Source organism: Variovorax sp. Root318D1 (genome assembly GCF_001424835.1).
GTDB lineage: Bacteria > Pseudomonadota > Gammaproteobacteria > Burkholderiales > Burkholderiaceae_C > Variovorax.
In genome coordinates, this window is the sequence record NZ_LMCQ01000019.1 from 224,863 (window position 1) to 280,385 (window position 55,523).

At 65.2% G+C, this 55,523-nt stretch carries 55 protein-coding genes and 1 tRNA gene (2 of these 56 only partly in view); 31 read left to right on the plus strand and 25 right to left on the minus strand.

Features of this window, described 5'->3' with window-relative positions; genetic code table 11:
- From secA to ASC78_RS15410, 5 genes are all read left to right on the plus strand, one after another.
- Positions 1-983 carry the 3' portion of a preprotein translocase subunit SecA gene (secA, locus tag ASC78_RS15390; protein ID WP_055802798.1) on the plus strand. 1,810 nt of this gene lie to the left of the window's left edge, so 983 of the gene's 2,793 nt are visible here — the last part of the coding sequence; its start codon lies off the left edge, out of view; the stop codon is at positions 981-983.
- A 30-nt stretch (positions 984-1,013) separates the two neighbouring features.
- Positions 1,014-2,243 (plus strand): bifunctional glutamate N-acetyltransferase/amino-acid acetyltransferase ArgJ, encoded by a 1,230-nt coding sequence (argJ, locus tag ASC78_RS15395; RefSeq protein ID WP_055802800.1) that lies wholly within the window; start codon positions 1,014-1,016, stop codon positions 2,241-2,243.
- A gap of 84 nt (positions 2,244-2,327) precedes the next feature.
- Positions 2,328-3,203 (plus strand): ATP-binding protein, encoded by an 876-nt coding sequence (locus ASC78_RS15400; RefSeq protein ID WP_055802802.1) that lies wholly within the window; start codon positions 2,328-2,330, stop codon positions 3,201-3,203.
- Positions 3,200-3,661, plus strand: coding sequence for a (deoxy)nucleoside triphosphate pyrophosphohydrolase (locus tag ASC78_RS15405; RefSeq protein ID WP_055802804.1), 462 nt, complete (start codon positions 3,200-3,202; stop codon positions 3,659-3,661). The genes ASC78_RS15400 and ASC78_RS15405 overlap by 4 nt, the downstream gene beginning before the upstream one ends.
- A gap of 61 nt (positions 3,662-3,722) precedes the next feature.
- Positions 3,723-5,669 (plus strand): acyltransferase family protein, encoded by a 1,947-nt coding sequence (locus tag ASC78_RS15410; RefSeq protein ID WP_055802806.1) that lies wholly within the window; start codon positions 3,723-3,725, stop codon positions 5,667-5,669.
- Positions 5,670-5,681: 12 nt separating this feature from the next.
- Here ASC78_RS15410 and ASC78_RS15415 read toward each other — a convergent pair whose 3' ends face one another.
- The 10 genes from ASC78_RS15415 to ASC78_RS15460 form a co-directional block, all read right to left on the minus strand.
- Positions 5,682-5,894: a DNA gyrase inhibitor YacG gene (locus tag ASC78_RS15415; RefSeq protein WP_055802807.1), complete on the minus strand. Its 213-nt coding sequence runs from the start codon at positions 5,892-5,894 to the stop codon at positions 5,682-5,684.
- A gap of 61 nt (positions 5,895-5,955) precedes the next feature.
- On the minus strand, positions 5,956-6,711 hold the full coding sequence (zapD, locus tag ASC78_RS15420; protein ID WP_055802809.1) for a cell division protein ZapD: 756 nt from the start codon (positions 6,709-6,711) through the stop codon (positions 5,956-5,958).
- Positions 6,712-6,747: 36 nt separating this feature from the next.
- Positions 6,748-7,764 (minus strand): hypothetical protein, encoded by a 1,017-nt coding sequence (locus ASC78_RS15425; RefSeq protein ID WP_055802811.1) that lies wholly within the window; start codon positions 7,762-7,764, stop codon positions 6,748-6,750.
- A gap of 6 nt (positions 7,765-7,770) precedes the next feature.
- Positions 7,771-9,264 (minus strand): MBOAT family O-acyltransferase, encoded by a 1,494-nt coding sequence (locus tag ASC78_RS15430; protein WP_055802812.1) that lies wholly within the window; start codon positions 9,262-9,264, stop codon positions 7,771-7,773.
- Between the two features lie 77 nt (positions 9,265-9,341).
- Complete coding sequence (gene coaE, locus ASC78_RS15435) at positions 9,342-9,947, minus strand: dephospho-CoA kinase (RefSeq protein ID WP_055802814.1); 606 nt, start codon at positions 9,945-9,947, stop codon at positions 9,342-9,344.
- 10 nt (positions 9,948-9,957) lie between these two features.
- The gene (locus tag ASC78_RS15440; protein ID WP_055802817.1) at positions 9,958-10,923 is read right to left on the minus strand and encodes a prepilin peptidase; all 966 of its coding nucleotides are present in this window, start codon (positions 10,921-10,923) and stop codon (positions 9,958-9,960) included.
- Positions 10,923-12,152, minus strand: a complete 1,230-nt coding sequence (locus tag ASC78_RS15445; protein ID WP_055802818.1) for a type II secretion system F family protein — start codon at positions 12,150-12,152, stop codon at positions 10,923-10,925. Before ASC78_RS15445 ends, ASC78_RS15440 begins: the two co-directional genes overlap by 1 nt.
- A gap of 29 nt (positions 12,153-12,181) precedes the next feature.
- Positions 12,182-13,921 (minus strand): type IV-A pilus assembly ATPase PilB, encoded by a 1,740-nt coding sequence (gene pilB / locus ASC78_RS15450; protein WP_055802820.1) that lies wholly within the window; start codon positions 13,919-13,921, stop codon positions 12,182-12,184.
- Between the two features lie 116 nt (positions 13,922-14,037).
- A tRNA-Pro gene (locus tag ASC78_RS15455) sits at positions 14,038-14,114 on the minus strand.
- Positions 14,115-14,164: 50 nt separating this feature from the next.
- On the minus strand, positions 14,165-15,157 hold the full coding sequence (locus ASC78_RS15460) for a polyprenyl synthetase family protein (RefSeq protein ID WP_055802822.1): 993 nt from the start codon (positions 15,155-15,157) through the stop codon (positions 14,165-14,167).
- Between the two features lie 189 nt (positions 15,158-15,346).
- Here ASC78_RS15460 and rplU point away from each other — a divergent pair, with 189 nt between their 5' ends.
- The 4 genes from rplU (at position 15,347) to proB (ending at position 18,302) form a co-directional block, all read left to right on the plus strand.
- Positions 15,347-15,658, plus strand: coding sequence for a 50S ribosomal protein L21 (gene rplU / locus ASC78_RS15465; RefSeq protein ID WP_028259151.1), 312 nt, complete (start codon positions 15,347-15,349; stop codon positions 15,656-15,658).
- Between the two features lie 12 nt (positions 15,659-15,670).
- Positions 15,671-15,931: a 50S ribosomal protein L27 gene (gene rpmA, locus ASC78_RS15470; RefSeq protein WP_028259150.1), complete on the plus strand. Its 261-nt coding sequence runs from the start codon at positions 15,671-15,673 to the stop codon at positions 15,929-15,931.
- 70 nt (positions 15,932-16,001) lie between these two features.
- A complete protein-coding gene (gene cgtA / locus ASC78_RS15475) occupies positions 16,002-17,078 on the plus strand; it encodes an Obg family GTPase CgtA (RefSeq protein ID WP_055802823.1) in 1,077 nt (358 codons plus the stop codon).
- A gap of 84 nt (positions 17,079-17,162) precedes the next feature.
- Positions 17,163-18,302: a glutamate 5-kinase gene (proB, locus tag ASC78_RS15480; RefSeq protein ID WP_055802825.1), complete on the plus strand. Its 1,140-nt coding sequence runs from the start codon at positions 17,163-17,165 to the stop codon at positions 18,300-18,302.
- A gap of 37 nt (positions 18,303-18,339) precedes the next feature.
- Here proB and ASC78_RS15485 read toward each other — a convergent pair whose 3' ends face one another.
- Together ASC78_RS15485 and ASC78_RS15490 are read right to left on the minus strand one after the other, a co-directional pair.
- Positions 18,340-18,789, minus strand: a complete 450-nt coding sequence (locus ASC78_RS15485) for a CNP1-like family protein (protein ID WP_235505106.1) — start codon at positions 18,787-18,789, stop codon at positions 18,340-18,342.
- A gap of 91 nt (positions 18,790-18,880) precedes the next feature.
- Positions 18,881-19,549 (minus strand): RNA pyrophosphohydrolase, encoded by a 669-nt coding sequence (locus ASC78_RS15490; protein ID WP_055802827.1) that lies wholly within the window; start codon positions 19,547-19,549, stop codon positions 18,881-18,883.
- Positions 19,550-19,686: 137 nt separating this feature from the next.
- On the opposite strand from ASC78_RS15490, the gene ASC78_RS15495 reads away from it, so the two are divergent.
- Positions 19,687-21,432 (plus strand): proline--tRNA ligase, encoded by a 1,746-nt coding sequence (locus ASC78_RS15495; RefSeq protein ID WP_055802830.1) that lies wholly within the window; start codon positions 19,687-19,689, stop codon positions 21,430-21,432.
- Entirely contained in the window at positions 21,429-22,085 is a 657-nt protein-coding gene (locus ASC78_RS15500) for a lytic transglycosylase domain-containing protein (RefSeq protein ID WP_055802832.1), read from the plus strand. The genes ASC78_RS15495 and ASC78_RS15500 overlap by 4 nt, the downstream gene beginning before the upstream one ends.
- Before the next feature lie 7 nt (positions 22,086-22,092).
- On the opposite strand, the gene ASC78_RS15505 is transcribed toward ASC78_RS15500, so the two are convergent.
- The 6 genes from ASC78_RS15505 to hemA form a co-directional block, all read right to left on the minus strand.
- Positions 22,093-23,376 carry a hemolysin family protein gene (locus tag ASC78_RS15505; RefSeq protein ID WP_055802834.1) on the minus strand — a complete coding sequence of 428 codons (1,284 nt, stop codon included), beginning with the start codon at positions 23,374-23,376 and terminating at the stop codon, positions 22,093-22,095.
- A gap of 42 nt (positions 23,377-23,418) precedes the next feature.
- Complete coding sequence (locus tag ASC78_RS15510; RefSeq protein ID WP_055802836.1) at positions 23,419-23,925, minus strand: cupin domain-containing protein; 507 nt, start codon at positions 23,923-23,925, stop codon at positions 23,419-23,421.
- A gap of 16 nt (positions 23,926-23,941) precedes the next feature.
- Complete coding sequence (grxD, locus tag ASC78_RS15515) at positions 23,942-24,271, minus strand: Grx4 family monothiol glutaredoxin (RefSeq protein ID WP_055802837.1); 330 nt, start codon at positions 24,269-24,271, stop codon at positions 23,942-23,944.
- A 29-nt stretch (positions 24,272-24,300) separates the two neighbouring features.
- Positions 24,301-25,155 (minus strand): peptide chain release factor N(5)-glutamine methyltransferase, encoded by an 855-nt coding sequence (gene prmC, locus ASC78_RS15520; protein ID WP_055802839.1) that lies wholly within the window; start codon positions 25,153-25,155, stop codon positions 24,301-24,303.
- The gene (prfA, locus tag ASC78_RS15525) at positions 25,152-26,240 is read right to left on the minus strand and encodes a peptide chain release factor 1 (protein ID WP_055802841.1); all 1,089 of its coding nucleotides are present in this window, start codon (positions 26,238-26,240) and stop codon (positions 25,152-25,154) included. Before prfA ends, prmC begins: the two co-directional genes overlap by 4 nt.
- A 96-nt stretch (positions 26,241-26,336) precedes the next feature.
- Positions 26,337-27,608 carry a glutamyl-tRNA reductase gene (gene hemA / locus ASC78_RS15530; RefSeq protein WP_055802843.1) on the minus strand — a complete coding sequence of 424 codons (1,272 nt, stop codon included), beginning with the start codon at positions 27,606-27,608 and terminating at the stop codon, positions 26,337-26,339.
- A gap of 75 nt (positions 27,609-27,683) precedes the next feature.
- On the opposite strand from hemA, the gene ASC78_RS15535 reads away from it, so the two are divergent.
- Positions 27,684-27,959 (plus strand): hypothetical protein, encoded by a 276-nt coding sequence (locus ASC78_RS15535; protein WP_055802845.1) that lies wholly within the window; start codon positions 27,684-27,686, stop codon positions 27,957-27,959.
- Between the two features lie 81 nt (positions 27,960-28,040).
- Here ASC78_RS15535 and ASC78_RS15540 read toward each other — a convergent pair whose 3' ends face one another.
- From ASC78_RS15540 to ugpB, 6 genes are all read right to left on the minus strand, one after another.
- The gene (locus ASC78_RS15540) at positions 28,041-30,434 is read right to left on the minus strand and encodes a DUF3772 domain-containing protein (protein WP_235505107.1); all 2,394 of its coding nucleotides are present in this window, start codon (positions 30,432-30,434) and stop codon (positions 28,041-28,043) included.
- 85 nt (positions 30,435-30,519) lie between these two features.
- The gene (ugpQ, locus tag ASC78_RS15545) at positions 30,520-31,266 is read right to left on the minus strand and encodes a glycerophosphodiester phosphodiesterase (protein WP_055802848.1); all 747 of its coding nucleotides are present in this window, start codon (positions 31,264-31,266) and stop codon (positions 30,520-30,522) included.
- 3 nt (positions 31,267-31,269) lie between these two features.
- Positions 31,270-32,277: a sn-glycerol-3-phosphate ABC transporter ATP-binding protein UgpC gene (gene ugpC, locus ASC78_RS15550; RefSeq protein WP_055802849.1), complete on the minus strand. Its 1,008-nt coding sequence runs from the start codon at positions 32,275-32,277 to the stop codon at positions 31,270-31,272.
- 136 nt (positions 32,278-32,413) lie between these two features.
- Entirely contained in the window at positions 32,414-33,262 is an 849-nt protein-coding gene (gene ugpE / locus ASC78_RS15555) for a sn-glycerol-3-phosphate ABC transporter permease UgpE (RefSeq protein WP_055802851.1), read from the minus strand.
- Positions 33,263-33,307: 45 nt separating this feature from the next.
- Complete coding sequence (gene ugpA, locus ASC78_RS15560) at positions 33,308-34,189, minus strand: sn-glycerol-3-phosphate ABC transporter permease UgpA (RefSeq protein WP_055802854.1); 882 nt, start codon at positions 34,187-34,189, stop codon at positions 33,308-33,310.
- Positions 34,190-34,284: 95 nt separating this feature from the next.
- Positions 34,285-35,598: a sn-glycerol-3-phosphate ABC transporter substrate-binding protein UgpB gene (ugpB, locus tag ASC78_RS15565; RefSeq protein ID WP_055802855.1), complete on the minus strand. Its 1,314-nt coding sequence runs from the start codon at positions 35,596-35,598 to the stop codon at positions 34,285-34,287.
- Positions 35,599-35,824: 226 nt separating this feature from the next.
- Here ugpB and serA point away from each other — a divergent pair, with 226 nt between their 5' ends.
- The 19 genes from serA to ASC78_RS15660 all read left to right on the plus strand — a co-directional run bounded on the left by serA (position 35,825) and on the right by ASC78_RS15660 (position 55,332).
- Positions 35,825-37,057: a phosphoglycerate dehydrogenase gene (gene serA / locus ASC78_RS15570; RefSeq protein ID WP_055802857.1), complete on the plus strand. Its 1,233-nt coding sequence runs from the start codon at positions 35,825-35,827 to the stop codon at positions 37,055-37,057.
- A gap of 120 nt (positions 37,058-37,177) precedes the next feature.
- A complete protein-coding gene (locus ASC78_RS15575; protein WP_055802859.1) occupies positions 37,178-41,056 on the plus strand; it encodes a DUF3683 domain-containing protein in 3,879 nt (1,292 codons plus the stop codon).
- 2 nt (positions 41,057-41,058) lie between these two features.
- Complete coding sequence (locus ASC78_RS15580; RefSeq protein WP_157634462.1) at positions 41,059-41,508, plus strand: HIT family protein; 450 nt, start codon at positions 41,059-41,061, stop codon at positions 41,506-41,508.
- The gene (locus ASC78_RS15585; RefSeq protein WP_055802865.1) at positions 41,508-41,924 is read left to right on the plus strand and encodes a gamma-butyrobetaine hydroxylase-like domain-containing protein; all 417 of its coding nucleotides are present in this window, start codon (positions 41,508-41,510) and stop codon (positions 41,922-41,924) included. Before ASC78_RS15580 ends, ASC78_RS15585 begins: the two co-directional genes overlap by 1 nt.
- 126 nt (positions 41,925-42,050) lie before the next feature.
- A complete protein-coding gene (ubiE, locus tag ASC78_RS15590; protein WP_055802866.1) occupies positions 42,051-42,782 on the plus strand; it encodes a bifunctional demethylmenaquinone methyltransferase/2-methoxy-6-polyprenyl-1,4-benzoquinol methylase UbiE in 732 nt (243 codons plus the stop codon).
- 34 nt (positions 42,783-42,816) lie between these two features.
- Entirely contained in the window at positions 42,817-43,842 is a 1,026-nt protein-coding gene (locus ASC78_RS15595) for a Tim44 domain-containing protein (protein ID WP_055802869.1), read from the plus strand.
- Between the two features lie 48 nt (positions 43,843-43,890).
- Positions 43,891-44,451, plus strand: a complete 561-nt coding sequence (locus ASC78_RS15600; RefSeq protein ID WP_055802870.1) for a ubiquinone biosynthesis accessory factor UbiJ — start codon at positions 43,891-43,893, stop codon at positions 44,449-44,451.
- Positions 44,448-46,013, plus strand: coding sequence for a ubiquinone biosynthesis regulatory protein kinase UbiB (gene ubiB, locus ASC78_RS15605; protein WP_055802872.1), 1,566 nt, complete (start codon positions 44,448-44,450; stop codon positions 46,011-46,013). Before ASC78_RS15600 ends, ubiB begins: the two co-directional genes overlap by 4 nt.
- Positions 46,014-46,025: 12 nt before the next feature.
- Positions 46,026-47,474 carry a sodium:solute symporter family protein gene (locus ASC78_RS15610; RefSeq protein WP_055802874.1) on the plus strand — a complete coding sequence of 483 codons (1,449 nt, stop codon included), beginning with the start codon at positions 46,026-46,028 and terminating at the stop codon, positions 47,472-47,474.
- A 113-nt stretch (positions 47,475-47,587) separates the two neighbouring features.
- Positions 47,588-47,941 carry an FmdB family zinc ribbon protein gene (locus ASC78_RS15615; RefSeq protein WP_055802876.1) on the plus strand — a complete coding sequence of 118 codons (354 nt, stop codon included), beginning with the start codon at positions 47,588-47,590 and terminating at the stop codon, positions 47,939-47,941.
- An 11-nt stretch (positions 47,942-47,952) separates the two neighbouring features.
- Positions 47,953-48,573, plus strand: a complete 621-nt coding sequence (locus ASC78_RS15620) for a DUF502 domain-containing protein (protein ID WP_055802878.1) — start codon at positions 47,953-47,955, stop codon at positions 48,571-48,573.
- A gap of 33 nt (positions 48,574-48,606) precedes the next feature.
- Positions 48,607-50,412 carry an aspartate--tRNA ligase gene (gene aspS, locus ASC78_RS15625; RefSeq protein WP_055802880.1) on the plus strand — a complete coding sequence of 602 codons (1,806 nt, stop codon included), beginning with the start codon at positions 48,607-48,609 and terminating at the stop codon, positions 50,410-50,412.
- A gap of 7 nt (positions 50,413-50,419) precedes the next feature.
- On the plus strand, positions 50,420-50,893 hold the full coding sequence (gene nudB / locus ASC78_RS15630; RefSeq protein WP_055803421.1) for a dihydroneopterin triphosphate diphosphatase: 474 nt from the start codon (positions 50,420-50,422) through the stop codon (positions 50,891-50,893).
- Positions 50,890-51,642 (plus strand): endonuclease/exonuclease/phosphatase family protein, encoded by a 753-nt coding sequence (locus ASC78_RS15635; RefSeq protein ID WP_055802882.1) that lies wholly within the window; start codon positions 50,890-50,892, stop codon positions 51,640-51,642. Before nudB ends, ASC78_RS15635 begins: the two co-directional genes overlap by 4 nt.
- Positions 51,643-51,723: 81 nt before the next feature.
- Complete coding sequence (gene folE, locus ASC78_RS15640) at positions 51,724-52,455, plus strand: GTP cyclohydrolase I (RefSeq protein WP_055802883.1); 732 nt, start codon at positions 51,724-51,726, stop codon at positions 52,453-52,455.
- Between the two features lie 2 nt (positions 52,456-52,457).
- Complete coding sequence (locus tag ASC78_RS15645) at positions 52,458-52,880, plus strand: BLUF domain-containing protein (protein ID WP_055802885.1); 423 nt, start codon at positions 52,458-52,460, stop codon at positions 52,878-52,880.
- Between the two features lie 77 nt (positions 52,881-52,957).
- Positions 52,958-53,839: a DMT family transporter gene (locus tag ASC78_RS15650; protein WP_055802887.1), complete on the plus strand. Its 882-nt coding sequence runs from the start codon at positions 52,958-52,960 to the stop codon at positions 53,837-53,839.
- A 12-nt stretch (positions 53,840-53,851) separates the two neighbouring features.
- Positions 53,852-54,685, plus strand: a complete 834-nt coding sequence (locus tag ASC78_RS15655; protein ID WP_055802889.1) for a DUF429 domain-containing protein — start codon at positions 53,852-53,854, stop codon at positions 54,683-54,685.
- 131 nt (positions 54,686-54,816) lie between these two features.
- Positions 54,817-55,332, plus strand: coding sequence for a BON domain-containing protein (locus tag ASC78_RS15660; protein ID WP_055802891.1), 516 nt, complete (start codon positions 54,817-54,819; stop codon positions 55,330-55,332).
- 80 nt (positions 55,333-55,412) lie between these two features.
- Here the strand turns inward: ASC78_RS15660 and ASC78_RS15665 are convergent, their stop codons facing one another.
- Positions 55,413-55,523: the final stretch of a ferritin-like domain-containing protein gene (locus ASC78_RS15665; protein WP_055802893.1), read on the minus strand. The gene runs 450 nt beyond the window's last position; the window shows 111 of its 561 coding nt (coding positions 451-561); its start codon lies beyond the right edge, outside the window — the gene reads right to left on this strand; it ends in the stop codon at positions 55,413-55,415.

Below are 55,523 nucleotides of genomic sequence, written 5' to 3' on the forward strand. Positions count from 1 at the left end.
CGCTGATGCGCATCTTCGCGGGCGACCGCGTGAAGGCGATCATGGACCGCCTCAAGATGCCCGACGGCGAAGCCATCGAAGCAGGCATCGTCACGCGCAGCATCGAGAGCGCGCAGCGCAAGGTCGAGGCACGCAACTTCGACATCCGCAAGCAGCTGCTCGAATACGACGACGTGTCGAATGACCAGCGCAAGGTGATCTACCAGCAGCGCAACGACATCCTCGACGCGGCCGACCTCACGGCGCAGATCGCGGCGCTGCGCGAAGGCTGCTTCACAGACCTCGTGCGGCAATACGTGCCGGCCGAATCGGTCGAGGAACAGTGGGACCTCGACGCCCTCGAGAAGACGCTCTTCAACGAATGGGGCATCGACATGCCCCTCAAGAAGGAAATCGAGGCGGCCGAGGCCGTGGCCGACGAGGACATCGTCGAGAAGGTGGTCAATGCCGCCAACGACAGCTTCGGCGCCAAGGTGGCGCTGATCGGCCAGGAAAACTTCACCCAGTTCGAACGTATGGTGCTGCTGCAGGGCATCGACACGCATTGGCGCGAGCACCTGGCCTCGCTCGACTACCTGCGTCAGGGCATTCACTTGCGCGGCTATGCGCAGAAGCAGCCCAAGCAAGAGTACAAGCGCGAAGCCTTCGAGCTCTTCGGCCAGCTGCTCGACTCGGTCAAGAACGAAGTCACGCGCCAGCTCATGACCGTGCGCGTGCAGTCGGGCGAGCAGCTCGAAGAAGCGGCTGAAGCGATGGAGAGCCGCGGCGAGAACGTCTCGAACATCACCTACAGCGCGCCGACCGAAACCGGCGAGGTCGAGGTGCGCCTGGACGAGGAAAACCAGCGCCGCATCGCGGCCGCAGGCTTGGGGCTCGGCACGCTCAGCGCCGAAGCCGCGGCGTTCGCGCGCGTCGGCCGCAACGACCCGTGCCCGTGCGGCAGCGGCAAGAAATACAAGCACTGCCACGGCAAGCTCAGCTGACCCAGAAACTTCCGAAGAGAAATAACCGCCATGCCCGTGAACCTGTCCGCCCCTGATCCCGCCGCCTTGTTCGCGGTGCCCGGCGTCCGCATCGGCGTGGCCGAAGCGGGCGTGCGCAAGGCCAACCGCAAGGACCTGACCGTCGTGCTGATCGATGAAGGCTCGGCGGTCGGCGGCGTGTTCACCCAAAACCGTTTCTGCGCTGCGCCGGTGCAGGTGTGCCGCGACCACCTGGCCGCCAACTACGGCGTTCGCGCGATGGTGATCAACACCGGCAATGCCAACGCAGGCACGGGCGAAGACGGCCTGATGCGCACGCGTTCCACCTGCATCGCGCTGGCCCGTCATCTGGAAATTGCGCCGGAGCAGATCCTCCCATTCTCGACCGGCGTGATCATGGAGCCGCTGCCGGTGGACCGTATCGAGGCCGGCCTGCCTGCTGCACTGGCCGATGCTTCGGAGAATCACTGGGCACGTGCCGCCGAAGGCATCATGACCACCGACACGATCCCGAAGGCTTTCAGCCAGCAGGTCCAGGTCGGCGGCGCCACCGTCACCATCACCGGCATCAGCAAGGGCGCCGGCATGATCCGTCCGAACATGGCGACGATGCTGGGCTTCATGGCCACCGACGCGAAGATCGATCCGTCGCTGATCCAGCCGCTCGCCAAGTTGTTGGCTGATGCCTCGTTCAACCGCGTGACGATCGACGGCGACACCTCGACGAACGACTCGTTCGTGGTCATCGCCACGCAAAAGGCTGCGCACGCCACCATCACCTCGCTGGAGTCGGCCGAAGGCCAGGCGCTGGTTGCCGCCATGCAGAACGTGGCCCGCCAGCTGGCGCAAGCGATCGTGCGCGACGGCGAAGGCGCGACCAAGTTCATCACCATCCAGGTCGAAGGCGGGCGCAATGCGGACGAGTGCAAGCAGGTGGCCTACGCCGTCGCGCACTCGCCGCTGGTCAAGACCGCGTTCTTCGCCAGCGACCCGAACCTGGGCCGCATCCTGGCGGCTGTGGGCTATGCGGGCATTGCCGATCTCGACCAGACCGGCATCGACCTGTTCCTCGACGACGTGCACGTGGCGGTCAAGGGCGGGCGCAACCCGTCGTACCGCGAGGAAGACGGCCAGCGCGTCATGAAGCAGAGCGAGATCACGGTGCGCATCGGCCTGGGCCGCGGGAACGCGAGCGAGACCGTGTGGACCTGCGACCTGAGCCACGAGTACGTCACGATCAACGCCGACTACAGGTCATGATGATGCCCCCACGCTCCGCACTTCGTGTCGTCGCTGCCCCCCGAGGGGGCGCTCAACGCCCTTCGGGCGGCCGGGCGGGCGTCGATGAATGAAAAGTTCGAAAAGCTGATCGAACGTGCCGAACAGCTGATCGGCCGCATCGAGTCGATCCTGCCGCAGCCGCTGGCGGCACCTGCTGACTGGAACGCGTCGATCGCTTGGCGTTACCGCCGCCGCAGTTCGGGCCACGGCGTGCTCGAGCCGGTGAAGCACGTGGCAGCCATGGCGCTCGATTCGCTCAAGGAAATCGACGTCCAGAAAGAAAAGATCGAGCGCAACACGCGCCAGTTCGTCGAGGGCAAGCCGGCCAACAACGTGCTGCTGACGGGGGCGCGCGGCACGGGCAAGTCGTCGCTTATCCGCGCCTGCCTGCAGGCCTATGCGCCGCAGGGGCTGCGCCTGATCGAAGTCGACAAGGCTGAGCTGACAGACCTGCCTGACATCGTCGAAGTGGTGTCGCAGCGGCCCGAAAAATTCATCGTGTTCAGCGACGATCTGAGCTTCGACGAAGGCGAGCCCGGCTACAAGGCGCTGAAGTCGATCCTGGACGGCTCGATTGCGGCGGCCACGCCCAACGTGCTGATCTACGCGACCAGCAACCGGCGCCACCTGCTGCCGGAATACATGAAGGACAACCTCAGCTACACCCACACCGAGGACGGCGAAGTGCATCCCGGCGAAGTGATCGAGGAGAAGATCTCGCTGTCCGAGCGCTTTGGCCTGTGGGTGAGCTTCTATCCCTTCAGCCAGAACGAATACCTGGCGATCGTTGCGCAGTGGCTGTCGTCGTTCGGCGTCGACAAGGCTGCCATCGAGGCAGCGCGTCCCGACGCGCTGGTGTGGGCGCTGGAGCGCGGTTCGCGCAGCGGCCGCGTGGCCTACCAGTTTGCACGCGACTACGCCGGGCGGGCCTCCGCATGAGCGCACAGCCGCAAGCCCAAGGCCGCAAGCACACCGAGGTGGCTGTCGGCGTGCTGATCCGGCCGGCCGACGATGCGCTGCTGCTGTCGACCCGGCCCGAGGGCAAGGCCTACGCCGGCTACTGGGAATTTCCGGGCGGCAAGATCGAGGCCGGCGAAACAGTGGAGCAGGCGCTGCGCCGCGAACTGCACGAAGAACTGGGCATCACCATCGCGGGCGCCGAGGTCTGGAAGGTCACTGAGCACGACTATCCGCATGCGCTGGTGCGGCTGCACTGGTGCAAGGTCACGGCGTGGAGCGGCGAATTCGAAATGCGCGAAGGGCAGGCCATGCGCTGGCAGCAACTGCCGCTCGACGTGGCTCCGGTGCTGCCGGGCGCGCTGCCGGTGCTCGAGTGGCTGACCCAGGAGCGCGGGCTGCCCGCGTCGGCGGCGCAGGCCGTTTCGACCCTGGCCTGATGGGCCCGGTCGCGAGGGCGGGCGCGCACGTTCTGCGAGCACCGCGGGCCTGAGGCACGACATGCTGCATCCCAAGTACCGCGCCGACATCGACGGACTGCGTGCCGTGGCGGTGGCGTCGGTGCTGGCCTTCCATGCCTTTCCCGACGCGCTGCCGGGAGGCTTCATCGGGGTCGACATCTTCTTCGTGATCTCGGGTTTCCTGATCACGACGATCATCATGCAGAGCCATGCGGCCAGCGACTTCAGCTACCGCGATTTCTATGCGCGGCGCATCCGGCGGATCTTTCCGGCGCTGGTGCTGGTGTTGCTGGCCACGCTCGCCTTCGGCTGGTATGCGCTGCTGCCCAGGGAGTTCGCCGAACTCGGCAAGCAGGCGGCCGGGGGTGCCGCCTTCATTGCCAATTTCATTTTCTGGGGCGAGGCCGGCTATTTCGATACGGCTGCGGAGACCAAGCCGCTACTGCACCTGTGGTCACTGGGCATCGAGGAGCAGTTCTACATTTTCTGGCCCATGCTGCTGGCGCTGGCCTGGCGCCGGCGCTGGCCGATTCTTCGGTTGCTCTGGGTGCTGGCGGTGGCTTCGTTTCTCGTCAACGTGCTGACGATCCATCCCTTTCGCACGGCGGCCTTCTACTCGCCCGCTTCGCGCTTCTGGGAACTGATGGTGGGCGGCATCCTGGCCTGCATGCGCCTGCGGCCTGCCCCCCAGCCGGCTCCGGCTTGGCGTAGCCACCTGCAGTCGTGCGTGGGAGTGGGATTGATCGTGCTGGGTCTTGTACTGACTCGCAGCGACAAGGCGTTTCCCGGGTGGTGGGCGCTGCTGCCCACGCTGGGCGCGGCGAGCTGTATTGCGGCCGGCCCCTCGGGCGTGCTGAACAGGCATGTGCTCGCCAGCCGTCCGATGGTGTGGATCGGTCTCATCAGCTATCCGCTTTATCTCTGGCATTGGCCCTTGCTGGTCTACGCACGCATCGTGAATGAAGGCGAGCCATCGCCTTGGGTGCGCGGGGCCATGGTGTTGGCGAGCGTGGCACTGGCCTGGCTCACCTATCGCTTCGTCGAGCGCTTCACCCGGGCGCGAGCGCACGTCGGCATGCTGCGTATGCTCGCGGGCGGCAGCATGGCGATTGCGGTCGCCGGGCTGCTGGCGCTGGGCGGCATGGCGCCGCGCAACGGCAGCGACCTGTTGCGCAAGGTGACCGATGCCACCGTAGACGACAACTACTACGCCGGCTTCGAGCAGCAGAAGATCGGTGCCTATCCGGTCAAGCGCGTGGGTAGCGGCGATCGCAAGGTCTTGCTGATCGGCGACAGCCACATCCAGCAGTACGCGCCGCGTGCGATGGAGCTTGCACGCAGCTCGCCCCAGCGCATGGCCACGACCTACTTTTCGACGTATGGCGCCTGTCCACCGGTGCCCGGCATGGTCGCCGAGGGCAACCCCGGCTGCGAGCAGGCGCGCCGCGAAATGCTCGCGCTGGCCGTCGATCCGCGGATCGACACGGTGGTGGTCGGGGCCTGCTGGAACTGCTACTTCACGGGCAACTTTCCGCTGCCGTTCTACTTTCAGGATGGCGCCTCGGGCTACCTCGTGAACAATGGCGGCGCAGGCCTCGGGCCGTCGCTCGCGTCTCTGGAAAAGCTGCTGGTGCAACTGGTGCAGCACAAGAAGAAGGTCTATCTGCTGCTGGACAACGCCAGCGGCCCCGAGTTCGAGCCGCGGCGCCTCATCGAAGGCAGCCGCATGGGCAAGATGGTGGCGCTGACCAGCACACACCTGGCGCCCCTGCCGCCTGAACAGGCGCGGCTCAACGACCAGCTGCGGGCGCTCGCGCTTTCCACCGGCGCGGAACCCATCGACGTGATGGCGAGGCTGTGTGCGGACGGGCAGTGCCTCCGGGCGACACCCGACGATGCGCCGGCCTACAAGGACCGGGAGCACCTGCGTCCAGCGTACGTCCGCCAGCACGCGGACTACCTGGACCGCGTTTTTCTGGCGCGGTAGTGCAGCGCGCGCTTACTGGACCTTCTTCGGGTCGCCGAAAGGCTCGTCGTCGGCCGGCGTTTCGGCTGGCATGCGGAATTCCTCGCTGGCCCAGGCGCCGAAATCGATGCCCTTGCATCGGGCGCTGCAAAACGGGCGATAGGGGTTGCGTTCGGCGTAGATGCTGTCGCCGCCACAAGCAGGGCAGCGGACGATCCGCTCGCCGATCTTGTTCACTTCGCTCATTGGATAGCCTTCATGCCTTGCACTGCGGTGCGAGCTTGCCCGGGACAGCCCGGCACGTTGCTCATGCGCAAAGGGTGAGTTCGAATGCCGCGTCTTCCGTGCTCGGGTGCAACCTGTCGTCAGCCTCGTGCCGCATCAGCCGCACCGAAACCATGAGCCGGTTGCCGCTGATCTCGGGAATGAGCCCCAGCGTGGGATCGATGCGCAACCGCAGCAACTGGAAGCTGCGGCCTTGCGGCAGGTTTTGTTGGAATTGTCCGCCCGTGGCAATGACCTTGTACGGTACGTCAGCATCGCGCAGCAGCTTGAGCAGCAGGTAGATGGATTCGGCCAGCGGAGACAGCGTGGCGGACCACCGTTCGAGGTCGGCGCGGCGGCTAGCCGCGCTGCGATGCTGCCAGGCGTAATAGGCAGGCAGGTCGAATTCGCAGGTGCCGGCCGGAATGCCCGCACGGCTGCGAATGCTCATGAGCCACTCGTTTTCGGTCAGGGCCTGGCCGGCCTTGCCAGCAACCCCATTGAGGGTTGCGAAGTTGCGCTCGAGCTGGCCCACCACTTGGTCGAGCACTGCCTCGGCAATGGCCGGATTGCCGCGGTAGCTGTTGAAGACGTTCTTGTGCTTGTCGAGATCGCGCATCACGTCGGCCTTCAGGTCGGCGCGCGCGGCCACGTCCATGATCTCGAAGATCGTGACCAGCGCGTAGTGATGCGAGAGCGCGGACTCGGAGGGCACCAGTTCCCCGAGACGGCGGAAGAGGTGCTCCAGCCGCAGGTAGGTGCGGATGCGCTCGTTGAAAGGGTACTCGTAGAGGATCACGCGTTTGTGTCGGTTTCCTGTCGCGCAATCATAGCTTCAGGGTGATTTCGATGGGGGCGTGGGCAGCACTTCGCGCACTGCGCTGAGCATGCGTTCTCCCAGTGCGAGCTGGCCGTGCATGGACATGTGGGTGTCGTTCGAAAAGTAGAAGTCGCGAATCTGCGTGTGCCTCTCGCGCGTGAACGCGTACAGATCGGGGCCCAGTCCGGAGGCGCGGAACCCGGCCTCGAAATCCTTGGAGTAATCGGGCTTCAGATACACGGTGGTCTTGTTGGGAATCACCATCCACATGATAGGAAGCTTGCTGTGCGCCTTTGTGAAATTCTTCATCCACTCCAGGTGCGCGGGAGTCAGCGGGCCATTGTCGTCATCTTCGGCGAAAAAGGGCATCTTGTCGCACGAGCGATGGGAAAAGAGCTTGCAACCATCGGGCACCGGCCGAACCCACGTGTTCCAGTCGAAGTGAACGTCTGTTGCAGAATTTTTCGCTTTCCAGGTGTTGTAGTAGGTCGTGATCCCGGTCATGAACTGCACGTTCCAATTGGGTGCGGGGCTGGGCACCGTCTCATCGGGCGTGATCAGGGGGTGGGCCATGGCGTCGAAAGGCCGGACCATCTTCTGGCACTTCATGCTGTCCTTGGTGCGGTCGCCCAGCAGGCGCTCCACGCTCTCGATGATGATCAGCTTGCCCTTGAATCCGGTGCGCGCGATCCACTGGTCGAAGTCGCCGCAGAGCGCGTTCTCGTACTGGCCCCAATAGGTGGTCGAGACGCGGTATCCCGCCTTGACAAGCACGGACTGCCAGCGGAAGGTCATCGAGAAGCTGTCGCCGATGACCAGGACGTCGGCTTGGTCGACGGGCGTGCCTTTCAGCACGGCAGGGTCGACCTTGGGCGGCGGGGCGGTCCAGCCGAATTCGCGTTCGGACAGGCGGCCGATACGCGTGAGGTCGCCGTAAGGCACGGGGCTGGTGAGCGAAACGACCCACAGCACCATCAGGGCGATGTAGCCGATGAGGAAGAATCGCAGCCAGACTTTGGCGGGCGTCGTCATGTCGAATCAGAATTGGAAATAGAGGAACGGGCTGTAGTTGCCCAGCTTCGAAACGCACCAGGCAAAGAGCGCGAAAGTGCCGATTGCAAGCACGGCCGAGGAGAACCACGCCATGACGGGCTGGCCCGCAACCGCCTTCGGGTGGGGAATCCAGCGCTCCAGCGAGATCGTCGGAGGCAATGCAAGGCAGATGATGATGCCGACCAGCATGGTCTGGAAGAACTCGGGCTTGCGGAACGGCACTGGCCCCAGTTCGCTGAAGGCCGAGACAGGGGCGCCGTGCAGGCCGAGCATGCCCTTGTAGATGGCCATGGCCGTGTGGACCCCGTCGGCGCGGAAGACGACCCATGCCAGCACTACGCAGAGAAACGTTAGCAGCCAACCCAGCACGTGGCCCACGCGCCCAGGCGTTTCGCTGCGCCGCACCTTGGCGTTCCAGAGGTGGTTGATCATCAGGAACACGCCGTGCAGCGCGCCCCAGATCACGAAAGTCCATGCAGCGCCGTGCCACAGTCCGCCGAGCAGCATCGTGAGGAACAAGTTCAGATAGCGCCGCGCCGGGCCCTTGCGGTTGCCGCCCAGCGGCACGTAGAGATAGTCGCGCAGGAAGTTCGACAGCGAGATGTGCCAGCGCCGCCAGAATTCGATGATGTTGGTCGACTTGTAGGGCGAGCGGAAATTGAGCGGCAGCTGCACGCCGAGGCACAGCGAGAGGCCCACGGCCATGTCCGAATAGCCCGAGAAGTCGAAATAGATCTGCAGCGTATAGGCCAGTGCGCCGAACCACGAGGTGTAGAGCGTGGGCTCGATGCCCTTGTGCACGCCGTTGAACATCATGTCGGCGTACTGGCCCATCGGGTCGGCAATCAGCAGCTTCTTTGCGAGCCCGAAGGTGAAGATCGCCACGCCGAGCGCCACCTTGTTGGGGTCGAGGCGGTAGGTGGCCGGGTTCGCGAACTGCGGCATCATTTGCGCGTGATGCAGCACCGGACCTGCGATCAGGTGCGGAAAGTAGGTCACGAACAGCACATAGTGGATGAAGCTGCGCTCATGCACCTTGCCCTGCCAGCAGTCGACCAGGAACGCGATCTGCGTGAAGGTATAGAACGAGATGCCGATCGGCAGCACGATGTGCAGCATCGGAATTTGCGACAGGCCCGCCGAGGCCAGTCCTTCGTTCACGTTGGACACGAAGAAGTTGGCGTACTTGAAGACCGCGAGCACACCCAGGTTGACGACCAGCGCCAGCACCAGCAGTGACTTGCGCTTGCGGTCGTCCCGGCCGGGCGCGGGCGAAAGGTGCAGCCCGAACCAGTAGTTGACGCAGATGGACGCAACCAGGAGCGGAAGCGCCTTGATGCTCCACCAGCCGTAGAAGAACAGCGAGGCCAGCGCAAGAAAGCCAGCTGCGGACCGGGCGTTGCGCTTGCCGATCAGGAAGAAACCGATCAGTACCAGCGGAAAAAAGACAAAAATGAAGGGATACGAATTGAAAAGCATCGCGGGAGGGAGGGCACTCCGGCGAGCGCCTTTTTTGTCTTGGTCGTTATGCGGCCGCTGCGGCGGCAAGTCTCGGATTATCGCGTGCCGGGCGGAGCCCACCGCTTCCAGAGACTCCGCACCTGGCCGCCGAGTTCCTCCAGCGAGAGCGTCTCGTTGAAAATGACCGCATCCGCGGCGGCTCGACGCGACTTGCGCGCAGCCTGCTGGGCGATCACCGCGCGTACGGCTTCGTCGGTCCAACCAGAGCGCGCCATGACGCGCCGCAACTGGGTTTCCTCGCTGGCGTCGACCACGAGCACTCTGTCCACCATGGCTCGCCAGCGGCCGGATTCGACCAGCAGCGGGACATCGAAGACCACCACGGCGTTCGGTCCCGCAGCCGACGCCATGCGCTCTGTCTCGGCACCGATCAGCGGATGCAGGATCGATTCGAGGCGTTTCCTCGCGCTGTTGTCGGCGAACACGAGTTGCCGCATGCCTGCGCGATCAAGCCCGCCATCGGGCGCGATCACCGACTGGCCGAAAGCGGCCTCGATGGCAGGCATTGCAAGGCCACCGGGCTGTGCAATGCGGCGCGCGATGGCGTCGGTGTCGACCAGCACCGCACCTTCTGCAACCAGCAGCGCGGCAACGGTGCTCTTGCCGCTGCCGATGCCTCCCGTCAAACCGATGCGCCGCATCACGGGCTCTTCAGCGGGCGAATGCGCCGAGCGGGAAGGCGAAAGGGATCCATTGCCGCACGAGTTCGGGACCGGCCACGAGGCAGACCAGGCCTGCACCTGCGAGGAAGGGACCGAAGGCCATGGGAATGTCCTTGTGCGCCAGCTTGCCGACGAAACGCAGCGAGAGGCCGATCACGGCGCCCACCAGCGACGAGACGAGGATGATGGCGATGAGGTAATCGGCCCCCAGCCATGCGCCCAGTGCCGCAAGCAGTTTGAAGTCGCCATGCCCCATGCCTTCCTTGCCCGTGACCAGGCGATAGCCATGGTACACAAGCCAGAGGCTCAGGTAGCCGAACACGGCGCCCCAGACGGCCGCACTCAGCGCAATGCCGGTCCAGCCCATGGCCGCGCCGATGAGGCCCAGCCATAGCAGCGGATAGTTCAGCGCATCGGGCAGGAACTGGGTGTCGAAATCGATCAGGAACTGGCAGACCAGCAGCGCCGCGAAGGCGGCCCAGAGCGCGCCCGGGGGCGTGAGGCCAAAGCGGTATGCGCAAAGGGCGAACAGCGCCCCGGTGATCAGTTCGACCAGCGGATAGCGCGGGCTGATCGGCGTCTTGCAGGCGGCGCAGCGACCCCGCAATACCAGGTAGCTCAGCACGGGAATATTCTCGTACCAGCGGATCTTGTGCCCGCACGATCCACAGCGCGAAGCCGGCCGGGACAGGTCGAAGGGAGGCAGGCCCTCGATCGCCAGTGCTGCCTTGTCGGCCGCAGCCTCGAGGCCGGCCGGTGGCGCCGCTTTGGGCCCGAACACCAGCGACCAGAGCGATGGAACGTCCTTGGACGACATCAGGTTGGCCACCGCGTCGGCGAGCCACTCCCGGTACATCATCGCCGGCGTGCGGTAGATCACCACGTTGAGAAAACTACCGACCAGCAACCCGAGGACGCCGGCAAACGCGGCGTCGATCTCCTGCGAAACCAGCATCAAACGACTTGGCCCAGCTTGAAGATGGGCAGGTACATCGACACCACGATGCCGCCGATGATCGTGCCGAGGAACACGATGATGATGGGTTCCATCAGGCTCGAGAGGCCCGCGACCATGTCGTCGACTTCGGACTCATAGAAGTCTGCGGCCTTCCCGAGCATGTGGTCGATGGAGCCGGATTCCTCACCGATGGCAGTCATCTGGATCACCATCGACGGGAACAGGTTCACGTTGGTCATGGCCGAGGTGAGGCTGGTGCCGGTCGAAACTTCCTGCTGGATCTTGGCCGTGGCATCGCTGTACACCGTGTTGCCCGATGCACCGCCCACCGAGTCGAGCGCTTCGACCAGCGGAACGCCGGCGGCGAACATGGTGGCGAGCGTGCGGGTCCAGCGGGCCACACACGATTTTTCGATCAGGGTGCCGAAGATCGGCACACGCAGCAGTGCACGGTCCATCACCCGCTGCACGCGTTCGTTGCGCTTCCAGGCCTGCAGGAAAAAGTAAGTGCCGCCGCCGATGACTCCGAAGATCAGCCACCAATAGGAGACGAAGAATTCGCTAATCGCCATCACGAACAGCGTCGGCGCAGGCAGGTCGGCGCCGAAAGACGTGAACACCTCCTTGAACGCCGGAATCACGAAGATCATGATGATCGCGACCACCACGAACGCCACCACCACCACGGAAGTCGGATACATCAGCGCCGACTTGATCTTGGACTTGATCGCCTCGGTCTTTTCCATGTAAGTCGCCAGGCGGTCCAGCAAGTCTTCCAGGATACCGGCGGCCTCGCCAGCCTCTACCAGGTTGCAGTAGAGATTGTCGAAATACTTCGGAAACTTGCGGAAGGCGGCCGAAAGCGAGGTCCCGGTCTCCACGTCGCTGCGGATGTCGTTGAGCAGCTTGGCGACGCTTACGTTGGCATTGCCGCGGCCGACGATGTCGAACGACTGCAAGAGCGGCACGCCGGCCTTCATCATCGTTGCCAGCTGGCGCGTGAAGATAGCGATGTCCTTGGGCTTGATGGACCTGCCCGAGCGCATGCGCCGCTTCTTGATCTTGGATGCGAGGACCCCCTGGCGCCGCAGCGCGGCCTGCACCTGGTTCTCGCCGGCGGCTCGGAGCTCGCCACGCACGAGCTTGCCGTTGCGGTCCTTGCCCTCCCACTCGTAGACGGATTCCTTGAGCGTGTTCGAGCCGCGGGGGGATGCCACTGTAGCCATTCGATCTCCGATTGCAGTGTGTTCGTTCGTTATTCGTTGGTGACCGCCACCACTTCTTCGAGTGAGGTCAGACCTTGCATGACTTTTCTGAGCCCCGACTGCCGCAGCGAGCGGACGCCCTCAGCCTCGGACTGGCGAGCGATGTCCAGCGCGCTGCCGTCGCGCAGGATGATGGACTGGATGGCTTCCGAGATCGGCATCACCTGGTAGATGCCGACCCGCCCCTTGTAGCCGCCGTTGCACACGGAGCAGCCGACGGGACGATAGGGCTTCCAGGAGCCATCGAGTTCTGTTTCCTTGAAACCCGCGTCGAGCAAAGCCTGGCGCGGCACGTCGGCCGGCGCGCGGCATATGTGGCACAGGCGGCGGGCCAGCCGCTGCGCAGTGATCAGGATGACGCTCGAGGCGATGTTGAACGGGGCGATGCCCATGTTGCGCATGCGCGTGAGCGTCGTCGGCGCGTCGTTCGTGTGCAGCGTCGACAGCACCAGGTGGCCCGTTTGCGCGGCCTTGATCGAGATGTCGGCGGTTTCGAGGTCCCGGATTTCGCCGACCATGATGATGTCGGGATCCTGCCGGAGGAAAGCACGCAGCGCGGCGGCGAAGGTGAGTCCGGCGCGCTCGTTCACGTTGACCTGGTTCACGCCGGGCAGGTTGATTTCGGACGGGTCTTCCGCCGTGGCGATATTGACCCCGGGTTGGTTCAGCAGGTTCAGGCAGGTGTAAAGCGACACCGTCTTGCCGGAACCGGTGGGGCCCGTTACCAGCACCATGCCGTAGGGGCGGCCGATCGCGTTCAGCAGCCGCTCCTTTTCGTCGGCGTCGTAGCCGAGTGCGTCGATGCCCAGGCGTGCGCTGCTCGGGTCGAGAATCCGGATCACGATCTTTTCGCCGAAGAGCGTGGGCAGGGTGCTCACGCGAAAGTCGATCACGCGGTCCGGGCCGATCTTGAGCTTCATGCGGCCGTCTTGCGGCACGCGCTTCTCGGAAATGTCGAGCCGCGAGATCACCTTGATTCGCGACGCCAGCTTGTCCTTGATCAACGTGGGCGGGCTGGCGATCTCGCGCAGTTCGCCGTCGATGCGAAAGCGCACGCGGTAGTTGTGCTCGTAGGGTTCGAAGTGAATGTCCGAAGCCCGCATGCTGACGCCGTCGAGCAGCATCTTGTGCAGGAACCGGACGACCGGGGCGTCCTCGACCTCGGCAACGGCCGCCTGTTCGTTGGCATCGCCCGACGTATCGGCCGTGACGTCGTCGAACTCGAAGTCCCCGCCGCCGACGATGTTGTTGAGGGTTTCCGACGCACTGACCGCGGCGGCTTCGATCATGCGCGACAGCTTGTCGTATTCCGCGATGACCCAGTCCACGCCCATCTGGGACGCAAACTTGATCTTTTCCACGGCTTGCTGGTCCGAGGGGTCGGCTGTCGCAACAATGAGGCGGTTGTTGCGCTTGCTGAGCACCACGATGCGGTACGCCTGACACAGCTTCGGGTCGAGCAGGTCCTTGGGCAGGCGCTGGTGGTCGATGGCGTCCAGGTCGAGCAGCGGGGCGCCGAACGCGGAAGAAAGCGTGTGGGCCAGGTCTGCGGCCGAGACGGCGCCACTGCCGGTCAGCTCGGCAATGAAACTGGTGCGGCCATTCAGCGACTTCTGATAGATGTCTTCCGCGGTCTTCGCAGGCAGCTTGCCGGCTGAAACCAAGGCGCGCGCAAGGCCCGGAAGGGCGATTTGCGTGTTTTCTTTAACAGGAAGTTCGGCAGCAGCCATTCAGCGGAATTGCAAAAGATGTGAAAAAGTGCTTCACGATCATCGCTGAACGCCCTCGCCGTGTAAATCGCTATGTAGCAACAGGCATGGGCATTATTGGTGCCAGCCAAAAAGACTGGTCGGGGTGAGAGGATTCGAACCTCCGGCCTCTACGTCCCGAACGTAGCGCTCTACCAGGCTAAGCTACACCCCGATTGGTTGCAGAAAAAGAGAAAGTCGTCCTTGCCAACTCTTGTGAGGTGTTCAGGCACGTCGCTCAAGCAACTGAGCCGCCAATTGTAGCAAACCGTCGGCGTGCAAATTGGACGGAAAGTCGCGCAAGGCATGAATCGCACGCTTTGCCTCGTCGGCCGCGGCGGCACGCGAAGCCTCCAGCGCGCCCGTGCTGTGAACGATCTCGACGATCTTGCCAAGTTGAGCCGTGTCGCCGGCCTCGATGGCCGCACGCACCAGCGCGCCCTGGGCGGGGCTGCCGCGCCGCATGGCGAAGATCAGCGGCAGGGTGGTCTTGCCTTCGCGCAGGTCGTCGCCCACGTTCTTTCCCGTTTCATGGGCGTCTCCGGCGTAATCGAGTACGTCGTCGATCACCTGGAAGGCCGTGCCCAGCGCCTGGCCATAGGTGGCGCAGGCTTCCTCGACCTCGGGCGTGGCTCCTGCCAGCACCGCGGCCAGGCGCGTGCTGGCTTCGAAAAGCTTGGCGGTCTTCGAGCGGATCACGCGCAGGTAGGCTGCTTCGTCCAGCGACGCGTCGTGCATGTTCATGAGCTGCAGCACCTCGCCTTCGGCGATGACGTTGGTCGCCTCAGCCAGGATTTGCATGATGCGCATGTTGTTTGCATCCAACATCATCTGGAAAGCACGCGAATAGAGGAAGTCGCCGACCAGCACGCTGGCGGGGTTGCCAAACGATTCATTGGCCGTCGGCCGTCCGCGGCGCAGGGTCGACTCGTCAACGACGTCGTCGTGCAGCAGCGTGGCCGTGTGGATGAACTCCACCACCGCCGCCAGGTTGAAGCGTTGCTCGCCCGTGTATCCGAGCGCCCCCGACATGAGGAGCAGCAGCGCCGGCCGCAGGCGTTTGCCGCCGGCGGAGATGATGTATTTGGAAACCTGGCTGACCAGGGGCACGCCCGTATCGAGGCGCCGCGCAATCACACGGTCGACTTCGACCATGTCGCCGGCGATCAAATCCAGCACGGTGGCGGTGGGGGAGGTATCGGCGGCGTGAACTGGCAAAGCGTTTGCGCGCGGCGCGTCTGAATACGAAGGTGGCAGCGGCACAAGGCCGGAAGGCGCAGATTATAGGGAGGAGCGCGTGCGGTTCCGGCGCGCTTCGCGCCTAAACCATGTTAGCGCGCGCAAACCGTGCTAGAATCTTGGGCTCTGCGGAATTCGCCGCGGAGCTCATATTCCCAAGAGGTTCACATGTACGCGGTCATAAAAACCGGCGGCAAGCAGTATCGCGTTGCTTCCGGCGAAAAAATTAAAGTAGAACAGATTGCTGCGGATGTAGGCCAGGAAATCGTGATCGATCAGGTTCTCGCAGTCGGCAACGGCAGCGAAATCAAGGTTGGTACGCCCCTGGTGTCCGGCGCAACGGTGACAGTCACGGTACTGTCGCACGGCAAGCACGACAAGGTTCGCATCTTCAAGATGCGCCGTCGTAAGCACTATCAGAAACGTCAAGGCCATCGCCAGCAGTTCACCGAACTGCAAATCGGCGCGATCGCCGGCTAAGGAGCAGATTCCATGGCACAGAAAAAAGGCGGCGGCTCAACGCGAAACGGGCGCGACTCCAAGCCCAAGATGCTCGGCGTGAAAGCGTTTGGCGGCGAACTGATCAGCGCAGGCTCGATCATCGTGCGCCAGCGCGGCACCCAGTTCCACCCCGGCGTGAATGTCGGCGTGGGCAAGGACCACACGCTGTTTGCACTGGTTGACGGCCATGTGTCGTTCGGCGTCAAGGGCGCACTGAACAAGCACATGGTCAACGTGACCCCCGCGGCATAAGCCCAGGTCACTTCGATCAGCTCGAAGCCCCGCTTTGCCGGGGCTTCTTCATTTGTACACTGGATACCCCATGAAGTTCGTCGACGAAGCCTTCATCGACATCGCCGCAGGCGATGGCGGCAACGGCTGCGTGTCGTTCCGTCATGAAAAATACAAGGAATTCGGCGGCCCGAACGGTGGTGACGGCGGCCGCGGCGGCCACGTCTACGCGGTAGCCGATTCCAACCTCAACACGCTGGTCGACTTCCGCTACTCGCGCCGCCACGAGGCCAGGCGGGGCGAGCACGGCATGGGCTCCGACATGTTCGGTGCCGCGGGCGACGACATCGTGTTGAAGATGCCTGTCGGCACCATCATCTCCGACGCCGAGACGGGCGAGGTGCTGTACGAGCTGCTGAAGGAAGGCGAGGTCGTCACCATCGCCAAGGGCGGCGATGGCGGCTTCGGCAACATGCGCTTCAAGAGCGCCATCAATCGCGCCCCGCGCCAGAAGACCCCCGGTTGGCCCGGCGAGAAGAAGAGCCTCAAGCTCGAACTCAAGGTGCTCGCCGACGTTGGCCTGCTCGGTATGCCCAACGCGGGCAAGTCGACCCTGATCAGCGCCATTTCGAACGCGCGCCCGCGCATCGCCGACTATCCCTTCACCACGCTGCATCCGAATCTCGGCGTGGTGCGCGTCGGCCCGGAGCAGAGTTTCGTGGTGGCAGACCTTCCCGGCCTGATCGAAGGCGCTTCGGAAGGTGCCGGCCTCGGCCACTTGTTCCTGCGCCATCTGCAGCGCACTCGCCTGCTGCTGCACGTGATCGACATGGCACCCTTTGACGATGCCGTCGATCCGGTGGCACAGGCAAAGGCCATCGTGGGCGAGCTGAAAAAGTACGACACCGCGCTCTACGAGAAGCCGCGCTGGCTCGTGCTCAACAAGCTCGACATGGTGCCCGGCGACGAACGTGCGGCACGCATCAAGGACTTCGTGAAGCGCATGCGCTTCAAGGGTCCCGTGTTCGAAATCTCCGCGCTCACCCGGGAAGGCTGCGAGCACTTGGTGCAGGCGGTCTACCAGCACATCAAGGCGCAGCAGGTGGCCGAGCAGGTGCCGGTCGAAGTCGATCCGCGCTTTGCCGAATTGCCGCCCGATCCAAACTGAGCACCGCAGCGCATCGACACCCGATGCGCCGCTTCCACAGACAGCAGCCGCACACGCTTCACGACACGACCGCCAGAGCCTTCAATGACCTCGAATTCCGGATCCACTGCCTTGCGGGATGCCCGCCGAATCGTCGTCAAGGTGGGCTCCAGCCTCGTGACCAACGAAGGACGGGGCCTCGATGAGGGCGCCATCGGCGAGTGGTGCCGGCAGCTTGCGGTGCTGGTGCGCGAAGGGCGCGAGGTCGTGATGGTGTCGAGCGGTGCCATTGCCGAAGGCATGAAGCGGCTCGGCTGGCGCACCCGGCCGCACGAGGTGCATGAACTCCAGGCCGCCGCCGCCGTCGGGCAGATGGGCTTGGCCCAGATGTACGAGACCAAGCTGCGCGAGAACGAGATCGGCAGCGCCCAGGTGCTGCTGACCCATGCCGACCTGGCCGACCGCGAGCGCTATCTCAATGCGCGCTCGACCCTTGTGACCTTGCTCGGCCTGCGCGTGGTGCCGGTCATCAACGAGAACGACACCGTCGTCAACGACGAGATCAAGTTCGGCGACAACGACACGCTCGGCGCCCTCGTGGCCAACCTGGTGGAGGCCGACGCGCTGATCATCCTCACGGACCAGAAGGGCCTCTACACGGCCGACCCGCGCAAGGACCCGGACGCAAAGTTCGTGCACGAGGCGGCCGCCGGCGACCCGGCGCTCGAAGCCATGGCGGGCGGCGCAGGCTCCAGCATTGGACGCGGCGGCATGATCACCAAGATCCTTGCAGCCAAGCGCGCGGCCGGGTCGGGTGCCTCTACCGTGATTGCCTGGGGACGCGAACCCGATGCCCTGCTGCGCCTCACGCGCGGCGAACCCATCGGCACCTTGCTGGTGGCGCAGACGGCCAAGCACCAGGCGCGCAAGCGCTGGATGGCCGACCACCTGCAATTGCGCGGCGCCGTCACGGTGGATGCCGGGGCCGCGGCCAAGGTGCGTGCCGAAGGCAAGAGCCTGCTGCCGATCGGCATGACCAGCGTGTCGGGCGAGTTCTCGCGTGGCGACGTGATTGCGGTGCGCGACGTCGATGGCGTCGAACTGGCCCGCGGTCTGGCCAACTACTCGAGCGTGGAGGCCCGTCTGCTGTGCCGCAAGCCTTCGAGCGAGTTCGAGCGTTTGCTGGGCTACGTGGCGGAACCCGAGATGGTCCACCGCGACAACATGGTGCTGATGCCAGGCTGATGAAAGAAACGGGGCGCATGGCCCCGTTCTTTTTGGTTCACTGCACTTCGCGAACCGGGTTGCGCAGGTTCTGGACCATGTCCCCGACTGAATTGCGCGGCGCGTTGCCACGGCACAGCGCCTGTGTCGACAGCGCCTTGGCGTAGCGCGAGTTGAGGTCGTTGATGCGCTTCCACTCCGGCGTCTTCGTTTCTTGCCAAGCGCCGTTGTTGTAGCGGGCGTAGCTCTTCAGCTCGCCGGTCGAGCAGCGCACGCCTTCATAGAACGCATTGACGCCGCCGCCATTGCGGTTCTGCGCCACCACCACGTAGCGCACGATGCCGTCGCGCGTGATGGCGATCGTGTTCGGGTCGATGCCGAACTTCAGGCTCATGTACGGAGGCATTTCGATCGGCAGCAGGCGGCTTTCGCTGAAGGCCGGCGGCGGCGGTGCCGCGGTTTCTACCCATTCGGCGTCCGCCTCGGAGCGCTTGGGCGGAGGCGGCATGCCCGATTGCGCCCAGTCCGGGTTGTCGGTGTCGTGATTGCCCGATGCGCAGCCGGCAAGAATGCCGAAGCACGCGAGAAGAAGAATGCGCTCAGCGCTGCGACGGAAAGAAGGGCGTTTTGTTGGGGGGAAGAGAAGGTTCATCGCTCGCGGAATGGATGTCGGGATGCGGGTCGAAACTGCCGCCGGGCGGCAGGTCCAGGCCCGCGGGCGCGCCGCCGTCTGGCGTGTGGCGCTCGAATTCACGGGCGCGCACGTTGCTGCGCAAAAAACGGTTGCGGAAATCCTGCCGCGGCAGGTAGCGAGCAAGCTCGGTCAGCGCCATCTCATAGACGCCGCGCTTGAACTCGACGACCACGTCGAGCGGCACCCAGTAGTCGTGCCAGCGCCAAGCGTCGAATTCAGGATGGTCGGTGGCACGCAGGTTCAGATCCCAGTCGTGGCCGATGAGTTGCAGCAAATACCAGATTTGTTTCTGGCCCTTGTAGTGGCCCCGTGCGTCACGGCGGATGAACCGATCCGGCACCTCGTAGCGCAACCAGTCGCGGGTACGGGCCACGATGCGCACGTGCTCCGGATGGAGCCCCACTTCCTCATGCAGCTCCCGGAACATGGCTTGCTCCGGACTTTCGCCGCGGTCTATGCCGCCTTGCGGAAACTGCCAGGAATGCGTGCGTATGCGTTTGCCCCAGAAAACCTGGTTTCTCTGGTTGAGCAGGATGATGCCGACGTTGGGCCTGAAGCCGTCCCGGTCGAGCATAATCAAACCCCAATTTTTGAACTGAGTCGATTATGCATGCCGGGTTGCACTCGGCAAGCAACCGATGCCAGGCTCTCAGGGTCTCCCCGGAGAGTTGTCCCCCACATCCCATACCGATTCCATCACGCGCGATCCCGATGAAAGCTTCCCGATTTTTTGTCTCCACCCTCAAGGAAGCGCCCGCTGACGCCGAGGTCGCGAGCCATCGGCTCATGATGCGGGCCGGCATGATCAAGAAGCTCGGCACGGGCATCTACACCTACATGCCCATGGGCCTGCGCGTGATCCGCAAGGTCGAGGCGATCGTGCGCGAAGAGATGAACCGCGCCGGCGCCGTCGAGCTCACGATGCCCGTGGTGCAGCCTGCCGAGTTCTGGCAGGAGACCGGCCGCTTCGACAAGATGGGCCCCGAGCTGCTGCGCATCAAGGACCGGCACGACCGCGACTTTGTGATCCAGCCCACCAGCGAAGAGGTGGTGACCGACATCGCACGCCAGGAAATCCGTAGCTACAAGCAGCTGCCGAAGAATTTCTACCAGATTCAGACCAAGTTCCGCGATGAGCGCCGTCCGCGCTTCGGCCTGATGCGCGGGCGCGAGTTCATCATGAAGGACGCCTACAGCTTCGACCGCGACCTGGGTGCTGCCAAGGCCAGCTACCAGGTCATGGCCGATGCCTACCGCCGCATCTTCGATCGCTTCGGCCTGCGATATCGCGCGGTGGCGGCCGACAGTGGCGCCATCGGCGGCGACCTGAGCGAAGAGTTCCAGGTGATCGCCGCTACCGGCGAAGACGCCATCGTCTATTGCCCGGGCAGCGACTACGCGGCCAACATGGAAAAAGCCGAGGCACTGGCCCCGGCCGGCCCGCGCCCAGCAGCCGCCAAGCCGCTCGAGAAGACGCCGACCCCCGGCAAGAGCACCTGCGCCGACGTGGCCGAGCTGCTCGGCGTGCCGCTCTCGACCACCGTCAAGTCGCTGGTGCTTGCGACCGACATCCTCGATGACGCCGGCAACTTGAAGGGCTCGCAGGTCTGGCTGCTGCTCCTGCGCGGCGACCACGACATGAACGAGATCAAGGTCAGCAAGGTGCCCGGGCTGGACAAGGGCTTTCGCTTCGCGACCCTGACCGAGATCGAAGACCACTTCGGCTGCAAGCCAGGCTACCTCGGCCCGCTCAACCTCAAGAAGCCGATCAAGCTCGTGGCCGATCGCGAGGCCGCGGTGCTGGCCGACTGGATTACCGGCGCCAACGAGATCGACTTCCACATGACCGGCGTCAACTGGGGCCGCGACCTGCCGGAGCCCGAGCTGGTGGCGGACTTGCGCAACGTGGTGGCCGGCGACCCGTCGCCCGACGGCAAGGGCGTGCTCGCGATCGAGCGTGGGATCGAGGTGGGCCATGTGTTCGTGCTCGGCACCAAGTACAGCAAGGACATGAACGCCACCTTCCTCGACGAAGCGGGGAAGCCGCAATTCCTCGAGATGGGCTGCTACGGCATCGGCATCACGCGCCTGCCCGCCGCCGCCATCGAACAGAACCACGACGAGCGCGGCATCATCTGGCCTGATGCGCTGGCACCTTTCACCGTGGTGGTCTGCCCGATCGGCATGGATCGCAGCCCTGAAGTCAAGGTGGCCGCCGAGGCGCTCTACGATCAGCTGCTCGCGGCCGGCGTCGACGTGCTGCTCGACGACCGTGGCGAGCGCCCTGGCGCGATGTTCGCCGACTGGGAGCTGATCGGCGTTCCGCACCGCGTGGTCATTTCCGACCGCGGCCTGAAGGAAGGCCAGCTCGAATACCAGCATCGCCGCGATACCGCCGCCACCAAGGTTCCGGCCGCCGGCATCGCCGAGTTCATCACCGGCAAGCTCGCGAAATGAGCCTGGAGGGCGGCCTCTCGCGACGCCAGTGCCTGGGCGGCGCCGCGGCGGCCGGCGCCCTGACGATGCTGTCGCTGCCTCAGGTCGCTCGCGCTGGCGCGCAGATCGAAGAGCCGCTGATCGACTCGGTGCGCACCGCACTGAGTTCGGCCGTGCACAACAAGGCGCCGCCGGTGCCCGAGTTCTCGGACACCGAAGCCCGCCTGACCTACCTGCGCTGGCTGGGCGAGATGAGCGAGCGCCTCAAGAAAAAAATTGCCGATTGGCCGACGCGCAAGGAATTCCTCCAGACCGTCTGGTACGAAAGCAAACGCTCCGGGCTCGACGTGAGCCTGGTGCTCGGCCTGGTCCAGGTCGAGAGCAATTTCCGCAAGTTTGCGGTGTCCAGCGCGGGCGCGCGCGGCTACATGCAGGTCATGCCGTTCTGGACCCGCGTGATCGGCGACAGCGACCCGGCCAAGCTGTTCCACATGCAGACCAACCTGCGTTTCGGCTGCGTCATCCTGCGCCACTACCTCGACCGTGAGAACGGCGACCTGTACATGACCCTCGGCCGCTACAACGGCAGCCGCGGCAAGGCGCCGTACCCCAACGCGGTGTTTGCAAACCAGCGCCTCTGGACCTTCATCGACAGAGACCGTTCAGCCGCCTGAGGGCGAGCTAAGTCTTCGTGACCATCACCTGGTCGATCCGGTAGCTGTCGACGTCCATCACCTCGAAGGTGAAGCCGCCCCAGGTCACGCTGTCGGTGCGCTTGGGCACCCGGCGCAGCATCACCATCAAGAAGCCCGCCAGCGTTTCGTATTCGTCGGCATGCGGCAGCTCGTCGATGTGCAATGCGCGCTGGACGTCCTGGATCGGCGTGACGCCATCGATCAGCCAGGAGTTCTCGTCGCGCTTCACGATCTGTTCCTCGTCCGGCGTCGATACCAGCTCGCCCATCACCGTGCTCATCACGTCGTTGAGCGTGATCACGCCCACGACCAGGCTGTACTCGTTGACGATGATGGCGAAGTCTTCACGCGCCTGCTGGAACTGCTCCAGCACCTCGGTGAGCGAGAGCCGGTCGGGGATGACCAGCGCCTTGTGCAGCGTCAGGCCCTGGTCGAAAGCCAGCGGCTGCCCGCTCAGCACGCGCTGGAACATTTCCTTCGCGTCGACATAGCCGAGCACGTGGTCAATGTCGCCGTCGCACACAGGGTAGGCCGAAAAAGGCTCGGCCATGATGCGCGCCCGCAGCACCGATTCCGGGTCGTCGTGGAGGAACCAGGCGATGTTGTCGCGCACCGTCATCACGCTGCTGACCAGCCGCGTGTCCAGCTCGAACACGTTGGCGATCACCTGCTGCTCGCGCACCGCGAGCACACCCGCGAGCGCACCGGCCTCGGTCATGGCCAGGATGTCGGCCGAAGTGATCTTGTCGTCGCGCACCAGCGGCATGCCAAGCAGCTTGAAGAGCATGTCGGTCGTGCGCGTGAACAGCCACACCAGGGGTTTGAGGGCGGTGATCAGCAGCAGCATCGGCCCGACCATGCGCACGGCAATGCGCTCCGGGTCGCTCATGCCGAGCCGCTTGGGAAAGAGATCGGCAAACACCAGGAACACCGCGATGACGATCACGAACGAGCACAGGAAGGCCAGGTTCGCCGAGGCCTCCACGCTCAACCAGTTCTCGAAAAAGCGCGTGAAGTACGGGCTGAACGCACCCTCACCGACCAAGCCGCCGAGAATCGCCACCGCATTGAGGCCGATCTGCACCACGGTGAAGTAGTGGCCGGGCTGCTCTTGCACGCGCAGCACTTTTTCGGCCCTCGCATCGCCATCGTCGGCCATCTGACGAAGGCGCAGGCGCCGCGAGGCGGCAAGGGTGATTTCGGCAATGGAGAAAAACGCGCTCATCGCGATGAGCATGGCGATGATGAGCAGGCTTTGGGTGAGAGTCATGGTGGCACGGCGAAGGTTGCCATGGTGCCATGACTGACGGGGCTAGATGCCGCCGTGCGGATGCGTCGGGTCGATCCAGAGTACCGATTCAGGCTTTTCGACGGGCTCGATGTCGAGATTGACGGCCACCGCCTCGCCATCGCTGCGGCACAGCACGCATTCGAGCGGCTCGGTCGCGCTGGCGTTGATTTCCTGGTGCGGCACGTAGGGCGGCACGTAGATGAAATCGCCGGGCCCGGCCTCGGCCGTGAACTCGAGCTTCTCGCCCCATCGCATGCGGGCCTGGCCGCGCACCACGTAGATCACCGACTCGAGGTGCCCGTGGTGGTGGGCGCCGGTCTTGGCATCGGCATGGATGGTGACTGTGCCGGCCCAGAGCTTCTGCGCGCCTACGCGGGCGAAGTTGATCGCCGCCGCCCGGTTCATGCCGGGCGTCTGCGCGGTGTTGGTGTCGAGCTGATTGGCCGGGATCACGCGCACGCCGTCGTGCTTCCAGGCCGGCGACGCGGACTCGCCGTCATGCGAGTGCCCGTCGTGGTCGTGGCTCATCGCGGGGGCGGAGAAATCAGGCGGGGTTGCTGCCGCCCACGACCTGCTGCAGCTCGCCCGACTCATACATCTCCATCATGATGTCCGAGCCGCCGATGAATTCACCCTTCACGTAGAGCTGGGGAATCGTGGGCCAATTGCTGTATTCCTTGATGCCCTGGCGGATGCCGTCGTCTTCGAGCACGTTGACGGTCTTGAGCGACTTGGTGTCGACGCCGACCGCCTTGAGGATCTGGATCGCGCGGCCGGAAAAACCGCACATCGGGAAGCTCGCATTCCCTTTCATGAAGAGTACGAGGTCGTTGGATTTGACGAGGTCATCGATGCGTTGCTGGGCGTCGGACATGGGGACTCCTGAAAAGTGGGCTGAGGGGATTATTTCACCGTGCGCCAGACTCCGCCGGAGCAGCGCTGGATGCCGGCAAGGTCGTTGCGGCTTTGGACTTCGGAAAACCCGCGCGTTTGGAGCAGCTGGCGCACGGCCGAGGCCTGGTCGTGCCCGTGTTCGAGCAGCAGCCAGCCGCCCTCCGCAAGGTGCGAAGGAGCGTCCCGCACGATCTCGCGGATGTCGTCGAGCCCGTCGGGACCGGCCACCAGCGCAGCCGCGGGCTCATGTTGCAGCGCGGGCAGGTGCGGGTCGTTGGCGGCAATGTAGGGCGGGTTGCTGGCGATGACCGTGTAGCCGCTTGCGGCGCCGTCGAGCCAATGGGCCTGGCTGAAGCGCACCGGCAGGCACAGGCGCTGCGCATTGGCCTGTGCGACAAGCAGCGCATCGGCACTCGCATCCACCGCGTCGACCTGCGCATCGGGCCGCGCATGCTGCAGCGCGAGCGCGATGGCGCCGCTGCCGGTGCCCAGGTCGAGCGCGCGCGGCGCCCCGTGGCCTTCGAGGCAATGCAGGGCCCATTCGACCAGCGTTTCGGTGTCCGGACGCGGCACCAGCACCCGCGGGTCCACGCGAAGGCTGAGGCCGTGAAATTCTTTTTCGCCGAGCAAGTAGGCGACCGGTTCGCCGGCCAGCCGCCGCGTCAGCTGCGCTGAGAGCGCGGCCCACGCCGCATCGGACATGCCGTCGGTGTCGTGCGCCAGCAGCCATGCGCGGTCATGCGGCGCGCGGCCCAGCGCATGAAGAAGCAGCAACTGCGCGTCGAGCCGCTCAATGCCCAGCGCCGCGGCAGCAGCCAGAGCCTGCGCTACGGTGGCGGGTGTGGAGGGCGTCGTCATCGTCATGCCGGCAGGCTCGACTCCAGCTCGGCCAGCTGCTCGGCCTCGCGCGCTGCGCGCAGGGCCTCCAGCACGTCGCCCAAGTCGCCTTCCATGATGGCCAGCAGCTTGTAGAGCGTGAGATTGATGCGGTGGTCGGTGAGCCGGCCCTGCGGAAAGTTGTACGTGCGGATGCGGTCCGAGCGGTCGCCGCTGCCGATCAGCCCCTTGCGCATGGCGGCGTCCTTGGCGGCTCGTTCGCTGCGTTCCTTTTCCTGGATGCGGGCGGAAAGCACCTGCAGCGCCTTGGCCTTGTTGCGGTGCTGGCTGCGGTCGTCCTGGCACTCGGCCACGATGCCGGTCGGAATGTGCGTGATGCGCACGGCTGAGTCGGTCTTGTTGATGTGCTGCCCGCCGGCGCCGCTCGCGCGATAGGTGTCGATGCGCAGGTCGGCCGGGTTGATCTGCACCGCCACCGTCTCGTCCGGCTCGGCCAGCACGGCCACCGTGCAGGCGCTGGTGTGGATGCGGCCCTGGGTTTCGGTGGCTGGCACGCGCTGCACGCGGTGGCCGCCCGACTCGAAGCGCAGGTGGCCGAAAACGTCGGTGCCGACGATGCGGATCACCACTTCCTTGTAGCCGCCAAGCTCGCTCTCGCTTTCGCTCACCACTTCGCAGCGCCAGCCGGCGCGCTCGCAGTAGCGCGTGTACATGCGCAGCAGGTCGCCCGCGAACAGCGCCGATTCGTCGCCGCCCGTGCCGGCGCGGATTTCGAGAAAGGCATTGCGCGCGTCGTCCGGGTCCTTGGGCAGCAAGAGGCGCTGCAGCTCTTCCTCGAGCTGCACCAGTTCGGCTTCGGCACCCGAAATTTCCTCTTTGGCCATCTCGGCCATGTCGGGGTCGTCGAGCATCTCCTTCGCACCGGCGATGTCGGCCTCGCGCTGCTTGTAGCGTTCGTAGCGGCCGGCGATCTGCGTCACCTCGGCATGCTCGCGCGAGATGGTGCGGTACTGCGCCATGTCGCTCATGATGTCTTCGCGCGAAAGTAGAAAGTCGAGTTCGCCGAGGCGCTGCGCGTAGCGCTCGAGTTGGTGGCGCAGAAAAGTTTTCACGTCGAAAGGGGCCGAAAAGAAGAGGGGGCGCGTCTCGCGGCGGCAAGGCACGGGGAGGCCGCGGCAACCAGGCCGGGCCGGCGGCGGCAAGCGTCGCTAACGCTCTTTGCGTAGAAAGAGGCGCGAAATGGCGTGCGCCGTCTGCTCGCGCGAAGCCGCGTCGCCCGCATGCAGTTCGGCCAGCGCGCCGTGCAGCATCTTTTGCGTGAGCCCGCGCGACATGGCTTCGAGCACCGCATCGACCGATTCGCCCTTGGCCAGCAGCTTGCGCGCGCGTGCGATCTCGGCCGCGCGCCACTCGTCGGTCTGGGCGTTGAGCTGCAGGATCAGCGGCACCGTACCGCGCTGGCCCAGCCAGTGCATGAAGCTCTGCACACCGGCGTCGATGATGACTTCGGCCTGCGCCACAGCCGCTTGGCGATTGGCCTGGCCTTGCTGCACCACCTGCGCGAGGTCGTCGACCGTGTACAGGTAGATGTCCTCGAGCGCCTTCACTTCGGGCTCGATGTCGCGCGGCACGGCCAGGTCGACCATGAACATCGGGCGGTGCTTGCGCGCCTTGAGTGCGCGCTCCACGGCGCCCAGGCCGATGATTGGCAGCGTGCTGGCGGTGCAGCTCACCACGATGTCGAACTCGGCCAGCCGGCTCGGCAGGTCGGCCAGCCGCATTGCCTCGCCGCCGAAGCGCGAAGCCAGCTTTTCACCCCGTTCGAGCGTGCGGTTGGCAATGGCGATCGATTTGGGGTCCTTGGCTGCGAAGTGCGTGGCGGCCAGGTCGATCATTTCGCCCGCGCCGACGAACAGCACGCGCGTCTGGTGCAAGTCTTCGAACAGCTGTCCGGCCAGCCGGACGGCCGCGGCCGCCATGCTGATGGAATGCGCGCCGATCTCGGTCGCGGTGCGGACTTCTTTCGCGACTGCGAACGAGCGCTGGAACAGCTGGTTGAGGGTGCTGCCGAGCGCCCCGGCGGTTTCGGCCGCGCGCACGGCGTCTTTCATCTGGCCGAGGATCTGGGCCTCGCCGAGCACCATCGAATCGAGCCCGCTGGCCACGCGGAAGACGTGGCGCGCAGCCTCGTCATCTTGCAGCGTGTAAGCATGCGAGCGCAGCAGGGCGGGCGCCACGCCGCCGCTCTCGGCCAGCCAGCCCACCGTGTGATCGAGCGCCGCATGCTCGGCGGCGCAATAGATTTCGGTGCGGTTGCAGGTCGAGATGATCGCGGCTTCGACCTGGGGGTGGCGGCCGGCGGCAAACGAATTGCGCAGGCTGTGCAGCGTGGGAGCCAGCTGGTCGAGCGCGAACGCGAAGCGGCCGCGCAGATCGAGCGGCGCGGTCGTGTGGTTCAACCCGAGGGCCCAGACTGACATATCCCCTGATTATAAAATCAGCAGGAGCTATGCGGCTGCCGAAGGGTTTGGCCGACTCTCTCTTCTACCGACTCCATGTCCCTGCTGGATCTCCTCAACCATCTGCTCAACTTCCTGGCACCCGCCTTGGCGGTCGGATTCGTGTGCGCGCTGGCGGGCGGCGTTTTGGGGCGAAACTCCGGCGTGCCCGCCTGGTGGATTCAAGCCGCCGTCAATTCCGGCGCGGGAGCGCTGGCGCTCCTGGGCGGACTGATCTTTTCAGGCCGCGATGGCACGATGGGCGCCTACGCCGCGCTGGTGCTTGCGTGCGGTATCAGTCAATGGCTGGTATCGCGCGGCTGGCGAGGGTAGACAGTTCGAGAGGCGTGATCCGAAGGGCGTTTCAAGATGTTGCTTCGGGCAACGAAAGAATCGAGCTGACCGGCGCGGTAACTAGGCGGCGGCCACCGGTCCGGTTTCGCCGGCAGCCACAGGCGGCGGTATGGCCGCGTACGGCACCAGCTCGATCCGCTCCACCCGCATCCGCTCGAGAATAGTGAACAGCAGGTCGCTTCGCACCCCGCCCGCCAGCCGCGGGCTCGGCACATAGGCAATGGCCTGGAAGATGAGCAGGCCGCCCTCGACGCCCTCGAGCGTGAGCGAAGGCGCTGGCGTCTCGAGTACGCCTTCGTGCGCTCGGCATGCTTCCAAGATGAGCTCGCGCACGCGCTGCGCGTCGGTGGTCATCGGCATCGGCAAGCGGATGAGCACCCGCCCCTCGGCGTTGGCCAGCGTCATGTTGCGCACGGTCTTGGTAATGAACTCGGAGTTGGGCACGATCAGCGTGGAGCGGTCCCCAAGCTGGATCTCCGTGGCGCGCACGTTGATGCGCCGCACGTCGCCCTCGGTGGTGCCCAGCACCACCCAGTCGCCCACCTTCACCGGCTGCTCGGCCAGGAGAATGAGGCCCGAAATGAAGTTCTGCACGATGGCCTGCAGGCCAAAGCCGATGCCCACCGAGAGCGCACTGGCCACCCACGCGATGCGCTCGATGCCGATGCCCAGCGCCGACAGCGCGAAGGCGACCACCAGGATGCCGCCCACGTAGCCGAGCAGCGTGGTGATCGAGCTTTGCATGCCCGGCTCGAACTGCGTGCTGGGCAGGTAGCTGCGTGAGAGCCAGCGCTTGAAGACGCGCAGCACGATGAAGCCGATTACCGCCACGGCGATGGCGCTCAGGATGGCGCCCGGCACCAGCTGGAACTCGCCCACCTTCACGCCGGTGCCGAACTTGCCGCTGCGCTGGAACACTTCGCTAGGCCCGGTGCCCAGGGGCGCGGCGAGCGCGATCAGCATGTAGAAGAACAGCCCCACCCGGCTCAGGCCGGAGAGCACCGTGGCCGCCTGATCGAGCGTCTGTGGCGCAAGACCGAAGCTTTTCTGTAGACGCTGGCCGAAGGTGCTGCGCGACGACACGCTGGCCATGAAGACGTCGTCGGCAAACTTGAACAGCACATAGAAGGCCGCCGCGACAATGCCGCTCCAGGTGAGCTGCGACGCCAGGAAGCTCGCGAGCGCCACATAGCCCAGGGCCACCAGCACCCAGATCGACAACATCAGGATGCCGATGCAGGCCACCAGCAGGCCCACCCACATCGGCCGCTCCGGCAGGTCGGCGTCCGGCGTGTCGGCGCGCAGCGGCCGCAGCCGCCGGAGCACCGCGCCGACCAGCGCGGTGAGCACCAGCGCGGTGAGCACGTGCGTGGCGACCACCGCCGCAAAGCTGGCTTCGACCAATGCATTGATCTCGACCGGCGCCCATGCCAGCGCGGCCACCGCGGCCACCAGCCACGGCAGCGGTGCGAGGCGGCGAGCCATGGCGTCGGGGATCGGCGGCAGCCGCCACGAGGGCCGGCGGGTGGCCAGGAGGCCGCGGCCCAGCCCGATGACGAAGGCCATGAACACCAGCGCCTGCGCCATCGAGCGCATCGCCTTGCGCGCCTGCGGCTCCCAGGTGGCGTATTCCTCGAGCACGCGAACGAATCCGTGCGCCGCCGCGGCCACCAGCAGCACATGGCTCGCCACGATGGCAATCACCAGCAGCGAGCGTCGAAGCCGGCCCGCGGGCAGCAACCGCGCGGCGACCCGCGTCAGCAGATGCTCGGCCACCCAGTTGCCGAGCACCGCGAACAGCAGCGCCACGATCAGCGCCCCGATCAGCGCAGTCCGCGTCCCTTGCTGCATGGCCTCTGCGAGCCCGTCGCGCAGGCTGCCCCCCATCGCCTTCAGGCGCGCCAAATCGTTCGGCCATGCGGATTCGAGGTCGCGCCAGAACTCGCCGGTCAGCGGCGAGGCCGCTCGCTCGGTGATCTGCGCCTCGAAAAGTTCGCGGCGCTGCGTCACCAGTTCGGCGGCGCGCTGCCGTACGTCGATGGAAAGCAGTCGCGCCAGCCGGATGTCGGCATCCAGCGCATTGCGTTCTTTGGTGAGCCGGGCGCGCTGGCGCGTGATATCGGGGTCTTCCGTAGCGCCGGCGGCCGGCGGATTTCCGAGCTCGCCGAGACGTGCGTTCAGGTCGGCCAGTTCGCTGGCGCGTGCGGCGACGAACTTGTCGGCCTGCGTACCGATGTCGCTGATCTGCGCAAGGAGCTTGCGCATGTCCTCGTTGGAATCGGCGGCGGCGGTGATCTTGGTGAGCTGCTCGCGCAGCTCGGCCACCGTGGGTTCGGGCACAGCGGCCGAAGCGGTGTTGCTGGTGCCGATGTTGCTGTCTGGCTGCGCCAGCACAGGGGCGCACGACAGCATGGCGGCCAGGCAAAGGGCCATCAGGCGTGGGATCAAACTCATGGCTGCCATCATAGAAGGCGCCATTTCCAGCCCCCGGCGCGGCGCGTGACAGCGTGTGTCGGGCCGCTGCGGCCGGTGGCGTTGGTCAACCGGCGGGACTGAACAGGTCGATGCGGTCGGTGATGATGCCGTCGGTGCAGAGCTCGATGAGCCGCTCCGCGGCCCATTCGTCGTTGACGGTGTAGCTCAGCGCGCGCAGACCCGCGTCGTGCACTTTCGCGACCGTGGAGGCATCCCAGAGCGCGTGGTTGCAGACGACGGCGGCACAGTCGAGCCGAGTCGCCGTAGCAAGCCAGCCGTCCTGGAGCGTGTCGAGCAGGAGCCCGCGCGGCAACTCGGGCTGGACCGCCTTCGCTCCCTCCAGCGATTCGGTTTGGAACGAGGTGAGCAGCGGCGGAATGGCCGCGCCCTGCCAAAGCCGGGCCGCGAGCCGTGCCACCGCTTCGCCGGTTTCGCGCTCGGTACCCGGCGTGGGCTTGATCTCGATGTTGAGCAGGTGGCCGTTCGCAAGGCAGAAACGCGCCAAGTTCTCGAGCGTGGCGAGCGGCTCGCCCGCAAAGGCACGTGAATGCCAGCCGCCCGCATCCAGCTGCGAGAGCGCGCTCCAGGGCTGCGTGCCGCCGGTGCCCTGGCCGTTGGTGGTGCGGTCGAGCGTGGCATCGTGCATGAGAAAGGCCACGCCGTCGGCACTGAGCTTGGCGTCGCACTCGAACATGCGGTAGCCGTGCGCGGCGCCAAGCCGAAAGGCGGCCAGCGTGTTCTCGGGCGCCAGCTTGCCGGCGCCGCGGTGGGCGATCCAGCGCGGGTAGGGCCAGGGCTTCACCGCCGCCATCTTTCAGTCCGCGCGTTTGCCGGAACCGGCGTCGAACCAGTGCAGCTTGTCCTGGCGCGCCGCAATTTTTACCGTGTCCCCCGCGACTGGCGGATGGTCGCTTTCGTCGGTGCGCATGATGATCTGCTCTTCGCCGATGCGGCCGTATACCAGCCGCTCGGCGCCAAGCAGTTCGACCGACTCGACCTGCACGGACCAGCCGCTTTCGTCGAGCTTCATGTGCTCGGGACGAATGCCGAGGATCTGGCCCGGCCGCACGCCAGGCGCATGGTGCAGCAGGTTCATCGGCGGCGAACCGATGAAGCTCGCGACAAAGGTGGTGGCGGGCCGGTTGTACACCTCTTCAGGCGTTGCGAACTGGTCCATCACGCCGCCGTTCATCACGATGATGCGCTGCGCCAGCGTCATGGCCTCGACCTGGTCGTGCGTGACGAAGAGCGAGGTGATGCCGAGCTCGCGGTGCAGCTTCTGGATCTCCAGGCGGGTCTGCGCGCGCAGCTTGGCGTCCAGGTTGGACAGCGGTTCGTCGAACAGAAACACCTGCGGCTGCCGCACGATGGCGCGGCCCATGGCCACGCGCTGGCGCTGGCCGCCCGAAAGCTCGCGCGGCTTGCGCTCGAGCAGGTGGCCCAGCTCGAGGATCTTGGCCGCCTTGTCGACGCGGGTCTTGATTTCGGCTTCGGGCAGTTTGGCGATCTTCAGGCCATAGGCCATGTTCTTGAACACGCTCATGTGCGGATAGAGCGCGTAGTTCTGGAACACCATGGCGATGTCGCGCTCGGAAGGTTCGAGCAGGTTCACCACGCGGCCGCCAATGGCGATGTCACCGGCCGAGATGTCTTCCAGGCCGGCCACCATGCGCAGCAGCGTGGACTTGCCGCAGCCCGAGGGCCCGACGATGACGACGAATTCGCCCTTGTTCACCTCGGCGGAGACGCCGTGGATGACCTGGTTGGCCTTGGCACCCTTGCCGTAGCGCTTGATGACGTTGCGAAAGGAAATGGCTGACATGTTGTCTGTTTTAAATATCAGGTTGTGGCTGGCGCGCCAAGCCGGGAAACACCGCGGAACCGGCTTTGCCGGGCCGCCGGTGTTGCCCCCTCGAGGGGGAGGCGGCTACACGAAGTGAGCCGCTTCGGGGGTGGGCTCATTTCTCCGTGTCGACCAGGCCTTTGACGAACCAGCGCTGCATCAGCACCACGACGATGGCGGGCGGTATCAGCGCCAGCATGGCGGTGGCCATCACGAGGTTCCAGTCGACCGCGGCGTCGCCCGAGGCGATCATGCGCTTGATGCCGATGACCACCGGGTACATGTCCTCGCTGGTGGTGGCCAGGAGCGGCCAGAGGTACTGGTTCCAGCCGTAGATGAACTGGATCACGAAGAGCGCGGCAATCGAGGTCTGCGACAGCGGTATCAGGATGTCCTTGAAGAAGCGCATCGGCCCCGCGCCGTCTATTCGCGCGGCCTCGACCAGCTCGTCGGGCACCGAGAGAAAGAACTGCCGGAACAGGAAGGTCGCCGTGGCCGACGCGATCAGCGGGATGGTCAGGCCCGCATAGGTGTTGAGCATGTTCAGGTCGGCCAGCACCTTGTAGGTGGGCAGGATGCGCACCTCCACCGGCAGCATGAGCGTCACGAAGATCATCCAGAACACGATCTTCTTGAACGGAAAGCGGAAATACACGATGGCAAAGGCCGAGAGCAGCGAGATCGCGATCTTGCCGATGCTGATGACCAGCGCCGTGACCAGGCTGATCCACATCATGCGGCCCACCACCACGCGCGCGCCCTGCGTCTCGGTGCCAAGGAGGGCCGCAGTGTAGTTTTCGACCATGTGCGCACCAGGCACAAGCGGCATCGGCACGCGCAGGATCTCGTCGCGTGTGTGGGTCGAGGCGACGAAGGCCAGGTAGATGGGAAAAACCACGATGGCGATGCCCAGGATCAGCACCACGTGCGACAGGACGGTGAGGCCAGGCCGGCGTTCAATCATGGCGGGGGCTCCGGAGGAAGGAAGCAAAGGGGAAAGGATGCGCCATCAGTACTGGACCTTCTTTTCGACGTAGCGGAACTGGATCACCGTGAGTACGACGACGATCACCATCAGCACCACGGACTGCGCGGCCGAGCCGCCCAGGTCGAGGGCCCGGAAGCCGTCGTGCCAGACCTTGTAGACCAGGATCGCGGTGTCTCGGCCCGGCCCGCCTTCGGTCGTGGCATGCACGATCGCGAAGGTGTCGAAGAAGGCGTAGACCACGTTGATCACCAGCAGGAAAAAGGTGGTGGGCGACAGCAGCGGGAACTGGATGGTCAGGAACCGGCGCAGCGGGCCGGCGCCGTCGATGGCCGCGGCCTCGATCAGCGCCTTGGGAATGGACTGCAGCCCGGCCAGGAAGAACAGGAAGTTGTAGGAGATCTGCTTCCAGATTGCGGCCACGACGATCAGCGACAGCGCCTGATTCGAATTGAGCAGGTGGTTCCAGTCCATGCCCATCTTGCGCAGGCCGTAGCTCACCACGCCGATGCTGGGCGAGAACATGAACACCCAAAGCACGCCGGCGATTGCGGGCGCCACCGCGTACGGAATGATCAGGAAGGTCTTATAGAACAGTGAACCGCGCAGGATGCGGTCGGCAAAGATCGCCAGGAGGAGCGATATTGAGATGCCGATGCCGGCCACCAGCACGGAGAACAGTGCGGTGACCTGGAACGACTCGATGTAGGCCGGGTCATCGAACAGGGTCTTGAAGTTCTCCAGGCCCACGAAGACGGTGGAGGTGCCGAAGGCGTCCTCCGTCTGCATCGATTGCCAGATTGCCTGGCTGGCGGGCCAGAAGAAGAACACCAGGATCACCGCCATTTGCGGCGCGATCAGCAGCCATGGCAGCCATGCCGATCGGAATAGAACGCGTTTTTCCATAGCCCCTCGAATCCCTCAAAAAACGAAACGCCCGCCCACGGCTTTTTGCAGTGGCGGGCGGGCGAGTCTACTTCGGCGCCGAGGCGCCCGGAGCTTCAGCCTTTGTTTGCCTTCTCGAAGCGTTCGAGCTGCTCGTTACCGCGCTTGACGGCGGCATCCAGAGCTTCCTTGGCGGTGCGCTTGCCGTTCCAGATCTGCTCGGTTTCCTCGTCGATGATGGTCCGGATCTGCACGAAGCTGCCCAGGCGCACGCCGCGCGACTTGTCGGTGGTCTTGCGGATCATCTGTGTCACGGCCACGTCGGTGCCGGGGTTGTCCTTGTAGAAGCCCGAGGCATCGGTCAGCTTGTAGGCCGCCGTGGTAATGGGCAGGTAGCCCGTGCGCTTGTGGCTTTCGGACTGCACCTTGGTGTCGGACAAGAAGGTGAAGAAGTTGGCCACGCCCTTGTAGTGGTCAGCCGGCTTGCCGGACATGACCCAGAGGCTGGCGCCACCGATCACGGTGTTCTGGGGCGCGCCCTTCACGTCGGGGTAGTAGGGTAGGGTGGAGATGCCGTACTTGAACTTGGCGTCCTTGGCCACGCGCGCGTACAGGCCTGAGGAGCCGGTCATCATCGCGCATTCGCCCGAGGGGAAGGCGGCGTCTGCCGTGTTGTTGCGGCCCTTGTAGACGAAAGTGCCGTCCTTCGACATCTTGGCCAGGTTCTCGAAGTGCTTCACCTGCAGCGGCGAGTTGAAGGCCAGGCGTGCAGAGGTGCCGCCAAAGCCGTTGTTCTGCGTTGCATAGAGCGTGTTGTGCCAGGCCGAGAAGCTCTCGAGCTGGGTCCAGCTCATCCAGCTGGTGGTAAACGGGCACTTGTGGCCGCTGGCCTTGAGCTTGTCGGCCGCCGCAATCACTTCGGGCCAGGTGGTGGGTGCCTTCTCGGGGTCCAGGCCGGCTGCCTTGAAGGCGTCCTTGTTGTAATAGAAGATGGTCGTGGAGCTGTTGAACGGGAAGCTCAGCATCTGGCCATTGGGCGCGGTGTAGTAGCCCGACACGGCGGGTACGTACACGCTGGGATCGAACTTGGCGCCGCCCGAGTTCATCACTTCGCCAACCGGCTTGATCGCGCCCTTGGAGGCCATCATGGTGGCGGTGCCGACCTCGAACACCTGCAGGATGTCTGGCGCATTGCCGGCGCGGTACGCCGCGATGGCGGCGGTCATCGATTCGTCGTATTGGCCCTTGTAGGTCGGCACGACCTTGAATTCCTTCTGGCTGGCGTTGTACTGCTTGGCGAGGTCGTTGACCCATTCGCCGAGCGGGCCGCTCATGGAATGCCACCACTGGATCTCGGTTTGGGCGTGGGCCACATTGAACAGCGTGGTGGCGGCCAGCGCCGATGCCAGCGCGAGCGTCTTGAATCGCATGAAGACTCCTGATGGGAAAATGAAAGCGCGGATGCTAGGCCATGTGGATGACACAGCCGCGTCACATTGGCGCACGGACCGTTGTCATCTTCCAATCGGGAAAACCCCTTTGGCACAAGGCTCCTGGCGGTGCGGGGGGGCTCGTGTTGCGCCGCAGCATGCTAGCATCGCATTCGCCTTTTTCGGCCTAGCCTGTTGCCGCGGCCGGGGCTTCCGCGAGTACGTCATGAGCAGCAAAACCTCCCTCGAAAAAAGCCGGATCAAGTTCCTTCTGCTGGAGGGCATTCACCCTTCGGCGGTGGAGGTGCTGCGCGGCGCGGGCTACACCAACATCGAGTCGCTGCCGGGCGCGCTGCCCGACGCGGAGCTCAAGGCCAAGATCGCCGACGTCCACTTTCTGGGCATCCGTTCGCGCACGCAATTGACGGCCGAAGTCTTTGCAGCCGCCCAGAAGCTGGTGGCGGCGGGTTGCTTTTGCATCGGCACCAACCAGGTCGACCTGGATGCCGCGCGCGAGCATGGCGTGGCGGTGTTTAACGCCCCTTATTCCAACACCCGCTCGGTGGCCGAGCTGGTGCTGGCCGAAGCCATTCTTCTTTTGCGCGGCGTGCCCGAAAAAAGCGCGGTGGCGCACCGCGGCGGCTGGCTCAAGTCGGCCGAGAACGCGTTCGAGATCCGCGGCAAGACGCTGGGCATCGTGGGCTACGGCTCCATTGGTGCCCAGTTGTCGGTGCTGGCCGAGGCGCTGGGCATGAACGTGGCCTTCTACGACGTGGTGACCAAGCTGCCACTGGGCAATGCGCGCCAGGTGCGGGAACTGCACCAGTTGCTGGCCCAGAGCGACATCGTGACCCTGCACGTGCCGGAGACGCAGGCCACGCAATGGATGATCGGCGCGGCGGAAATCGCCGCCATGAAGCCGGGCTCGATCCTGATCAATGCCTCGCGCGGCTCGGTCGTCGAAATCGAGCCGCTGGCCGAGGCGCTGAAGCAGAACAAGCTGCTGGGCGCCGCGATCGACGTCTTCCCGGTCGAACCGCGCACCAACAAGGATGAGTTCCAGTCGCCGCTGCGCGGGCTCGACAACGTGATCCTCACGCCCCACATCGGCGGCTCGACGATGGAGGCGCAGGCCAACATCGGTCTCGAGGTGGCGGAAAAACTGGTGAAGTACAGCGACAACGGCACCTCGACCTCGTCGGTCAACTTTCCAGAGGTGGCGCTGCCTGCGCACCCTGGCAAGCACCGGCTGCTGCACATCCACCGCAACGTGCCGGGCGTGCTGTCGGAGATCAACAAGATCTTCTCGGACAACAACATCAACATTTCCTCGCAGTTCCTGCAGACCAACGAGAAGATCGGCTACGTGGTGACGGACATCGACGCGGCGTATTCCGACCTGGCCCTGGAAAAGTTGGCCAAGGTGAACGGGACGATCCGCAGCCGAGTGCTGTTCTGAGGTTCCCCAGGGGCTACTTAATAGGGGAACGGAGGCGGCCCCGGGCAAACCCCCGGGCGCTGCCCTAAAATCTCCACCCCCGGCTATGGGCGCGCAGCGCCCGGCCGAGGTGCCACCCCGATGAATGCTCCGACCGCGTTGACCACGCTGTTGTCACAGGCCGCAGAGCCTGTACGACTGCGCGAGATCCCCTATAACTACACCAGCTTTTCCGACCGAGAGATCGTGATCCGCCTGTTGGGCGAGCGCGGCTGGGAACTGCTCCAGACCCTGCGCGCCGAGCGCCGTACCGGCCGATCGGCCCGCATGCTCTACGAGGTGCTCGGCGACATCTGGGTGGTCCAGCGCAACCCCTACCTGGTCGACGACCTGCTGGACAACCCTCGCCGCCGCGGGCAACTGGTCGATGCGCTCAGGCATCGCCTCGCTGAGGTGCAGAAGCGCCGCACCCCCGACAGCGACCTGCCACGCGACCAGCTCGTGGGCGAACTCACGGGCCTCGTCGGCCAGGCCGTCGCGGCCTTCGACTCCGCCTTTCGCGATGTGGCGGCCCTTCGCCGCAAGGCCACGCGCGTACTGGGCCGCCTCACGGCCAAGGACAACATCAAGTTCGACGGCCTCTCGCGCGTGTCGCACGTGACCGACGCCACCGACTGGCGCGTGGAATATCCCTTCGTGGTGCTGTGCCCCGACACCGAGGCCGAGATGGCCCTGCTGGTCAAGGGCTGCATCGAACTGGGGCTCACCATCATTCCGCGCGGCGGCGGCACCGGCTACACCGGCGGCGCGATTCCGCTCACGTGGAAGAGCGTGGTCATCAACACCGAAAAGCTCGAGGCCATGACCGAGGTCGAGATGGTCTCGCTGCCCGGCCTCGATGCGCCCGTGGCCACTGTCTGGACCGAGGCGGGCGTGGTCACGCAGCGCGTGGCCGATGCCGCCGAGCGGGCCGGCTATGTGTTCGCGGTCGACCCGACCTCCGCCGAAGCCTCGTGCGTCGGTGGCAACGTGGCGATGAATGCGGGCGGCAAGAAGGCCGTGCTCTGGGGCACGGCGCTCGACAACCTGGCTTCATGGCGCATGGTGACGCCGCAGGCCGAATGGCTCGAGGTCACGCGCATCGGCCACAACCTCGGCAAGATCCACGACGCCGAGAGCGCCGTGTTCGAGTTGCAGTACTACGCCGCCGACGGCAAGACCAAGCTGCGCACCGAGCGCCTCGACATTCCCGGCCGCACCTTCCGCAAGGAAGGCCTCGGCAAGGACGTGACCGACAAGTTCCTTTCTGGCCTGCCGGGCATCCAGAAAGAAGGCTGCGACGGCCTCATCACCAGCTGCCGCTGGGTGGTGCACCGCATGCCGGCGCACACGCGCACCGTGTGCCTCGAATTCTTCGGCAACGCGAAGGACGCGGTGCCCAGCATCGTCGAGATCAAGGACTTCATGTTCGCCGAGCAGAAGCGCTCTGGTGTGCTGCTGGCCGGTCTGGAGCACCTGGACGACCGCTACCTGAAGGCCGTGGGCTACGCCACCAAGTCGAAGAAGCACGGCGGTCTGCCGAAGATGGTGCTGTTCGGCGACATCGCGGGCGACGACGCCGACGCCGTGGCGCGCGTCACGTCGGAAGTGGTGCGCATCGCCAATTCGCGCAGCGGCGAAGGCTTCATCGCCATCAGCCCTGAGGCGCGCAAGAAATTCTGGCTCGACCGCAAGCGCACGGCCGCCATCAGCAAGCACACCAACGCCTTCAAGATCAACGAAGACGTGGTGATTCCGCTACCGCGCATGGCCGAGTACAGCGACGGCATCGAGCGCATCAACATCGAGCTGTCGCTCAAGAACAAGCTGGAGCTCACCGACGCGCTCGAGGCCTTTTTGCTGCGCGGCAACCTGCCGCTCGGCAAGAGCGACGACGCGCATGAAATTCCGGCGGCCGAGCTGCTCGAAGATCGCGTGGCGCAGGCCGTAGCGCTGGTGCAGAGCGTGCGTGCGCTCTGGGCCGAATGGCTGCGCGACGCCGACCGGCTGTTTCCGCAGCTGCAAGACCACACCCTGCGCGCCAGCTGGAAGACCCAACTGCGCCAGCCGCTGCAGGAAATTTTCAGCGGCGCCGAATTCGCGCCCATCGTTGCCGAATGCGTGGCGATCCACAAGCAGGTGCTCAAGGGCCGTGTGTGGGTGGCGCTGCACATGCATGCCGGCGACGGCAACGTGCACACCAACATTCCCGTCAACAGCGACAACTACGACATGCTGCAGACCGCGCATGCCGCGGTGGTGCGCATCATGGCGCTGGCACGCAGCCTGGACGGCGTGATTTCGGGCGAGCACGGCATCGGCATCACCAAGCTCGAATTCCTGAGCGACGAAGAGCTGAAGCCCTTCATGGACTACAAGCAGCGCGTTGACCCCGAAGGCCGCTTCAACAAGGGCAAGCTGGTGCGCCCGCCTGCCGGCGAAAACGTCGAGCTGCATGCCGATTTGACCAACGCCTACACGCCGAGCTTCGGCCTCATGGGTCACGAGTCCCTGATCATGCAGCAGAGCGACATCGGCGCCATTGCCGACAGCGTGAAGGACTGCCTGCGCTGCGGCAAGTGCAAGCCGGTGTGCGCCACCCACGTGCCGCGAGCCAATCTGCTGTACAGCCCGCGCAACAAGATCCTGGCGACCTCGCTGCTGGTCGAGGCTTTCCTGTATGAAGAGCAGACCCGGCGCGGCATCAGCATCAAGCACTGGGAAGAGTTCGAGGACGTAGCCGACCATTGCACCGTGTGCCACAAGTGCCTCACGCCGTGCCCGGTGAAGATCGACTTTGGCGACGTGTCGATGAACATGCGCAACCTGTTGCGCAAGATGGGGCAAAAGAGCTTCCGGCCCGGCAATGCGGCCGCGATGTTCTTCCTCAACGCGACCAATCCGCAGACCATCAAGGCGGTGCGCGCGGGCATGGTGGGCATCGGCTTCAAGGCGCAGCGCCTGGCGAACGACCTGCTGCGCGGGCTTGCCCGTAAGCAGACTGCCGCGCCGCCGGCCACGCTGGGCCCTGCACCGATCAAGGAGCAGTTGATCCACTTCATCAACAAGAAGATGCCGGGCAACCTGCCGAAGCAGACGGCGCGCGCGCTGCTCGACATCGAGGATGCCGACTACGTGCCGATCATCCGCAACCCGAAGGCGACCACGTCGGAGACGGAGGCGGTGTTCTACTTTCCGGGCTGCGGCTCGGAGCGGTTGTTCTCGCAGGTGGGCCTGGCCACGCAGGCCATGCTCTGGCATGCCGGAGTGCAGACGGTGCTGCCGCCCGGATACCTGTGCTGTGGCTACCCGCAGCGCGGCAGCGGCCAGTTCGACAAGGCCGAGAAGATGATCACGGACAACCGCGTGCTCTTCCACCGCGTGGCCAACACGCTCAACTACCTGGACATCAAGACCGTGGTGGTGAGCTGCGGCACCTGCTACGACCAGCTGCAGGGCTACCAGTTCGACAAGATCTTTCCCGGCTGCCGCATCATCGACATCCACGAGTACCTGCTCGAGAAGGGCATCACGCTCGCCGATGCGGGCGGTGGCGGTTACCTGTACCACGACCCCTGCCACAGCCCGATGAAGCTGCAGGACCCGATGAAGACCGTGAAGGCGCTGGTCGGCGACAACGTGCTGAAGAACGACCGCTGCTGCGGCGAATCGGGCACGCTGGGCGTGTCGCGGCCCGACATCTCCACGCAGATCCGCTTCCGCAAGGAAGAAGAGCTCAAGAAGGGCGAGGCCGCATTGCGCGCGAGCGGCCAGGTCGGCGAGAAGGACAACGTCAAGATCCTCACCAGCTGCCCGAGCTGCCTGCAAGGCCTTTCGCGCTACGGCAACGACCTGAACAACGGCCTGCTCGAAGCCGACTACATCGTGGTCGAAATGGCCAACAAGATCCTCGGCAAGGACTGGATGCCGGAATACGTGGCGGCGGCCAACCACGGCGGGATCGAACGGGTGCTGGTATGACCATGGCCACCACCGGCCCGGTCCCGGGCTGCCCGTTCTGCGAAGGCCCGGGTGGCCGCATCGTGTTCGAAGGCACGAAGCTTCGCGTCATTCATGCCGAAGAGGCCGGTTTCCCGGCCTTCTACCGCGTGATCTGGCGCGAGCACGCAGCGGAATTTTCCGACCTCAGTGCCGCCGACCGTGTGCTGTGCATGGAAGCGGTGACGGTGGTCGAGCAGTGCCTGCGTGAACATCTGTCCCCCGCCAAGATCAACCTCGCGGCGCTCGGCAACATGGTGCCGCACCTGCATTGGCACGTGATCGCGCGCTTTGCAGGCGACACCCATTTTCCCGGCTCGGTGTGGGCTCCGGTGCAGCGCGAGGCGGATGCAGCCCAACTGGCTGCCGTGGCCGAGCGCCTGCCTGAACTGGAGCGTGCGATGATGGCCCGACTGGGCACAAGGAGCTTCTGATGGCAGGTTTGCAAGCCGGCGCACCGACGCCGCAATCGATCACCGTGCACGGCCAGTCGCGTGTGCTCGAGGTCGGGTTCTCCGACGGTGCCACCTTCCGCATCCCGTTCGAGCTGATGCGCATCTATTCGCCCTCCGCCGAGGTACAGGGCCATGGCCCGGGTCAGGAAATCCTGCAGACCGGGAAGCGCGAGGTCGAACTGGTCGATCTCAAGCCGGTGGGCAACTACGCCGTGCAGCCGGTCTTCAGCGACGGCCACGACACGGGCATCTTCTCGTGGGACCTGCTGTACGAACTCGGCGCCAAGGAGGCCGAGCTTTGGGCCGAATACGAGCGCCGACTCGCCGCGGCGGGCGTCGACCGCGATGCGCCCATGCTCGACAAGGGCGGCGGTGCCGCCTGTGGGAGCCACTGAGCCGGCCCTTGGCCGCGATCACGGGGCCGTCCTGCGGCCCGCTATTTGAAGAAAAAAGCAACAAAGCCCGCCGTCTTCGGAGGGTCGCGTTCTTGAGGTGTGAGCTTCCGCCCTAATATCAGTCCCATGAGCACCACCCACTTCGGCTTCGAAAAAGTCGACGAAAGCGAGAAAGCGCAACGCGTCCGTGGCGTCTTCGATTCCGTTGCCACCCGCTACGACCTCATGAACGACCTGATGTCGATGGGGCTGCATCGCGCCTGGAAGGCCTACACCGTGATGGTGGCCAACGTGGGCGAAGGGTCGCGCGTGCTCGACATCGCGGGCGGCACCGGCGACCTCGCGCTCGCCTTCTCGAAGAAGGTGGGTGCCAGCGGCAAGGTGGTGCACACCGACATCAACGAAGCCATGCTGCGCACCGGCCGCGACCGCCTGCTCGATGCCGGCGTCGCGCTGCCCACTCTGGTGTGCGACGCAGAAAAGCTGCCGTTCCCGAGTGACCATTTCGACGTGGTGACCGTGGCGTTCGGCCTCCGCAACATGACGCACAAGGACTTGGCCCTGAAGGAAATGAACCGCGTGCTCAAGCCGCGCGGCAAGCTCCTGGTGCTCGAGTTCTCGAAAGTCGCCAAGCCACTCGCCAAGGCCTACGACTGGTATTCGTTCAACGTTCTGCCCAAGCTGGGCAAGCTGGTGGCGGGCGACGACGCGAGCTATCGCTACCTGGCCGAATCCATCCGGATGCACCCCGCGCAGGACGAGCTCAAGACCCTCATGAAAGAGGGCGGTTTCGGGCATGTGGACTATCACAACATGACGGGTGGCGTGGTCGCCCTTCATGTTGGAATCAAGTGTTGATGACGCGAATTCTTCGCTCAAAAGAGGAGACGACATGAAAAGTTTGAGTTCTTTGTTCCTGGCTTGCGTGCTGGCCCTGGTCAGCGTGCAAGCCGATGCAGCGCGCATCGGCGGCGGCAAATCGGTCGGTCGCCAGTCGTCCAACGTGACGCAGCGTGAATCCGCATCGCCCACTGCGCCCACCCAGCAAAACGCGGCCACCGCAACGCCCAAGCCTGCCACGCCGGCGCCCGCTGCCGCGGCACCGAAGCGTCCGTGGGGCGCCATGCTCGGCGGCCTCGCTGCCGGCCTCGGCCTTGCCTGGCTCGCGAATTCGCTGGGCCTTGGTGCCGGCTTTGCCAACATCCTGCTGATCGGGCTGCTCGTGATGGCCGCACTGTTCGTCTGGCGCATGTTCAAGGCGCGTTCGGCTGCGTCTTCGGGCGCCAACCGCCCGGGCGGCTTCGCATTCGAAGGCGCGGGCAACCCGGCGAATGCCAGTTCCCCCGCGCAGTACAGCCCGAACAACGTCGGCAATGACGCGTCGGCCCGGCCCTGGGAGCGCAACACCAGCGCTTTCGACGCCACGCCCGCACACACCGACGAACGGCACGGCAGCAGCCTTTCCGCGGCTGGTGCCGCGGCCGGCGGCAGCATGATCGGCTCGGCGCTGTCGGGTTCGCAGTCGTGGGGCATTCCGGTCGGCTTCGACGTCGACGGCTTCCTTGCAGCCGCCAAGCGCAACTTCGTGACCCTGCAGGACGCCTGGGACCGCGCTGACGTCACCACGCTTCGCTCGATGATGACCGACGGCATGGTCGACGAGATCCGCGCCCAGCTGGCCGATCGCGCCAGCCACACCGGCGGCGCCTCGAACAAGACCGAAGTCGTGATGCTCGACGCCAAGCTGCTCGGCATCGAGGAAATGGGCGACGTGTACATGGCAAGCGTGGAGTTCTCCGGCATGATCCGCGAAGACGCTTCCGCCGGCCCCGGCCCGTTCCGCGAGGTCTGGAACATGACCAAACCCACCAGCGGCACCAGCGGCTGGCTCGTGGCGGGCGTGCAAGCGCTTCAGTAAGCGCACCGCGGCGGCCGAGAGGCCGTCCGCAGAACCGATAATGGGGACATGGCCACACCATCGTCCCCATTTTCTTTTCTCGACGATCTATTCAATCGCATCGGCGAGCGCCTTCAGCCGCCCGCCTGGGCGGTGCACGAGATCCAGCACCGTGCTGTGCTGTTTCTGAACCACGTGCTGCAGCAGGAACCTGAGGCCCAGCAGCGGCTGCTGCGGCAGCAGGGGAGGGTGGTGCGCTTCCAGTGGCGCTTCGTGACCATGGAGCTGGTGGCCACGCCCGCCGGCCTCCTTGACCTCGCGCCCGCCGGATCGGTGCCCGAGCTCACGCTCACCGTCACCGACGAATCCCCCTTCGACCTGGCACGCAACACCTTGCGCGGCGGCAAGCCTTCGGTGCAGATCATCGGCGACGTGCAGCTCGCGGCCGAAGTCAACTGGCTGGTCGACCACGTTCGCTGGGATCTCGAGGACGATCTCGCCCGGCTGATCGGCGATGTGCCAGCGCACACCATTTCCAACGGCGCGCGCCGCGTGGTGGGTGCACTGCGCCAGTTCGTCGGCGATCGCAAGCCCCAGCAGGCCGGCGGCTCGGCGAGCACGCCCGAATGAGGCGCTTCTACCGCGGGCTCTTCATCGTCTGGGTCGCGCTGCGCTACGGCCTGGACGAGCTCGTGCTCACGAGCTTCCAGAAACCCTGGCTGCGCGTGGTGGCGCGCGTCGTTTCCATCGGCCGCAACCTCGATGCGCCCCGCGGCCAGCGGCTGCGCGAGGCGCTCGAACGGCTGGGCCCCATCTTCGTCAAGTTCGGCCAGGTGCTGTCGACCCGGCGCGACCTGCTGCCGCCCGACATTGCCGACGAGCTCGCTTTCCTGCAAGACAGGGTGCCGCCGTTCCCTTCGTCGGTGGCCATCGCGACCATCGAGCGCGCCTTCCGCCGCCCGGTGGGCGACGTGTTCGTCCAGTTCGACGAGACGCCGATTGCCAGCGCGTCGATCGCGCAGGTGCACTTTGCGACCATTCGCACCAACGATGACGAGGTGCGCGAGGTCGCGGTCAAGGTGCTGCGTCCCAGCATGCGCGGCGTGATCGAGAAAGACCTGGCCCTCATGGCCATGATGGCCGGCTGGGTCGAGAGGCTGTCGCCCGATGGCAAGCGCCTGAAGCCGCGCGAGGTGGTGGGCGAGTTCGACAAATACCTGCACGACGAACTCGACCTGGTGCGCGAAGCGGCCAACGCCGCCCAACTGCGCCGCAACATGGCCGAGCTTGATCTGGTGCTGATTCCCGAGATGTTCTGGGATTTCTGCCATCCCGAGGTGATCGTGATGGAGCGCATGAACGGCGTGCCCATTGCACAGCTCGACCGGCTGCGCGCGGCCGGTGTCGACATTCCCAAGCTGGCGCGCGACGGCGTCACGATCTTCTTCACGCAGGTGTTTCGCGACGGTTTCTTTCACGCCGACATGCACCCGGGCAACATCCAGGTGAGCCTCGCGCCCGAGACTTTCGGGCGCTACATTTCGCTCGACTTCGGCATCATCGGCACGCTGACCGAGTCGGACAAGGAATACCTGGCGCAGAATTTCGTGGCCTTCTTCCGGCGCGACTACAAGCGCGTGGCCGAGCTTCACCTCGAAAGCGGCTGGGTGCCCGAAGGCACCCGCATCGACGAGCTGGAAGCGGCGATACGCACCGTCTGCGAGCCGTACTTCGACCGGCCGCTGCGGGAAATCTCGCTCGGCATGGTGCTCATGCGCCTGTTCCAGACCTCGCGCCGCTTCCACGTCGAGATCCAGCCGCAGCTGGTGCTGTTGCAGAAAACCCTGCTCAATATCGAAGGATTGGGCCGCCAGCTCGACCCCGAGCTAGACCTCTGGCATACCGCCAAGCCGTTCCTCGAGAAATGGATGGTCGACCAGATCGGGCCCAGGAAGCTGTTCGAGCAGCTCAAGGCCGAGGCGCCGCGCTATGCAAAATTGCTGCCGCAGTTGCCGCGCCTGCTGCACGATTTCCTTGAAAATCGGCCCGCCGACCACCGCCGTGAGCTGCTGGAACTCCTGGCCGCGCAGAAACGGACCAACCGGTTGCTGCAGGCCATTCTCTATGGTGGCATGGGATTTGTATTGGGGTTGCTCGCCATGCAGGTGCTGGTGCGCGTGAAGTTGTTCTAGAGGAGAGTCCCCGTGCTGTTGACGCTGGTTGTCGTTTATCTGCTGGTCACCATCGCGATCGGCCTCTACGCCGCCAAGCGGGTGAAGAACACCACCGACTTCGCGATCGCGGGGCGGCATCTGCCGCTCTACATGATCGTGACGACAACCTTCGCGACCTGGTTCGGGTCCGAAACGGTACTGGGCATTCCCGCGAAGTTCATCGAAAGCGGGCTGAACGGCGTGGTCGAAGACCCCTTCGGCGCGGGTACCTGCCTGATCCTGGTCGGGCTGTTCTTCGCGGGCAAGCTCTACCGCATGACGCTCCTGACCATCAGCGACTACTACCGCGAGCGCTACGGCCGCGGTGTCGAAGTGGCCTGCTCGCTCATCATCATGCTGAGCTACCTGGGCTGGGTGTCGGCGCAGGTCACGGCGCTGGGGCTTGTGTTCAACGTGCTCTCGGCCGGTGCCATCAGCATTCCGGCGGGCATGGTGATCGGCGTCGTCTCGATCCTGGCCTACACCCTGTTCGGCGGCATGTGGTCGGTGGCGGTGACCGACTTCATCCAGATGATCATCCTCGTCTCAGGGCTGGCCATCATTGCCGTGTTCGCGGGCAACATGGCTGGCGGCGCCGACAAGGTGGTGGCGTTTGCTGTCAGCAAGGACCTCTTCAAGTTCTGGCCCGAGCCCAACTGGCACGACATGGTGTTTTTCTTTGCCGCGGCCATCACGATGATGCTGGGCTCCATTCCGCAGCAGGACGTGTTCCAGCGCGTCATGTCGGCCAACAGCACCAAGGCCGCCACGCGCGGTCCCGTCATCGGCGGCGTGGCGTACATCCTGTTCGCGTTCGTGCCCATGTTCCTGGTGGCGAGCGCGCTGCTCATCATGCCGGAGCAGACCGCCGCGCTGCTGAAGGAAGATCCGCAGAAGGTGCTGCCAACGCTGGTGCTCGAGAAGATGCCCTTCGTGATGCAGGTGCTGTTCTTCGGCGCACTGCTGTCGGCCATCAAGTCGACCGCTTCGGCCACCTTGCTGGCGCCGAGCGTCACGTTCACCGAAAACATCTGGCGCCAGTTCCGGCCCGCGGGCACCGACCGCCAGAACCTCATGACCATGCGCATCACGGTGCTGGTCTTCAGCGCCGCGGTGCTGGCCTATGCCATCCGCATGCAGGGCACGCCCATCTACGAACTGGTGTCGGGCGCCTACCAGGTGCCGCTGGTCGGCGCCTTCGTGCCGCTGGTGTTCGGGTTGTACTGGCGCCGCGCCACCACCCAGGGCGCGATCGCCTCCATTTTGTTCGGTATCGGCACCTGGCTGCTGTTCCTGGCGATGCCCTGGGGCGCGGCATTCCCGGCCCAGTTGGCCGGCGTGCTCGCTTCCTTTGGCGGCATGTTGGCCGGATCGCTGGCGCCGCAGTGGGTGGCCAACACCCGTACGCCGCATCGGCTGCTGGCCACGGAACCGGCCTGAAGACGCGCCTCTTGGCGGGGCGGCCCTTATAATCGAGGGCTTTGCGAGCGTCCTTTGCCAGGCCTCAGTCAGGCCTTTGCGCCGAGTCCGCGCCGCTTTTCCATTCAATTCCAATGCCCATTTACGCCTACAAGTGCAGCGCCTGCGGCTTTGCCAAGGACGCCCTGCAGAAAATGTCCGATGCGCCGCTGACGGTGTGCCCGACGTGCGGCGCGAGTGCGTTCGAGAAGCAAGTCACTGCCGCCGGTTTCCAACTCAAGGGTTCCGGCTGGTACGTGACTGATTTCCGCGACGGTGGCGGCAAGAAGGCCGAGCCGGCAACCGCGGCTCCCGCGGCAGCCAACGGCGACTCCGCAGCGCCGGTCACCGCCGCCGCCAAGACCGCGGAAGCTTCCAGTCCTGCGCCCGCCCCTGTGTCCAGCCCGGCGCCGGCGCCAGCCCCCGTAGCAGCCGCCAAAGGCGCCTGAGAACACACACCATGCTCGCCCTGCGCAAATGGCTGTTTTCCGGCTTGCTGGTGATTGTTCCGCTGTTCATCACCCTGGCGGTGCTGAAGTGGATCATCGACACGCTGGACCAGACGCTCTGGGTGCTGCCATCGGTTTGGCAGAAATGGCTTTATGACAACAACGTGCGTGGTCTTGGCGTGCTGCTCACGCTGGCCATCCTGCTGGGCGTCGGCGCCATTGCGAGCAATTTCGTGGGCAAGCGCCTGCTGGGCTGGGGCGACGCGGTGGTGCGGCGCATCCCCGTCGTCCGCTCGATCTACTCGAGCGTCAAGCAGGTGTCCGACACGCTCTTTTCCGAGAATGGCAACGCCTTTCGGACGGCCGTGCTGGTGCAGTGGCCGCGCGAAGGGGTCTGGACCATCGCCTTCGTGACCGGCACGCCCGGCGGTGACGTGGTCGAGCACCTGGGCGGCGGCGACTATCTCAGCGTCTACGTACCGACCACGCCCAATCCCACGGGCGGCTATTTCGTGATGCTCAAGCGCAGCGACTGCATCGAACTCAAGATGAGCGTGGACGAAGCGCTCAAGTACATCGTCTCGATGGGGGTGGTCGTTCCCGGCGGCCCCACATCCATCGCGATCAAGTAAAAAACGCGCCTTTCCGGCGCCGGAATCCAAGATATGGCCATGCGTACTCACTATTGCGGTCTTGTGACCGAAGCCCTGATGGGCCAAACCGTCACCCTGTGCGGCTGGGTCAACCGCCGCCGCGACCACGGCGGCGTGATCTTCGTCGACGTGCGCGACCGCGAAGGCTACGTGCAGGTGGTGTGCGACCCCGATCGCGCCTCCACCTTCGCCGTGGCTGAAAACCTGCGCAACGAGTTCTGCGTGCAGATCACGGGCCTGGTGCGTTCGCGCCCAGAAGGCACGACCAACGACAGCCTGAAGAGCGGCAAGATCGAAGTGCTGTGCCATGAACTCAAGGTGCTGAATCCGTCGGTCACGCCGCCGTTCCTGCTGGACGACGACAACCTCTCGGAAACCACCCGCCTCACGCACCGCGTGCTCGACCTGCGCCGCCCGGCCATGCAGCGCAACATGATGCTGCGCTACAAGGTCACGATGGAAACGCGCAAGTTCCTCGATGCCAACGGCTTCATCGACATCGAGACCCCGATGCTCGGCAAGTCCACGCCCGAAGGTGCGCGCGACTACCTCGTGCCCAGCCGCGTGCACGACGGCAGCTTCTTCGCGCTGCCGCAGTCGCCCCAGCTCTTCAAGCAGCTGCTGATGGTGGCCGGCTACGACCGCTACTACCAGATCGTGAAGTGCTTCCGCGACGAAGACCTGCGCGCCGACCGCCAGCCCGAGTTCACGCAGATCGACATCGAGACCTCGTTCCTCGCCGAGGAAGAAATCCGCGAGATGTTCGAAGGCATGATCCGCACCGTGTTCCGCAATGCCGCGGGCATCGACCTGCCGGTGTTCCCAACCATGACGTACGGGGACGCGATGTTCAAGTACGGCTCCGACAAGCCCGACCTGCGCGTGAAGCTCGAGTTCACCGAACTCACCGAGCTCATGAAGCGCGTGGAGTTCAAGGTGTTTTCGAACGCCGCCACCATGCAGGGCGGCCGCGTCGTTGCACTGCGCGTGCCGGGCGGCGGTGCCGAAGGCGGCCTCTCGCGCGGCGAGATCGACGCGTATCAAGAGTTCGTCAAGATCTACGGCGCCAAGGGCCTGGCCTACATCAAGGTCAACGACGCAGCCGCCGGCCGCGAAGGCCTGCAAAGCCCGATCGTCAAGAACCTCGACGATGCCTCGCTGGCCGAGATCATCGCCCGCACGGGTGCCCGCAACGGCGACATCCTGTTCTTCGGCGCCGACAAGGAAAAGGTCGTCAACGACGCCATCGGCGCGCTGCGCGTGAAGATCGGCCACAGCGCCTTCGGCAAGAAGGCGGGCCTGTTCGACGACCGCTGGGCGCCGCTGTGGGTGGTCGACTTCCCGATGTTCGAGTTCGACGAGGAAGGCCAGCGCTGGTCGGCCGTGCACCATCCGTTCACCGCACCCAAGGACGGCCATGAAGACCTCATGGACACCGCGCCCGAGAAGTGCATTGCCAAGGCCTATGACATGGTGCTGAACGGCATCGAGATGGGCGGCGGCTCGGTGCGTATCCACCGCGAGGAAGTGCAGAGCAAGGTCTTCCGCGCGCTCAAGATCAATGCAGAGGACGCGCAGCTCAAGTTCGGCTTCCTGCTCGACGCGCTGCAGTATGGCGCGCCGCCGCACGGCGGCATTGCCATCGGCCTCGATCGCCTGGTCATGCTCATGACCGGTGCCGAGTCGATCCGCGACGTGATTGCCTTCCCCAAGACCCAGCGCGCGCAAGACCTGCTCACGCAGGCGCCGAGCCCGGTCGACGAGAAGCAGCTGCGCGAGCTGCACATCCGGCTGCGCAACGTCCAGCAGCCCGCCTGATGTGTCCATGACGACCATCGGCCGGCCCTGGAAGATTCCGGAGTCGGTGCTGGTCGTCATTCACACGCCGGCGCTCGAGGTGCTGTTGATTCGGCGCGCGGATGCGCATGAGTTCTGGCAGTCGGTTACGGGCAGCAAGGACCTGCTCGACGAGCCGCTTGCGCTCACCGCGGCGCGCGAGGTGGCGGAAGAAACCGGTATCCAGTGCGGGGAGGGCAGCCCGCTGGCAGCCCGGCTGGTCGACTGGCAGCTGCGCAACGTCTACGAAATCTATCCCGGCTGGCGTGCGCGCTACGAGCCCGGCATCACGCACAACACCGAGCATCTCTTCGGACTCTGCGTGCCCGAGCGCGTGGTGCCCACGCTCCACCCCCGCGAGCACACGGCCTGGAAATGGCTGCCCTATCGCGAGGCCGCCGATGCGTGTTTTTCCCCATCGAATGCCGAAGCCATTCTGTTGCTGCCAGAATTTGCGCGATGAACCTGCCGGCACACACGCTTCGGGTCGCGACCTACAACATCCACAAGGGTGTGCAAGGCATCGGGCCTGCCCGGCGCCTCGAAATCCATAACCTGGGGCATGCGATCGAGCAGCTGGACGCCGACATCGTCTGCCTGCAGGAGGTTCGCAAGATGAACCGGCAGGCGCAGGCGCGTTTTGCGCGCTGGCCCGAGATGCCGCAGGCCGATTTCCTGGCGCCCGAGGGCTACACCGCCGTCTACGAGACCAATGCCGTCACGCGCCACGGGGAGCATGGCAATGCGCTACTCACCCGGTGGCCGGTGATACGTACCGGGCACCAGGATATTTCAGACCATCGATTCGAGCAACGCGGGCTGTTGCACGTCGTCATCGAATTCGAGGAACGACCGGTGCATGCCATCGTTGTGCACCTGGGACTCATCAAGGGCAGCCGTGTGCGGCAGGTGGCCCGGCTGCGCGAGTTCATCGAACGCGAAGTGCCGGCGGGCGAGGCGGTGGTGGTCGCGGGTGACTTCAACGACTGGGGCGCACGCATGCGCCACGCCATGAATGCCATGGGCTTGCGCGACACCAGCGACCTGCGCGGCCCGCCGACGCTCACCTATCCCTCGCGATTGCCGGTGGCGCAGCTTGATTTCATCTACGCGCGGCAGCTCGAGCCCACGGCCTGCTCGGTGCCACGCGGTCCGATCTGGGCCCGGATGTCCGATCACCTGCCGCTGGTGGCTGATTTCACGCTGGCCTGAGGCGGAGCCCGGCGGGCTTTGCACCCCGCGCCGCTTCTCCCGCCCCGGCAGCCAGAATGGGTTCGCTGATACCATGCGCGGATGCTGAGGAAAACCGACGTGGAACCGCGCCCTGATGGCAACAACGACGACGAGGGCACACCCGTCTCGGTGAAGATCCGCGAGCGCCTGACGGCCGCGCGCAAGCGCTTCAACGCCAACGACAACATCGCCGAGTTCATCGAGCCGGGCGAGCTGGAGTCTTTGCTCGACGAGGTCGAGATCAAGATGAAGGGCGTGCTCGAGAGCCTGGTGATCGATCTCGAGAACGACCACAACACCGGCAACACCGCTCGCCGCGTGGCCAAGATGTACCTCAACGAAGTGTTCAAGGGCCGCTATGTGGCGCCGCCTTCGCTCACCGAGTTTCCGAATGCTGAGCACCTGAACGAGCTGATGATCGTCGGCCCGATCACCGTGCGCAGCGCCTGCTCGCACCACTTCTGCCCGATCATCGGCAAGCTGTGGATCGGCATCATGCCGAACGAGCACACCAACGTGATCGGCCTGTCCAAGTACGCCCGCCTGGCCGAATGGGTCATGGGCCGTCCGCAGATCCAGGAAGAAGCCGTCGTGCAGCTGGCCGACCTGATCCAGGAAAAGACCCAGCCAGACGGCTTGGCGCTGGTGATGGAAGCCGAGCACTTCTGCATGGCCTGGCGCGGCGTGAAGGAAATGGACAGCAAGATGATCAACTCCGTGATGCGCGGCGTGTTCCTGAAAGACCCGAGCCTGCGCCGCGAATTCCTTTCCCTGCTGCCTAGAAGGAGCTGAAGATGCTGGTCCGACTCCTCTACGCCAGCCGCGCCGTGGACAACAGCCCCGAGGCGGTCGAAGCCATCCTTGCGCAATCGCGCGCGCACAACACGGCCTGCGGCATCACCGGCATTCTTTGCTATGGCGCCGGCACCTTCCTGCAGGCCATCGAAGGCGGCCGTACGGCCATCAGCGAGCTGTACGGCCACATCCAGCGCGATGCACGCCACAAGGATGTGGTGCTGCTGCACTACGAAGAAATTTCCGAGCGTCGCTTCGGCGGCTGGACCATGGGGCAGGTCAACCTCTCCAAGCTCAATGCCTCGACGCTGCTCAAGTACTCGGAAAAGCCGGAGCTCAATCCGTACGCGGTGTCGGGCAAGGTGTCGCTAGCCTTGCTAGAAGAATTGATGGCCACCGCCGCCATCGTCGGCCGCCACTAGAACACGTGCCCCCACGCTCGGCACTTCGTGTCCGCGCTGTCCGGCGTTGCTCGATCGCGCGCAGCGCGTAGTCGCGGGTGCCGCTCTCCGCTTTTGCACTGATCCTGCTCGCCGGGATCATCCACGCCAGCTGGAACATCGCCGCCAAGAAGGCGAATGGCGATGCGCGCTTCGCCTTCCAGAGCGGTGTGTTCATGGCCATCGTATGGGCGCCTGTGGGCATCGCACTGGGCTGGCGCGTGGTGCCAGGCTGGGGCCTCAAGGAGTGGGGCTTCGTCGCGCTGAGCGGTGTGCTGCACGTCTTCTACTACGTCATCCTGCTGCGCGGCTACCGCAAGTCCGACCTCACGGTGGTCTATCCGCTGGCGCGTGGTTCGGGGCCGCTGTTGTCGTCGCTGGTCGCGATTCTCTTCCTTGGCGAGCGCATCAGCCTGATCGGGGTTGCTGGTATCGCGGGCGTGGTACTCGGCGTGTTCCTGGTGGCCGGCGGGCCGGGCCTGTGGCGCAAGAAGCATGACGCCGTCCAGAGCGCCCGCGTGAAAAAGGGCATCCGCTACGGCGTGCTGACCGGCGCCTTCATCGCGGCCTACACCGTGGCCGACAGCTATGCGGTCAAATTCCTGGCGATGTCGCCGATCCTGCTCGACTACTTCAGCAACTTCGTGCGCGTGGGCCTGTTGCTGCCCGCGGCGCTGCACGACCGCGCTACCACGGCGCGCATGTGGCGCGCGCAATGGAAGTACGCGCTGCTGGTGGCGGCGATCAGTCCGGTTTCCTACGTGCTAGTGCTCTATGCGGTGCAGCAGGCGCCCATTTCGCACGTCGCGCCCGCGCGTGAAGTCTCGATGCTCTTTGCGGCGCTCATCGGCGGCCATCTGCTGCGCGAGGGCGATCGCCTGTTGCGCCTGCTGGGCGCCGCCTTCATTGCCGCTGGCGTGGTGGCGCTTGCGCTAGGGTAAGGGCCGAGCTCGATGCTGCTCTTCGGTTGCGATTTTTCATGCGCACCCACGCCGCGCAAGCCGATCGTCGTGGCCACGGGCAGCACGGGCAGAAACGGCGACGAGGGCACGCTGGCGCTGACAGGCCTCCAGCGCTTCACCACCCTGGACGCCTGGGCCAGGTGGCTGCGCACCGAACCGGAATGGATTGGCGGTTTCGATTTTCCTTTCGGCCTTCCGCGCGAACTGGTCGAGCACCTGCGCTGGCCGCGGGAGTGGAACGCGCTCATGACCCACTACGCCGGCCTGAGCCGCGCCGACATCCGCACCACCTTTGCCGCTTTCTGCGCCGCGCGGCCGGTCGGCGGCAAGTTCGCACACCGGGCTACCGATGCGCCCGCCGGTTCGAGCCCGTCGATGAAATGGGTCAATCCGCCCGTGGCCTTCATGCTTCATGCGGGCGTGCCGCCGCTACTGGCCGCGGGCGCGAGCCTGCCGGGTCTGCACGCCGGCTGCCTCCCCGGCCGCGTGGCGCTGGAGGCCTATCCGGGGCTGCTGGCGCGCGAGCTGATCGGGCGCCGCAGCTACAAAAGCGACGAAATGGCCAAGCAGACGCCCGAACGGCTGGCGGCGCGAGGCGACCTGCTCGTATCGCTCGAAGCGGGCACTTCGCGGCTGGGTCTGCGGCTGGTGCTCGGCGGCGCACAGCGCGCCGAGTTGCTGGGCGATGCCCGCGGCGACCACATCGATGCGGTGCTGTGCCTGGTGCAGGCGGCCTGGAGCGCACAGCGCGCTTCCACGCCCGGACCGGGCTATGGCCTGCCCGAGCAGATCGATCCGCTCGAAGGCTGGATCGCGACAGCCTGAGCTTTCCTGTCCTACAGAAATTCGGGCCACTGGCCATACCCTCGCTGCCCAACGTGAAAGTTAGAGTAGCCATGGCTGCTTCCGTGGCCAAGCCTTTTTCCCAGCTCCGTGAGAGCGCCTGGAGGATTCAAATGAACAAGATTCGTCAAACTACCTTGCCGTACCCGCGCACGTGGCTCGCCCTGCTGTTGGCCGGCGCCGCACTGACGCTCGCTGCATGCGACAGGTCGGACAACCGCACGGCCGGCGAGAAGCTCGACAGTGCCATCTCGAAGACCGAGAAGGCTGCCGATACCGCCGCCGCCAAGACTGGAGAGGCTGTCCGGGACGCCAAGGCCAAGATCGATGCCTCCAACACCACCGCCGAGGTGAAGGAGGGTATGGCCAACCTGAAGGACGCGGCCAAGAGCGCCGGCGCCGCCATGAGCGCTTCGGTAGACGACGCTGCGATCACCTCATCGGTTTCCGCTGGCCTCGCCAAGGACCCGGACCTGAGCGCAGCCAAGATCGACGTCGACACCAAGGGCGGTGTCGTGAGCCTCAAGGGGCCCGCCCCAAGTGCCGCCGCCAAGGCGCGCGCCGAGGAGATCGCCAAGAGCGTGCAGGGCGTCACCTCGGTGAACAACCAACTCGATGTGAAGGGCTGACGCTTCCTTGCTTTCCGCCCCAATGAAGAAAGCCCGGTTCATCCGGGCTTTCTTCTGAGTGGCGGGGCCGCAGGGCGCGTTCAGTGGCTCAGCCAGTCCTTCAACTCGTCGGCATGCTCTTCCTCGTCGGAAAGAATGTCTTCCAGCATGCGCCGCGTGGTCGGGTCCTTGTCGCCGATCAGGTTGATCAT

Excerpts from the sequence above, each read along its gene's own strand:
- hemA (WP_055802843.1), bottom strand. The coding sequence starts at position 27,608 with ATGTCAGTCTGGGCCCTCGGGTTGAACCACACGACCGCGCCGCTCGAT.
- argJ (WP_055802800.1), top strand. The coding sequence starts at position 1,014 with ATGCCCGTGAACCTGTCCGCCCCTGATCCCGCCGCCTTGTTCGCGGTG.
- ASC78_RS15445 (WP_055802818.1), bottom strand. The coding sequence starts at position 12,152 with ATGGCTACAGTGGCATCCCCCCGCGGCTCGAACACGCTCAAGGAATCC.
- ASC78_RS15655 (WP_055802889.1), top strand. The coding sequence starts at position 53,852 with ATGCTGCTCTTCGGTTGCGATTTTTCATGCGCACCCACGCCGCGCAAG.
- nudB (WP_055803421.1), top strand. The coding sequence starts at position 50,420 with ATGACGACCATCGGCCGGCCCTGGAAGATTCCGGAGTCGGTGCTGGTC.
- ASC78_RS15575 (WP_055802859.1), top strand. The coding sequence starts at position 37,178 with ATGAATGCTCCGACCGCGTTGACCACGCTGTTGTCACAGGCCGCAGAG.
- ASC78_RS15505 (WP_055802834.1), bottom strand. The coding sequence starts at position 23,376 with ATGACTCTCACCCAAAGCCTGCTCATCATCGCCATGCTCATCGCGATG.
- ASC78_RS15540 (WP_235505107.1), bottom strand. The coding sequence starts at position 30,434 with ATGAGTTTGATCCCACGCCTGATGGCCCTTTGCCTGGCCGCCATGCTG.
- ubiB (WP_055802872.1), top strand. The coding sequence starts at position 44,448 with ATGAGGCGCTTCTACCGCGGGCTCTTCATCGTCTGGGTCGCGCTGCGC.
- proB (WP_055802825.1), top strand. The coding sequence starts at position 17,163 with ATGACCTCGAATTCCGGATCCACTGCCTTGCGGGATGCCCGCCGAATC.
- ASC78_RS15405 (WP_055802804.1), top strand. The coding sequence starts at position 3,200 with ATGAGCGCACAGCCGCAAGCCCAAGGCCGCAAGCACACCGAGGTGGCT.
- ASC78_RS15485 (WP_235505106.1), bottom strand. The coding sequence starts at position 18,789 with ATGCCGCCTCCGCCCAAGCGCTCCGAGGCGGACGCCGAATGGGTAGAA.
- rplU (WP_028259151.1), top strand. The coding sequence starts at position 15,347 with ATGTACGCGGTCATAAAAACCGGCGGCAAGCAGTATCGCGTTGCTTCC.
- coaE (WP_055802814.1), bottom strand. The coding sequence starts at position 9,947 with ATGCGGCGCATCGGTTTGACGGGAGGCATCGGCAGCGGCAAGAGCACC.
- rpmA (WP_028259150.1), top strand. The coding sequence starts at position 15,671 with ATGGCACAGAAAAAAGGCGGCGGCTCAACGCGAAACGGGCGCGACTCC.
- serA (WP_055802857.1), top strand. The coding sequence starts at position 35,825 with ATGAGCAGCAAAACCTCCCTCGAAAAAAGCCGGATCAAGTTCCTTCTG.
- ASC78_RS15600 (WP_055802870.1), top strand. The coding sequence starts at position 43,891 with ATGGCCACACCATCGTCCCCATTTTCTTTTCTCGACGATCTATTCAAT.
- folE (WP_055802883.1), top strand. The coding sequence starts at position 51,724 with ATGCTGAGGAAAACCGACGTGGAACCGCGCCCTGATGGCAACAACGAC.
- ugpC (WP_055802849.1), bottom strand. The coding sequence starts at position 32,277 with ATGTCAGCCATTTCCTTTCGCAACGTCATCAAGCGCTACGGCAAGGGT.
- ASC78_RS15400 (WP_055802802.1), top strand. The coding sequence starts at position 2,328 with ATGAATGAAAAGTTCGAAAAGCTGATCGAACGTGCCGAACAGCTGATC.
- ASC78_RS15620 (WP_055802878.1), top strand. The coding sequence starts at position 47,953 with ATGCTCGCCCTGCGCAAATGGCTGTTTTCCGGCTTGCTGGTGATTGTT.
- ASC78_RS15495 (WP_055802830.1), top strand. The coding sequence starts at position 19,687 with ATGAAAGCTTCCCGATTTTTTGTCTCCACCCTCAAGGAAGCGCCCGCT.
- grxD (WP_055802837.1), bottom strand. The coding sequence starts at position 24,271 with ATGTCCGACGCCCAGCAACGCATCGATGACCTCGTCAAATCCAACGAC.
- ASC78_RS15510 (WP_055802836.1), bottom strand. The coding sequence starts at position 23,925 with ATGAGCCACGACCACGACGGGCACTCGCATGACGGCGAGTCCGCGTCG.
- pilB (WP_055802820.1), bottom strand. The coding sequence starts at position 13,921 with ATGGCTGCTGCCGAACTTCCTGTTAAAGAAAACACGCAAATCGCCCTT.
- ASC78_RS15615 (WP_055802876.1), top strand. The coding sequence starts at position 47,588 with ATGCCCATTTACGCCTACAAGTGCAGCGCCTGCGGCTTTGCCAAGGAC.
- ASC78_RS15635 (WP_055802882.1), top strand. The coding sequence starts at position 50,890 with ATGAACCTGCCGGCACACACGCTTCGGGTCGCGACCTACAACATCCAC.
- ASC78_RS15595 (WP_055802869.1), top strand. The coding sequence starts at position 42,817 with ATGAAAAGTTTGAGTTCTTTGTTCCTGGCTTGCGTGCTGGCCCTGGTC.
- ASC78_RS15415 (WP_055802807.1), bottom strand. The coding sequence starts at position 5,894 with ATGAGCGAAGTGAACAAGATCGGCGAGCGGATCGTCCGCTGCCCTGCT.
- ASC78_RS15490 (WP_055802827.1), bottom strand. The coding sequence starts at position 19,549 with ATGCTCGACCGGGACGGCTTCAGGCCCAACGTCGGCATCATCCTGCTC.
- prmC (WP_055802839.1), bottom strand. The coding sequence starts at position 25,155 with ATGACGATGACGACGCCCTCCACACCCGCCACCGTAGCGCAGGCTCTG.
- aspS (WP_055802880.1), top strand. The coding sequence starts at position 48,607 with ATGGCCATGCGTACTCACTATTGCGGTCTTGTGACCGAAGCCCTGATG.
- ugpA (WP_055802854.1), bottom strand. The coding sequence starts at position 34,189 with ATGGAAAAACGCGTTCTATTCCGATCGGCATGGCTGCCATGGCTGCTG.
- ASC78_RS15410 (WP_055802806.1), top strand. The coding sequence starts at position 3,723 with ATGCTGCATCCCAAGTACCGCGCCGACATCGACGGACTGCGTGCCGTG.
- ugpE (WP_055802851.1), bottom strand. The coding sequence starts at position 33,262 with ATGATTGAACGCCGGCCTGGCCTCACCGTCCTGTCGCACGTGGTGCTG.
- ubiE (WP_055802866.1), top strand. The coding sequence starts at position 42,051 with ATGAGCACCACCCACTTCGGCTTCGAAAAAGTCGACGAAAGCGAGAAA.
- ASC78_RS15645 (WP_055802885.1), top strand. The coding sequence starts at position 52,458 with ATGCTGGTCCGACTCCTCTACGCCAGCCGCGCCGTGGACAACAGCCCC.
- cgtA (WP_055802823.1), top strand. The coding sequence starts at position 16,002 with ATGAAGTTCGTCGACGAAGCCTTCATCGACATCGCCGCAGGCGATGGC.
- ugpQ (WP_055802848.1), bottom strand. The coding sequence starts at position 31,266 with ATGGCGGCGGTGAAGCCCTGGCCCTACCCGCGCTGGATCGCCCACCGC.
- ASC78_RS15660 (WP_055802891.1), top strand. The coding sequence starts at position 54,817 with ATGAACAAGATTCGTCAAACTACCTTGCCGTACCCGCGCACGTGGCTC.
- ASC78_RS15500 (WP_055802832.1), top strand. The coding sequence starts at position 21,429 with ATGAGCCTGGAGGGCGGCCTCTCGCGACGCCAGTGCCTGGGCGGCGCC.
- ASC78_RS15425 (WP_055802811.1), bottom strand. The coding sequence starts at position 7,764 with ATGACGACGCCCGCCAAAGTCTGGCTGCGATTCTTCCTCATCGGCTAC.
- ASC78_RS15580 (WP_157634462.1), top strand. The coding sequence starts at position 41,059 with ATGGCCACCACCGGCCCGGTCCCGGGCTGCCCGTTCTGCGAAGGCCCG.
- ASC78_RS15585 (WP_055802865.1), top strand. The coding sequence starts at position 41,508 with ATGGCAGGTTTGCAAGCCGGCGCACCGACGCCGCAATCGATCACCGTG.
- ASC78_RS15440 (WP_055802817.1), bottom strand. The coding sequence starts at position 10,923 with ATGCTGGTTTCGCAGGAGATCGACGCCGCGTTTGCCGGCGTCCTCGGG.
- ASC78_RS15430 (WP_055802812.1), bottom strand. The coding sequence starts at position 9,264 with ATGCTTTTCAATTCGTATCCCTTCATTTTTGTCTTTTTTCCGCTGGTA.
- ASC78_RS15535 (WP_055802845.1), top strand. The coding sequence starts at position 27,684 with ATGTCCCTGCTGGATCTCCTCAACCATCTGCTCAACTTCCTGGCACCC.
- ugpB (WP_055802855.1), bottom strand. The coding sequence starts at position 35,598 with ATGCGATTCAAGACGCTCGCGCTGGCATCGGCGCTGGCCGCCACCACG.